The 57,671-nt window shown below is 62.2% G+C and carries 50 protein-coding genes and 1 pseudogene (1 of these 51 running past the window's edge); 36 read left to right on the top strand and 15 right to left on the bottom strand.

The window, feature by feature from the left end; all coding sequences use genetic code 11:
• Positions 1 to 99: 99 nt before the first annotated feature.
• The gene (locus QMK32_RS19105; protein WP_283476765.1) at positions 100 to 504 is read right to left on the bottom strand and encodes a MarR family winged helix-turn-helix transcriptional regulator; all 405 of its coding nucleotides are present in this window, start codon (positions 502 to 504) and stop codon (positions 100 to 102) included.
• Positions 505 to 790: 286 nt separating this feature from the next.
• Positions 791 to 1,414, bottom strand: a pseudogene (locus QMK32_RS19110) (carbonic anhydrase); the annotation flags it as partial.
• Positions 1,415 to 1,591: 177 nt separating this feature from the next.
• Between QMK32_RS19110 and QMK32_RS19115 the strand changes: the two are divergent.
• The 4 genes from QMK32_RS19115 to QMK32_RS19130 all read left to right on the top strand — a co-directional run bounded on the left by QMK32_RS19115 (position 1,592) and on the right by QMK32_RS19130 (position 5,716).
• The gene (locus QMK32_RS19115) at positions 1,592 to 2,701 is read left to right on the top strand and encodes a hypothetical protein (RefSeq protein ID WP_283476766.1); all 1,110 of its coding nucleotides are present in this window, start codon (positions 1,592 to 1,594) and stop codon (positions 2,699 to 2,701) included.
• Between the two features lie 155 nt (positions 2,702 to 2,856).
• Positions 2,857 to 3,564 carry an excalibur calcium-binding domain-containing protein gene (locus QMK32_RS19120; protein ID WP_283476767.1) on the top strand — a complete coding sequence of 236 codons (708 nt, stop codon included), beginning with the start codon at positions 2,857 to 2,859 and terminating at the stop codon, positions 3,562 to 3,564.
• 151 nt (positions 3,565 to 3,715) lie between these two features.
• On the top strand, positions 3,716 to 5,002 hold the full coding sequence (locus tag QMK32_RS19125; protein ID WP_283476768.1) for a T3SS (YopN, CesT) and YbjN peptide-binding chaperone 1: 1,287 nt from the start codon (positions 3,716 to 3,718) through the stop codon (positions 5,000 to 5,002).
• Positions 5,003 to 5,041: 39 nt separating this feature from the next.
• Positions 5,042 to 5,716, top strand: coding sequence for an NUDIX hydrolase (locus tag QMK32_RS19130; RefSeq protein WP_283476769.1), 675 nt, complete (start codon positions 5,042 to 5,044; stop codon positions 5,714 to 5,716).
• Between the two features lie 14 nt (positions 5,717 to 5,730).
• Here the strand turns inward: QMK32_RS19130 and QMK32_RS19135 are convergent, their stop codons facing one another.
• Together QMK32_RS19135 and QMK32_RS19140 are read right to left on the bottom strand one after the other, a co-directional pair.
• Positions 5,731 to 6,240 carry an O-acetyl-ADP-ribose deacetylase gene (locus QMK32_RS19135; protein ID WP_283476770.1) on the bottom strand — a complete coding sequence of 170 codons (510 nt, stop codon included), beginning with the start codon at positions 6,238 to 6,240 and terminating at the stop codon, positions 5,731 to 5,733.
• The gene (locus tag QMK32_RS19140) at positions 6,237 to 7,181 is read right to left on the bottom strand and encodes an ADP-ribosylglycohydrolase family protein (protein WP_283476771.1); all 945 of its coding nucleotides are present in this window, start codon (positions 7,179 to 7,181) and stop codon (positions 6,237 to 6,239) included. Before QMK32_RS19140 ends, QMK32_RS19135 begins: the two co-directional genes overlap by 4 nt.
• A gap of 171 nt (positions 7,182 to 7,352) precedes the next feature.
• On the opposite strand from QMK32_RS19140, the gene QMK32_RS19145 reads away from it, so the two are divergent.
• Both QMK32_RS19145 and QMK32_RS19150 read left to right on the top strand, forming a co-directional pair.
• Positions 7,353 to 8,369: an AurF N-oxygenase family protein gene (locus QMK32_RS19145; protein WP_283476772.1), complete on the top strand. Its 1,017-nt coding sequence runs from the start codon at positions 7,353 to 7,355 to the stop codon at positions 8,367 to 8,369.
• Between the two features lie 48 nt (positions 8,370 to 8,417).
• Positions 8,418 to 9,968: an FAD-dependent oxidoreductase gene (locus QMK32_RS19150; protein ID WP_283476774.1), complete on the top strand. Its 1,551-nt coding sequence runs from the start codon at positions 8,418 to 8,420 to the stop codon at positions 9,966 to 9,968.
• Between the two features lie 12 nt (positions 9,969 to 9,980).
• Here the strand turns inward: QMK32_RS19150 and QMK32_RS19155 are convergent, their stop codons facing one another.
• The 3 genes from QMK32_RS19155 to QMK32_RS19165 form a co-directional block, all read right to left on the bottom strand.
• Positions 9,981 to 10,829, bottom strand: a complete 849-nt coding sequence (locus QMK32_RS19155) for an aldo/keto reductase (protein ID WP_283476775.1) — start codon at positions 10,827 to 10,829, stop codon at positions 9,981 to 9,983.
• Between the two features lie 88 nt (positions 10,830 to 10,917).
• Positions 10,918 to 11,886 carry an isopenicillin N synthase family dioxygenase gene (locus QMK32_RS19160; protein WP_283476776.1) on the bottom strand — a complete coding sequence of 323 codons (969 nt, stop codon included), beginning with the start codon at positions 11,884 to 11,886 and terminating at the stop codon, positions 10,918 to 10,920.
• Between the two features lie 32 nt (positions 11,887 to 11,918).
• A complete protein-coding gene (locus tag QMK32_RS19165) occupies positions 11,919 to 13,826 on the bottom strand; it encodes a flavin-containing monooxygenase (protein WP_283476777.1) in 1,908 nt (635 codons plus the stop codon).
• A 178-nt stretch (positions 13,827 to 14,004) separates the two neighbouring features.
• On the opposite strand from QMK32_RS19165, the gene QMK32_RS19170 reads away from it, so the two are divergent.
• The 5 genes from QMK32_RS19170 to QMK32_RS19190 are packed head-to-tail and all read left to right on the top strand — an operon-like array spanning position 14,005 to position 18,551.
• On the top strand, positions 14,005 to 14,664 hold the full coding sequence (locus QMK32_RS19170; RefSeq protein ID WP_283476778.1) for a nitroreductase family protein: 660 nt from the start codon (positions 14,005 to 14,007) through the stop codon (positions 14,662 to 14,664).
• Positions 14,665 to 14,722: 58 nt separating this feature from the next.
• Entirely contained in the window at positions 14,723 to 16,258 is a 1,536-nt protein-coding gene (locus QMK32_RS19175; protein WP_283476884.1) for a class I adenylate-forming enzyme family protein, read from the top strand.
• The gene (locus tag QMK32_RS19180) at positions 16,255 to 16,881 is read left to right on the top strand and encodes a TetR/AcrR family transcriptional regulator (protein WP_283476779.1); all 627 of its coding nucleotides are present in this window, start codon (positions 16,255 to 16,257) and stop codon (positions 16,879 to 16,881) included. The genes QMK32_RS19175 and QMK32_RS19180 overlap by 4 nt, the downstream gene beginning before the upstream one ends.
• The gene (locus tag QMK32_RS19185; protein ID WP_283476781.1) at positions 16,874 to 18,013 is read left to right on the top strand and encodes a serine hydrolase domain-containing protein; all 1,140 of its coding nucleotides are present in this window, start codon (positions 16,874 to 16,876) and stop codon (positions 18,011 to 18,013) included. The genes QMK32_RS19180 and QMK32_RS19185 overlap by 8 nt, the downstream gene beginning before the upstream one ends.
• Positions 18,014 to 18,053: 40 nt before the next feature.
• Entirely contained in the window at positions 18,054 to 18,551 is a 498-nt protein-coding gene (locus QMK32_RS19190; RefSeq protein WP_283476782.1) for an SRPBCC family protein, read from the top strand.
• Between the two features lie 48 nt (positions 18,552 to 18,599).
• Here QMK32_RS19190 and QMK32_RS19195 read toward each other — a convergent pair whose 3' ends face one another.
• Entirely contained in the window at positions 18,600 to 19,271 is a 672-nt protein-coding gene (locus QMK32_RS19195; RefSeq protein WP_283476783.1) for a nucleoside/nucleotide kinase family protein, read from the bottom strand.
• A complete protein-coding gene (locus QMK32_RS19200) occupies positions 19,268 to 20,299 on the bottom strand; it encodes an EamA family transporter (protein ID WP_283476784.1) in 1,032 nt (343 codons plus the stop codon). Before QMK32_RS19200 ends, QMK32_RS19195 begins: the two co-directional genes overlap by 4 nt.
• 38 nt (positions 20,300 to 20,337) lie before the next feature.
• Between QMK32_RS19200 and QMK32_RS19205 the strand changes: the two genes are divergently transcribed.
• From QMK32_RS19205 to QMK32_RS19220, 4 genes are all read left to right on the top strand, one after another.
• On the top strand, positions 20,338 to 20,871 hold the full coding sequence (locus QMK32_RS19205; RefSeq protein WP_283476785.1) for a CGNR zinc finger domain-containing protein: 534 nt from the start codon (positions 20,338 to 20,340) through the stop codon (positions 20,869 to 20,871).
• A 127-nt stretch (positions 20,872 to 20,998) separates the two neighbouring features.
• Positions 20,999 to 21,430 (top strand): YciI family protein, encoded by a 432-nt coding sequence (locus QMK32_RS19210; RefSeq protein ID WP_283476786.1) that lies wholly within the window; start codon positions 20,999 to 21,001, stop codon positions 21,428 to 21,430.
• 3 nt (positions 21,431 to 21,433) lie between these two features.
• A complete protein-coding gene (locus QMK32_RS19215) occupies positions 21,434 to 22,696 on the top strand; it encodes an RNA polymerase sigma factor (protein ID WP_283476787.1) in 1,263 nt (420 codons plus the stop codon).
• A gap of 99 nt (positions 22,697 to 22,795) precedes the next feature.
• A complete protein-coding gene (locus QMK32_RS19220; protein WP_283476789.1) occupies positions 22,796 to 23,596 on the top strand; it encodes an acyl-CoA thioesterase in 801 nt (266 codons plus the stop codon).
• A gap of 74 nt (positions 23,597 to 23,670) precedes the next feature.
• On the opposite strand, the gene QMK32_RS19225 is transcribed toward QMK32_RS19220, so the two are convergent.
• The 3 genes from QMK32_RS19225 to QMK32_RS19235 all read right to left on the bottom strand — a co-directional run bounded on the left by QMK32_RS19225 (position 23,671) and on the right by QMK32_RS19235 (position 27,124).
• Complete coding sequence (locus QMK32_RS19225) at positions 23,671 to 25,266, bottom strand: ABC-F family ATP-binding cassette domain-containing protein (RefSeq protein ID WP_283476790.1); 1,596 nt, start codon at positions 25,264 to 25,266, stop codon at positions 23,671 to 23,673.
• 112 nt (positions 25,267 to 25,378) lie between these two features.
• Positions 25,379 to 26,386, bottom strand: a complete 1,008-nt coding sequence (locus QMK32_RS19230; RefSeq protein WP_283476791.1) for a class I SAM-dependent methyltransferase — start codon at positions 26,384 to 26,386, stop codon at positions 25,379 to 25,381.
• 102 nt (positions 26,387 to 26,488) lie between these two features.
• A complete protein-coding gene (locus tag QMK32_RS19235) occupies positions 26,489 to 27,124 on the bottom strand; it encodes a SanA/YdcF family protein (RefSeq protein WP_283476885.1) in 636 nt (211 codons plus the stop codon).
• 180 nt (positions 27,125 to 27,304) lie between these two features.
• On the opposite strand from QMK32_RS19235, the gene QMK32_RS19240 reads away from it, so the two are divergent.
• Positions 27,305 to 27,580, top strand: coding sequence for a hypothetical protein (locus QMK32_RS19240; protein ID WP_283476792.1), 276 nt, complete (start codon positions 27,305 to 27,307; stop codon positions 27,578 to 27,580).
• 142 nt (positions 27,581 to 27,722) lie between these two features.
• On the top strand, positions 27,723 to 29,348 hold the full coding sequence (locus tag QMK32_RS19245; protein ID WP_283476793.1) for a long-chain fatty acid--CoA ligase: 1,626 nt from the start codon (positions 27,723 to 27,725) through the stop codon (positions 29,346 to 29,348).
• 76 nt (positions 29,349 to 29,424) lie between these two features.
• Here the strand turns inward: QMK32_RS19245 and gdhA are convergent, their stop codons facing one another.
• Positions 29,425 to 30,768: an NADP-specific glutamate dehydrogenase gene (gene gdhA, locus QMK32_RS19250; protein ID WP_283476794.1), complete on the bottom strand. Its 1,344-nt coding sequence runs from the start codon at positions 30,766 to 30,768 to the stop codon at positions 29,425 to 29,427.
• A gap of 156 nt (positions 30,769 to 30,924) precedes the next feature.
• Here gdhA and QMK32_RS19255 point away from each other — a divergent pair, with 156 nt between their 5' ends.
• Positions 30,925 to 31,398, top strand: a complete 474-nt coding sequence (locus QMK32_RS19255; RefSeq protein WP_283476795.1) for an RrF2 family transcriptional regulator — start codon at positions 30,925 to 30,927, stop codon at positions 31,396 to 31,398.
• 2 nt (positions 31,399 to 31,400) lie between these two features.
• Positions 31,401 to 32,627 carry a globin domain-containing protein gene (locus QMK32_RS19260; protein WP_283476796.1) on the top strand — a complete coding sequence of 409 codons (1,227 nt, stop codon included), beginning with the start codon at positions 31,401 to 31,403 and terminating at the stop codon, positions 32,625 to 32,627.
• Positions 32,628 to 32,707: 80 nt separating this feature from the next.
• Here QMK32_RS19260 and upp read toward each other — a convergent pair whose 3' ends face one another.
• Positions 32,708 to 33,331 (bottom strand): uracil phosphoribosyltransferase, encoded by a 624-nt coding sequence (upp, locus tag QMK32_RS19265; RefSeq protein ID WP_283476797.1) that lies wholly within the window; start codon positions 33,329 to 33,331, stop codon positions 32,708 to 32,710.
• Between the two features lie 120 nt (positions 33,332 to 33,451).
• Between upp and QMK32_RS19270 the strand changes: the two genes are divergently transcribed.
• The 16 genes from QMK32_RS19270 (at position 33,452) to QMK32_RS19345 (ending at position 56,784) form a co-directional block, all read left to right on the top strand.
• A complete protein-coding gene (locus tag QMK32_RS19270; protein WP_283476798.1) occupies positions 33,452 to 34,660 on the top strand; it encodes a CaiB/BaiF CoA transferase family protein in 1,209 nt (402 codons plus the stop codon).
• A complete protein-coding gene (locus tag QMK32_RS19275; protein WP_283476799.1) occupies positions 34,639 to 36,177 on the top strand; it encodes a carboxyl transferase domain-containing protein in 1,539 nt (512 codons plus the stop codon). The genes QMK32_RS19270 and QMK32_RS19275 overlap by 22 nt, the downstream gene beginning before the upstream one ends.
• 142 nt (positions 36,178 to 36,319) lie before the next feature.
• On the top strand, positions 36,320 to 37,429 hold the full coding sequence (bar, locus tag QMK32_RS19280) for a barbiturase (protein WP_283476800.1): 1,110 nt from the start codon (positions 36,320 to 36,322) through the stop codon (positions 37,427 to 37,429).
• Between the two features lie 96 nt (positions 37,430 to 37,525).
• Positions 37,526 to 39,022 carry an amidase gene (locus QMK32_RS19285; RefSeq protein WP_283476801.1) on the top strand — a complete coding sequence of 499 codons (1,497 nt, stop codon included), beginning with the start codon at positions 37,526 to 37,528 and terminating at the stop codon, positions 39,020 to 39,022.
• A 41-nt stretch (positions 39,023 to 39,063) separates the two neighbouring features.
• On the top strand, positions 39,064 to 40,782 hold the full coding sequence (locus tag QMK32_RS19290) for a PucR family transcriptional regulator (RefSeq protein WP_283476802.1): 1,719 nt from the start codon (positions 39,064 to 39,066) through the stop codon (positions 40,780 to 40,782).
• Between the two features lie 113 nt (positions 40,783 to 40,895).
• Entirely contained in the window at positions 40,896 to 42,224 is a 1,329-nt protein-coding gene (locus QMK32_RS19295; RefSeq protein ID WP_283476803.1) for an amidase, read from the top strand.
• A gap of 149 nt (positions 42,225 to 42,373) precedes the next feature.
• Positions 42,374 to 43,546 carry an XdhC family protein gene (locus QMK32_RS19300; RefSeq protein WP_283476805.1) on the top strand — a complete coding sequence of 391 codons (1,173 nt, stop codon included), beginning with the start codon at positions 42,374 to 42,376 and terminating at the stop codon, positions 43,544 to 43,546.
• A 26-nt stretch (positions 43,547 to 43,572) separates the two neighbouring features.
• The gene (locus QMK32_RS19305) at positions 43,573 to 45,222 is read left to right on the top strand and encodes a helix-turn-helix domain-containing protein (RefSeq protein WP_283476806.1); all 1,650 of its coding nucleotides are present in this window, start codon (positions 43,573 to 43,575) and stop codon (positions 45,220 to 45,222) included.
• Between the two features lie 142 nt (positions 45,223 to 45,364).
• The gene (locus tag QMK32_RS19310; RefSeq protein WP_283476807.1) at positions 45,365 to 46,843 is read left to right on the top strand and encodes a uracil-xanthine permease family protein; all 1,479 of its coding nucleotides are present in this window, start codon (positions 45,365 to 45,367) and stop codon (positions 46,841 to 46,843) included.
• 77 nt (positions 46,844 to 46,920) lie between these two features.
• Positions 46,921 to 47,838 carry an FAD binding domain-containing protein gene (locus tag QMK32_RS19315; RefSeq protein WP_283476808.1) on the top strand — a complete coding sequence of 306 codons (918 nt, stop codon included), beginning with the start codon at positions 46,921 to 46,923 and terminating at the stop codon, positions 47,836 to 47,838.
• 2 nt (positions 47,839 to 47,840) lie between these two features.
• Complete coding sequence (locus QMK32_RS19320) at positions 47,841 to 48,479, top strand: (2Fe-2S)-binding protein (protein WP_283476809.1); 639 nt, start codon at positions 47,841 to 47,843, stop codon at positions 48,477 to 48,479.
• On the top strand, positions 48,476 to 50,968 hold the full coding sequence (gene cutA, locus QMK32_RS19325; protein WP_283476810.1) for an aerobic carbon-monoxide dehydrogenase large subunit: 2,493 nt from the start codon (positions 48,476 to 48,478) through the stop codon (positions 50,966 to 50,968). The genes QMK32_RS19320 and cutA overlap by 4 nt, the downstream gene beginning before the upstream one ends.
• Positions 50,965 to 51,639: an SRPBCC family protein gene (locus QMK32_RS19330; RefSeq protein ID WP_283476812.1), complete on the top strand. Its 675-nt coding sequence runs from the start codon at positions 50,965 to 50,967 to the stop codon at positions 51,637 to 51,639. Before cutA ends, QMK32_RS19330 begins: the two co-directional genes overlap by 4 nt.
• A gap of 271 nt (positions 51,640 to 51,910) precedes the next feature.
• Positions 51,911 to 54,010 (top strand): hydantoinase/oxoprolinase family protein, encoded by a 2,100-nt coding sequence (locus QMK32_RS19335; RefSeq protein WP_269306173.1) that lies wholly within the window; start codon positions 51,911 to 51,913, stop codon positions 54,008 to 54,010.
• On the top strand, positions 54,010 to 55,941 hold the full coding sequence (locus QMK32_RS19340) for a hydantoinase B/oxoprolinase family protein (protein ID WP_502943702.1): 1,932 nt from the start codon (positions 54,010 to 54,012) through the stop codon (positions 55,939 to 55,941). The genes QMK32_RS19335 and QMK32_RS19340 overlap by 1 nt, the downstream gene beginning before the upstream one ends.
• A gap of 9 nt (positions 55,942 to 55,950) precedes the next feature.
• On the top strand, positions 55,951 to 56,784 hold the full coding sequence (locus QMK32_RS19345) for an SDR family oxidoreductase (protein WP_283476814.1): 834 nt from the start codon (positions 55,951 to 55,953) through the stop codon (positions 56,782 to 56,784).
• A gap of 21 nt (positions 56,785 to 56,805) precedes the next feature.
• On the opposite strand, the gene QMK32_RS19350 is transcribed toward QMK32_RS19345, so the two are convergent.
• A complete protein-coding gene (locus QMK32_RS19350; protein ID WP_283476815.1) occupies positions 56,806 to 57,435 on the bottom strand; it encodes a MerR family transcriptional regulator in 630 nt (209 codons plus the stop codon).
• Positions 57,436 to 57,543: 108 nt separating this feature from the next.
• Between QMK32_RS19350 and QMK32_RS19355 the strand changes: the two genes are divergently transcribed.
• Positions 57,544 to 57,671 carry the beginning of a DUF4188 domain-containing protein gene (locus QMK32_RS19355; protein ID WP_283476817.1) on the top strand. It continues 355 nt past the right edge of the window, so only the first 128 of its 483 coding nucleotides appear in the window; it begins with the start codon at positions 57,544 to 57,546; its stop codon lies beyond the right edge, outside the window.

Below are 57,671 nucleotides of genomic sequence, written 5' to 3' on the forward strand. Positions count from 1 at the left end.
ACCGGAATGGTGCCTCTCGAACTCGCTGGATTGTTACCTTCGCAAGTTCAATCTTCCCAGTTCAGGGCACCATTCCTCTGAACTGACACTCGGTCGAGCTCAATTCGCGTGAAAGCCCGAGGTTAGTTCATCCCGGTGCATGGCGCCCAGTCGGACGAGGGTCAGTTCACCGTCGCTGGTGAGTTCGACTCTGACCGTTCGGGCGTCGGAGGGATCAGCTGCCCGCTGAACCAAGCCTTGCTTCTGCGCGCGATCGACCAGTTCGACCACACTGTGGTGTCGCAGCTGCAGTCGCTCTGCCAACTCCCGCATCGCAGCCCACTCACGGCCAGGAAAACCCTTCAGTGCCAGCAGTAGCTGGTATTGCTGCGGGGTCAGCCCATGGGACCGCACGGTCTCCTCACTGAAGCGAAGATAACGTCGGATTCCAAATCTGAAGCGCGCCAACGATTCGAATTCCCGCTTTGTCAACGGCACCGGTTCCTGTGGTTCGCCGGAAGACACAGTGGCAACCTCCCTGTTCGATGAGTTCCATTCGGACAGTGCTAGAACTGCGAGTGCGCGACTCACCGTTCTCCGCCTGCGTCACGAGCGAGCGCTAGGCAAGACCCTCGCCATTGTTCTCGATCCAAGCGATCGTCTCCGGATCTTCGCTCTCGAGGCGTTGCATTTCTTCTTGTCCGTCGCAGCTGCACAATGCCACCGTTGCCTTCGTGGCGGTGCGCGATACCAGCCGCCATGTGCCGCCGCAGTCGGTCCAACGAGTCAACGTCGCAATGACGTCACCCTCGACGTCACCGAGCGAGCTATGTAGTACGACCCGCCCCATCTCGAGACGGTAGGTCAACCCGACGACCGCCAGTTCACCGCGCTCTATTCGGTCGGCAATGAGCCTGCTTCGATCGGTGATCAGCTGCACGGTCTCCTCGACATGGCGCGCCTCGAATTCGTCGATTCGACCGAGTCCTGTTCGGCGTCCGGCGAGAATACTCGGCGTGACACGCTCGACGATGTCGCGGATGTAGCCGCCCGGCATCGCGACACCGTCCACAGCGTCGACGCTCGCTCTGACGCCGCCACAACTGTCGTGGCCGAGGACGGCAATGAGTGGCACATCGAGAATGTCGACCGCGTACTCGATCGAACCCAACACCGATGCGTCGACAACGTGCCCGGCGGTTCTGACGACGAACAGGTCTCCAAGGCCCTGGTCGAATATGATCTCTGCCGCCACACGTGAATCAGAGCACCCGAACACCACCGCCTTCGGGCGTTGGACGTCGACCAACCGAGTTCGGTCGTCGATTCCTTGGCGGGGATGCAGGCATTCGCCTGAGACGAAGCGCTCGTTTCCGGCGCGAAGTTCACTCCACGCCTGTGCTGGAGTCGGAGACAGTGCACTGATCGGGTCCATCGGAGCCCCTTCCTGGTGTCGGCCATATTTGCCGAGACGGTCCGAGTGGAGGTCCCTGGACATACGAGCCGCGTGAACCTCCGCACCAACTATATCGTGAGACGATACAAATGAAACCTGCGGCTCGTGGGCAACTGGTCCGACCCGAGCACACTGAGGCCCGTTAGGCTGTGGACCATGGGATCCAAAGGGCCTGCAGGCCGAGGCCAGAAGCGAGCAGCAAAAACCAAGGCTCGGCAGAGACGGCAGAACCCCGCTGGCACTCAGCCCGCATCGATCCCCACTGATCTGCTCGATGATTTCGCCACCTGGCTCGAGCAAGGAGAGATGGCCGAGCACGCCGAACGAGTAGCAGGACTCACCGGCACTACTCTCACTCAGATGGCCAAGGCCAACCCTTCGTTCTCCGTCACCGCCTGGACGCCGAGCGACGCGCACTACCTCGTCGATACCGCCGAACGGGTCGAGGATTCCGACCCCGACAATGGGCATGCGGCCGCGCTCAACATCGTCCTCTGCGTGCTCGAGTTTCTCGCGTTCCTCGACGAAACCGAAGCGTGGACGGGCTCGGAGGATGATTTCGCGCACTGCATGGAAGACCTCAACGACTTCGTGTACAACGATCCCGACGTGCTCGAGCCAGATGACATCGAACTGCCCGAGGTCACCGCAGAGGAGGAGTCTGCAGCACTGGTGCCGCTGCCCTTGATCTCAGGTGTCGATGCTCTGGTGGCACGCGTCGGCTCCTCGATCGCCATCGCCGACGTTCCCGACCTGTCGACTGCCTTGGCGAATGCGGACGATGGGACGGACCATCCAACCGCAGACCTCACCGAATTGAACTACTGGGCTGCATCCATCGCCTCGGAGGTACTCGAGGTCGAGGGCAGCAACGTGGTGCCGGGCAGGAATGTGGACGCCTTCGGATCGCGCTCGGTCGATGCGCTTCGAGATGTGCTGACACACCACATCCGCCATCAGCTCACCTCGGTCGAGGACGATGTATCGATGGCACTGTCCAACACATTCGCAATTCAGACGCTCCTCGCGGCGATGACAGACGACCTCCCCATAGACAATGCCGAAGAAGACTACGAGGGACTCGAGGGTGAAGATCTGCGTACCGCACAGTTGATCGACTATCGCGTGCGTTCCCTCCAAGATCAAGGAATTCTCGTAACCGCCGAAGATGCACTCGAGGTACCGACTGCGCTGCGACCTGCAGTTCTACAAGGCATTCGCCTCGCGGAGCCCTTCGGTGAGCACGATCCGATGGAATCGTCCTGATCGGCCGGTAACAAAGCAGGGCGTGCATCCGACAAGGTCTTCGTACAAGCAGCCACCGCCGACGCAGTATCTGCGGCTGCCGTTTCCGGCGAGTGACCCCGTTCGCGGAAAAGTTCTCGTGGCCTGCACCTCTAGTCCGATGCGAGGACCGCACAATGACCGAGCCCTATGTATTTCCCGGTGCCGCACGTCCAGAACGGCCGCGCCCCTTGCTGGGCAAGATAATTGCCTGGATATCGGTTGCCATCGGCGCTCTGTTTCTGCTCGCCTCCCTCTCCGACTTCTCGTTCGCTGGACTCGTCGCAGGCGCGTGCATCATTGCCGCCGGTACGCTCTACGTGTTCGGAAAACCTTCACGTGGCCGGGTTCTCTGGGCAACCCCGGCTATTGCGGCACTACCCGCATTGGTCGCTTTCTCTATCATGACCCCGCCGCCCGCGTCGGATGAGATGGGCAGCTCACGGGCCTTTTCCGCTCCCTCGGTCTCTCAGGTGACGACCTCGACGTCGAGCCCGAAGACCACGAGCACTCCCCGCTCGACCACGACCAGTCCGCCCACGACGACTGCACCGAGCACGGTCGTCCCGCCACCAGAGCCTGAAATTGTCTACGCTCAGCCTCCGATGCCGACGACAACGCAGTACGTCCCGGCTCCCGCACCCGTGTACGTTCCCGAACCAGAACCAGAACCCGTGTATGTTCCGCCCGCGCCCTTGGTCGCGGTGCCCGACGTCCCTTCCGCTGTCTCTTACGCGAATTGCACCGCCGTCCGGGCAGCCGGAGCGGCACCGATCTATGCCGGCGAGCCGGGATACAGCTCGAAGCTCGATCGCGACGGAGACGGCGTGGCTTGCGAAAACTGAAGCGCGGCTCCGCCTTCCGTCACTAATATGTCGGTCTGCACGCGTTCGTCGACACGGGGGAGGTTCGAGACCGCCGCTCTTGTCGTACCTCATCGATACTGTCCTTCTCGTCAGGTGGATTCGGCCGCTTGACGAGAGGGAAGGCGTCATCGTGACGGACAATCGCAAGATCGACCTTCAGGACTCCATCGACGAAGCGTGGTCGTCGTACGCCCAAGATCTGATGTCGTTCGTATCGGACATGGCACGCCGTGAAACCCTCACGCTCACTGCGGAATCCGGACTCGATCGCGGGGACGGGGACAGCCCCTGGATCACGCTCCAGGCCGAACACGACGGCACCATCGCTTGCGCCGCCGTTCTCGCCAGCTATCTCTACGAGGGTGTCGAACCGCCGGCCGGTGACGACGCGGCACTGTTCACTCTGGGGTGGGTCACGCCGGCGACACAGACCGACGTCGGCCAGCTCGTCAGCCGCTCGATGCTCGGTCACCGCGACAACGCCGATGAGCTGTCGCGTTCGATAGTCCGTGCATTCCGTGAGGTCTGGAATGTCGCGCATCCGGCGTTTCTGTCGGCTGCAACAGAAGGCGGAAGTGGTCGACAGTTCCGAACTGCCGTCGACTGCCGCTCAGTAGACGGCACAGCAGTGATTCCCCTCGACCTCGATCATCTGCGTGCGCTCATCGTCCAGACTGTCGATGTCCGCTTCGATCTCGCTCGAGAGTCGAATGGAGACATTCGGATAGACGGGTTCACATTCCCCGTGCACGTGTGCTTCGATCACGACGCGACGTCGGTCCGCATACATGCACCGCTGGTAACCGGAGTGTCACAATCTGGGACGCTGTCGCGGATGATGTCCTCGCTCACCAGTAGATGGAAGAACATCACCTTCGTCGTGGCCGGCGATCAACTGTTCGCGGGCATTTCGATCGATACGCGGACCTTCATCCCCCGTCAATTGACCGCGCAGCTCTATCGATTCGGGCATTTCCTCGAAGGTATCGACGCGCCGTTCGCTCATCGTGTCGGTGGGACGATCTTCGATCCGACTCATCGTCACGAAGATCCTCCTCCGCCCGTGTCGTGGTCCGATGACGGAGGAACGCTCGGCACACTCCGTGCAGCATGCGAATTGACGTGCGGCCCAGTGGATTCCATTACAGTCGACGCCCTGTGCCGACGCCAGGATGTCGAGGAGCTGACCCAACGCGCACAGTGGACGGCCCACCGCTTCCGTGATCACGCACATCGACTCGGAGACGACCGACGCGTCCGTGCCGCCGTCCTATGCGACTCATTCGCGCTGAGCTGGACCCATGTTGCCGAGAGCCTGCGCCGGACGAATCGGACTGCGCGACTGCCCACTCCCCGGCCCGAACAGGTTCCGCTCTTCGATTCGCTCGAAGTACCTACACTGTTCGATATGCAGTAGCTCAGCCGAGATAACTCAATAGTGCGCTAATCTACACGGGTGACTACCGAAGATCACCCCGACACCCCGTTGACAGACTATCCGCGGCCGTCGGTTGCCGTGGATGTCGCAGTACTGACGGTACGAGAGAACACGCTGTGCGTCGTCGTCGTACCGTCACCACGGGGTCGCGCACTACCCGGAACCTTCCTGCATCCGGGTGAGAGATTGGCAGACGCAGCCGAACGCGCCCTTCACACCAAAGCGAGCCTGGGCGGCCTGTCGTTCCATCAAATCGGGATGTTCGACGAGCCGGATCGGGACGATCGTGGCTGGGTGTTGTCGATGGCGCACGGGGCAGCAGTAGCCTACGAAAACCTCGACACCACAGTCGATCTCGTCCAGATCCGTAACGGATCTCCGACCTCTGAACTCGCGTTCGATCATAAAGCGATGGCGGCGCTGTCGGTGGTGGATCTACGCGAGCGATACGGTTCGCAGGTGGACCCGGCCCACCTGCTCGGGTCCACCTTCACCTTGCTCGAACTCAGGAGACTCTATGAGGTCGTCTACGGCAAGGAGCTTCCCAAAGACACCTTCAGGCGACATGTCGCGGGTGCACTGATCGGCACCGGCGAGTCCTCGACCACGGGCGCCGGCAGGCCGGCCGAGCTGTACCGCAGAAACCCTGACGCTCGGCTGCCGGAGTCCGCTGCGGCCCTCTTCAAAAGCTGAGGCCCGGCGTGGGGTTAGCTCAGCAACCGGGTTGTCAGCTTTGCTCCCCGTGCGGAAAAGGCCACCACCGACACCACCTCGACTCGGCTGTATGCACTGACGATTGCTGCAAGCTGTTGCGCTATAGCATCTTCCAGCGGCCAACCGTACGATCCGCCCGAGATCAACGGAAAGGCCACAGTTCGCGCACCGAGCGAATCAGCGACCGCCAGACTGCGTATGTACGCAGCCCGTAAAGTACCGGAGCGATCCTCGTGCGCCGAATAGCGCGGACCCACCGCGTGAATTACCCACTTGGCGGGTAATAAGCCTGCCGTCGTGGCCACTGCCCCACCGGGTGCAAGACCGTTGGGTAGGGACGTATTCCGCAGAATCTTGCATTGGGCAAGCACGTCCGGCCCACCCGATCGGTGGATGGCCCCGTCCACTCCTCCCCCACCGAGCAGCGTCGACTTCGCCGCGTTGACGATGGCGTCTACGCGCACTTTGGTGATATCGCCTTCGATGACATCGATGATGGTCATGGTGTGTCTCCTGAATTGGCCACGATATCGCCGGCAATCGCGACGAGATCGTCCGCGGTGAGTTTGGGATATCCATGGAGCATCGCCCGCCAACTCGTCGGCACGGCCGACGCGCCCCATCTGGCCCCCAATAGTCCGCCCGCGATTGTTGCCGTCGTGTCGGTGTCACCACCGGCAAGAACACACAATTCGAGTGCTTCGACGAGGTGCTGAGGTCCACTCTGGTCGGCTCTGACTATCGCCCACCACGCAGTCTGCAGTGCGTGGACGACCCAGCCGTTGTTCGGAAAGTCCGACGGTTCGCCGCGCTCGGCCGCGTCGAGCATCGGTCCCCAATATGGCGCAGATGCCGACGACTCGACCCACAACCGAACGCCGTCGAAGTTACCCCCGAGCACGGCATGGCGGATCGCGAACGACCACATCCGACACGCTTGGGCGGCACGAGGGTCGGAGTGTGTCAGGGCGCTGATTGCGGCGGCCGCCTCGACACACCTCGTTGCACTGTCGAGATAGCGGACTGCGACGGGGGCTGTCCGCATCAACGAACCGTTTCCACCGGTTCGGCCGGTGAGTGCACTTGCACACCTGGTCATCTCGGAGGCACTTGCGCTACGACGCCGCAGCACAGCCCGCGTCTGGTTGCCGATATCTGCTGGTTTGGTGTCGTACCAGGCGAGGAAGTTACCGGCGACGGCGTCGAGGCCGTCGCCGGTGCAGACGTCTGCGCCCTCTCGCGACGCCTGGGCAATGGCCGCGGCCATCGATGTGTCGTCGGTCCATTCCCCCGGGGCCCAATCGAATGATCCGCCACCGATCATGTCGACGACAGTGCCCGGCGCTGGGTGCGTGAACTCGTACCCAGCGCCGAGCGCGTCTCCTGCGGCGGTGCCCAGTAGCACGCCTGCGGCGCGATCGGCTTGTAGCGGCGTAACTTTCACTTACTGCTCCCTTAGCTCGTTTCTGCGCTTAGATTAGCGCAGAATCGCGCTAATAGCCAAAACGAGGGAGGCCAGAAGGGTAGCGGCAGGAGCCGGCCGGCAAAGGTACTTCCATTTACTGATACGGCGAGTTACATTAACTCCCACCTTCGAACCAACCAAGGAGCAGCGATGACACTTTCGTCAGCACCGCGCACGCTATCGGCGGATACCGACGCGGACGCCGAGCAGTACAACGAGACGCTTCGACTCCTGTCCGAAGGATCCGTGGACAAGCATTTCGATCCGTACGTCGATATCGACTGGGATTCTCGCGAGTTCGAAGTTACCAAGGACGAGCGCCGATGGATACTCCCGGCGACAACAGACCCGCTCGGCGGCCATGCCTGGTATCAGGCGCTACCGGAAGACCGTCAGATCGCTATCGGTATGTGGCGCCAAGCCAATATCGCCAAAGTCGGATTGCAGTTCGAGAACATCCTCATTCGCGGGATGATGCAATACGTATTCTCGCTGCCGAACGACTCAGCCGAGGCTCGCTATTGCACCCACGAGTCGATCGAGGAGTGCAATCACACCCTCATGTTCCAAGAGATGGTCAACCGCATCGATGCAGACGTGCCAGGTATGAACCGTCCGATGAAGTTGATCTCCCCGATCATCCCTTTGTTCTCGACGCTGTTGCCCGAACTGTTCTTCGTCGGGGTCCTCGCCGGCGAGGAACCGATCGATCACATCCAGAAAGCGTTTCTACGATCGGGTGCAGAGATTCATCCGATCATGCAGAGCGTCATGGTCATTCATGTCGCCGAGGAAGCCCGTCACATCTCGTTCGCGCACCAGCTGTTGCGTCGCCGAGTGCCGAAGATGTCCAGGGTCGGACGCTTCTTGCTGTCGTTGGCATTCCCCATCACCATGCGAATTCTGTGCGACGTCATCGCCATTCCACCGAAGAAATTCTGGCAGAAGTTCGACATCCCGAAGTATGTCAAAGACGACTTGTTCTGGGGCACCGAACGATCCCAGCACACATTGCAGGACTATTTCGGCGACGTTCGCATGCTGGCCGCAGACACCGGAATGATGAATCGTTCGGCAAAATTACTTTGGAAGGCGTGCGGAATCGATGGCCGAGCTTCGCGCTACCGCAGCGAACCCGACCGCAGCTCCGGCCACTTCGCAGCGTGAGCCTCGGGTTCACCTCTCTCCACCGCCGGGTCGCAAGTCAGGAAGTTCATGCCCCACATCGTTACTCAGTCATGCTGTAGTGATGCGTCATGCGTCTACGCGTGCCCTGTCAACTGCATTCACCCGACGCCGGACGAGCCTGACTTCCTGACGGCCGAGATGCTGCATATCGACCCGTCCTCGTGCGTCGACTGTGGCGCCTGCGTCTCGGCGTGTCCGGTGGATGCAATCGTGCCCAAAGCCAAGCTCACCGAAGCGCAGTTGCCGTTTCTGGAGATCAATGCAGATTTCTACAAGCAGGAACGGCCTGCGCGTCCGTTGCTTGCACCGGTGTCACCGGCTCCGGCAGTCACCAGGGAGCGCCAGCCGCTTCGCGTGGCAATCGTCGGATCGGGACCTTCGGCGATGTATGCGGCCGATGAACTTCTCACCCAGCCTGGTGTGAAGGTCGACGTCTACGACCGACTGACCCGGCCGCACGGCCTGGCACGATTGGGCGTAGCGCCGGACCACGAAAAGACCCGTCAGGTATCTCGACTGTTCGACACCATCGCTGCGCAGCCTGGATTCCGGTTCCATCTCGGTGTCGAGGTGGGAGAGGACATTACGCACCAGCAGCTGTTGGATCAGCATCATGCCGTGATCTACGCAGTCGGTGCATCTTCGGATCGGGAGTTGACGATTCCCGGTGCCAAGCTTGCCGGTCGTGGGTCGGCCACCGACTTCGTCGCCTGGTACAACGGTCACCCCGACCATGCCGATCGCCACTACGACCTGTCCCACAAACGTGCGATCGTCATCGGCAATGGCAACGTCGCCCTCGACGTGGCCCGAATCCTGACGATCGATCCCGAACGCCTCGTCGGCACGAACGTGCCCCAACACGCGCTGAAAGCATTGCGAGAGTCCAACATCGAAGAGGTACTGGTGGTCGGCCGGCGCGGCATCGCACAGTCGGCTTTCACGGTTCCGGAGTTCGCCGGCCTACTCGGCACCCCGGGGGTGGACGTTTCGTTTCATCGCGACGAGATTGTGCTCGACGCAGCCACGGTCGCACTGACCGAAACCGACGAGCTCCCGCATGCAGTCGTTCAGAAATTGCGCCTGCTACAGAGACTCGAAGACTCGGAGGGAAGAGACGGTAAGCGAATCATGCTGCGCTATCTCCTCTCCCCCAAGCGAATTCTCGGTGATGCGGTAGTGACCGGTGTCGAGTTCGATCGCATGGAACTCGACGCGGGCATCGACGGCACGGTTCTCAGCGTCGCGACGGGTGAAGTCGAGACCGTCGACACCGGACTGGTTTTGACGTCGATCGGCTACCGCGGTGTGGCGATCGCAGGTGTGCCGTTCGACGAACAAGCAGGAATCATTCCGAACGATGATGGCCGTGTCCTCGAATCACCGGGCGGTGCAACGTTTCCCGGAACCTATGTCACCGGCTGGATCAAACGCGGGCCGTCAGGATTCATCGGTACCAACAAATCGTGCGCACAGGGAACCGTGTCAAATCTGGTTGCAGACTTCAACTGCGGCATGCTCGCCGACATCGGCTCTCCTGCGCCCCTGAAGCGGCACAGTTGGCTGCGCCGCCTTTGACCGGACGGTGTGTCAGTCGGGAATCATGTCGAACGTGTCCGGGTTCGGCCCGGTACGCCCATCTTCACCACGATCGAGAGCGGTGATCGCATCCATATCGGCGTCACCGAGTTCGAAGTCGAAGATGTCGAAGTTCGCCCTGACACGGTCCGGCGTCACCGACTTGGGAAAGATGATGTCGCCGCGCTGCACATGCCAGCGCAGCACAACCTGCGCGGTCGATTTGCCGGTCGACGACGCGATCGACTCGAGCACCGGATCATCGAGAACCTTGCCCTGGGCGATCGGCGACCAGGCCTCGGTCGCGATGCCGTGTTCACGGCCGTAGCGTCGGACTTCCTCGTTCACCAGGTATGGATGCACCTCGACCTGGTTGACTGCCGGAACGGTATCCGTTTCCTTCGCCAGCCGCTCGAGGTGGGCCGACTGGAAATTGGAAACACCGATGCTGCGCGCGCGGCCGTCCTTCGCGAATTCTTCGAGAGTCTTCCACGTCGAGACGAAATCTCCGTCGTACCGCGTCGGTAGCGGCCAGTGGACGAGGAACAAGTCGACGTAGTCGGTATCGAGGTCGGACAGCGTCTTGTCGAATGCCTTGCGCGCATCGTCCGGGCGGTGATATCCGTTGTTGAGCTTGCTGGTCACGAAGACGTCACTGCGGCTCAGGCCGGACTCCTGCATCCCCTGCCCGACCTGCTTTTCGTTACCGTACATCTGGGCTGTGTCGATGTGGCGATAACCGATATCGAGGGCAGTCTTCACTGCCTCGGCGGTCTTGTCCGGTTCGATCTGAAACACACCGAAACCCAGTTGAGGAATGGTGTGTCCGTCGTTCAACGTGATGGTGGGGATAACGCTCACGAGTGTTTCATCTCCGTTCGCAATCGAGTACTGCACTCGGGTACCCGCAGAAGCAAGATCTACACGGATCGGGTCGTAGGTGAGACACCTAAGCGATCCCGTGATGCAGTTCGGCGACGTCGGGGTGCGCTCGCGTACGCGACTTCCAGGCATTGGCACCATAGGTGTCGAAGATCGGATTGTTCGGATCTGCCTCGACCCCTGTGGACTTCGCCGCCAACTCTTCGGGCAGCGACACGATCGGAATGACGGCGTCCAGCGCGGGGCTGAGAAAGAAGGGGATCGAAATTCGGTCGGCGCCGGCTCGAGGTGCCTGCACTCGATGTCGCGTCGCACGCAGATAGCCTTGCGTCGCAACTTCGAGCAGTTCGCCGATGTTGACGATGAATGCGCCGTCGACGGGAGGTACGTCGATCCATTCACCCGCCTCGATTTCGACCTGCAATCCCACCGAGTCCGGTTCTACGAGGAGGAGAGTGAGGACGCCGGAGTCCTTGTGTGCACCGACGCCCTGCGGATTGTCGGAGCTTCCGGGGTACCGGACGATCTTGATCAAGGACGCTGGACTGTCTGCGAATGCGTCGTCGAACACGTCTTCGGAAGCGCCGAGTGCCGACGCCCAATGCCGCAGGACCCGCAACCCGAGTTGGGACATGATCGCTTCCCAGGATTCGAACGCGGGCTCGAGAGCTGGGAGTGCAGACGGCCAGAGGTTCGGTCCTTGGAGATTCCAATAACCCTCGGCGCCGTCGATAACAGGCCGTTCGGGGCCGATATCTATCTGTTCACGCCAATCGACTTCACCGTTGGTCAGCTCGCCCCCCAGGCGTGAGTAGCCGCGGAAGTGTGGGCTGTTCAGCTGCGAGATCTCGTCCTTCTCCTCCGACGCGAGGGCGAAGAACGAGCGAGCGAGTCGAAGGACTTCCTCGCTGCGAGCCGTCGGCACACCGTGGCCCACCAGGTAGAAGAAGCCGAATCGATGTGCAGCGTCCAACAGTGCGGCCCGGAAGCCTTCCGGATCGGTGTCGACGAGTGACATATCGAGAACGGGAAGCATGCATTCCATTATCGACGCTTCCGTCTGCTCTGTCAGACGCTCGATGCCTGCCGTGCCTCTTCGACGAGATAGTCGCCCATGTCGGCGCTGTGGGTCATCTCCCAGTAGTCGACGATGCGCCAGGGCAATGTCGATACGACCCGTCCAGCGTCGTTTCGGTACCAGTTGTCCATCCCCGGGTGCGTCCAGATCATGCGCGAGTGCGCCTCGTCATGTCGTCGTACGTAGTCTTCTTCGACTTCGGGCTTGCACTCGACTACACCGATTCGATTGTCCGACATGTATTTCAGGACATCCATGATGTAGCGGACCTGACATTCCGCGATGGTGATGTAACTACCGCCGTGCCCGAGGACGGTTCCGGGCCCGCAGGTCAGGAAGAGGTTGGGGAAGTCCGGCACGGTGATGCCGAGGTGCGCATGAGCGTCCTCGGGGCCCCACCCGTCGCGGATCGATCTACCAGAGCGCCCTCGAACGTCGATGGGTGTCAACAACTTGTGCGTCTCGAAGCCGGTTGCCAGGATGACGACATCGACCTCGACCTCGGTCCCCTGCTGTCCCCGCACGGTGTCGGCACCGATCGAGGCGACACCTTCGGCCACCAGGGTGACGTTGTCACGGCGAAGGGCAGCGAACCACCCGTTGTCGAGCAACATCCGCTTACCGAACGGGGGGTAGTCCGGTAGCGACTTCTCGATGAGATCCGGCCTGCCTTCCAGCGCGTTCTCCAGGTATCGGGTGAACACTCGGCGGTGCGCGTCGTTGATCGCGTTGACCGACTGTGCAGGGTTCTTCCACTCCGGATCGACCTGCAGCGACGGATGAACGCGGTCGTTGAAATTCCATGCAAGTCGCGCTCGATACCAAAGCCTATACAGCGGAACCGTCTCCATCAGGTAGCTGACGTCGTCGTCGATAGGGGCGAAATAAACGTCACTCGACGCCACCCACTGTGGCGAGCGCTGGAACACCGTCGCGTGACCCACCGTCGACGCGATAGCAGGAAGCACCTGCATTGCGCTGGCACCGGTGCCGACTATGGCGACGCGTTTGCCCGTCAGGTCGAGACCCTCGGGCCACTCTGCGGTGTGGAAGATCGGTCCACGGAACGAGTCGAGGCCGGGTATGGGGGGAACCTTCGGGCGATTGAGTTGGCCGGTGGCTGTGATGACCACGTCTGCCGTCAATATCTCGCCGCTGGTCGTGGTGACCGTCCACCGCTGGCGCTCGGAGTCGTACACGGACGTGGAGACCTCGGTGTCGAATCGGATCCGGTCCCGAAGGTCGTGATCGGTAGCCACATCGCTGAGGTACTGCCAGACCTCGTCGCGCTTGCCGAAGTGTGTGCTCCACGCTCGTGGGGCGAAGGAGTACGAGTAGAGGTGGCTTGGAGTGTCGACGCCGGCTCCGGGGTACGTGTTCTCGAACCATCCGCCGCCTACGTCGGAATTCTTCTCCAGGACAACGTGTTCGATCCCGGCTTCACGCAGCTTGATGGCCGCGAGCATGCCCGACACTCCGGCCCCGATTACGATGACCGACAGCTCGCTGCCCGTGACCTCCTGATCCTCGATCGGCGTAAAGCCCATGTCCTCGGCGATCATCGACGCGAATTCCGGTGGCACGGACTCCCCTACCGCGGCACTGATCATCTCCACGAGTTGTTCGCTGGACGGCGACGGAATCGCGGAGGGCGTGCCGTTCGTCCGGTCGGAGATGGCGTCGAGTGCGGCCGATCGAATGGCCTGCGCAACGTCGGGTGCAAACCCGCCTGCGTCGTTGTCGTCCATCCCACGACTGCGGGTCGGGCGATATGGGGCCTCGAGCCAGGCGTGATCGCCGGTGAGTTGATACAGCACTGCGACCAGGCTCGGCATGTTTGCCGAGTCGAGCGCCCGAGCCAGCCGGTCGCGATCGACATCGTTCACACGTGCAGACATGAAAGACCTCCTTCAGCGCCCGAGGAGAACGGACCATTGAAACTAACCACAGTTAGGCAAATTTGCGCAAGCACTTTAGGTATCTGACTGGAGCTACAGAATTGCCACTTGACAATGTGGCATACACCACACAATGCTTCAGGCACTACCTAACAGTGGACAGGCGAAGGGATTCAACATGGAGCTCACCGAGGCAATGCGCACGACCGGAACCTGCCGGCGATACCTCAGCGATCCGGTCCCCGACGAGGTGTTCAAAAAGGCCTTCGACGTCGCCCGCTTCGGACCCCAGGGCGGTAACCGACAGCCGGTGCGATGGATCGTCGTTCGCGACGCAGCTCGCAAACAGACACTCGCCGAACTGTATCTGCCGATGTGGGATGCCTACTTCTCCGGTATCACCGGCGGAACAGTGGCCGTCGGCGCCCTCCCGAAGACAGTGCAGGACGCCGACTTCTTCGCCCGTCACCTGGCCGAGGTACCCGCAATCGTGGTCGTGTGCGCTGCAGAAGATGGACTTCACCCCACCGATCACGAACTCGGCAGACTCTCCGTCGTCGGTGGCGCGTCGATCTATCCGACAGTGCAGAACCTGTGCCTGAGCCTGCGAGACCAGGGAGTTGCCACCGCAGTGACCACTCTGCTGTGCGCCGAGGAACCCAAGGTGCGCGAGCTGTTGGAGATTCCAGAGGGTTACATAACCGCCGCACACATCGCCGTCGGGTACCCCGAGCGTTCGTTCCCCAAGAAGCTGAGCCGCGATCCCGTCGAGCAGATAGTCGCCCTGGATACGTTCTCCCAGCCGATGTTCGAGCAAGCCCTGTCCCCCTCGCTCTGAGCCAACCGAATTTTCCAGGAGAAGACACGTGACCGGCACTGCCCAGCATCACCGTTCCATGATCGGCCGAGCCACCATCGGAGATCAACTTCGTCGACACGCGCGTACGCAGCCGAACAAGACCGCGTTCATCAGCTACCGAGCCGACGGTGAACGCCTGGTCACCACGTACTGGGAGCTCGACGCCCGGGCAAATCAGTTCGCGAACCTTCTCCTCGAACTCGGTGTGCGGCACGGTGACCGAGTCGCGTCGATGGCGCGCAACAGTGTCGACGTGGTCATCGCCTACTACGGCACACTCAAGATCGGCGCCGCGTTCACCGGCATCAACGTCATGTATCGATCAGCAGAAGTGCGGCACCAACTCGAACACGCAGAGCCGACCGTGGTGGTAGCCGATGTCGAATTCGCCGACACGGTCGCCGACGTCAAACCGGAGTCGACGACGCTCGTCACGTTCGGTGCACACTACGAGGAGCTGACGGCCCAGACGCCGTCTTCCGACCCCGAAGTCGACATGGACGAGAACGACGTCGCCATGGTCATCTATACCTCCGGCACCGAGGCCGCACCGAAAGGTGTGATGATTCCGCATCGCAACTTCCTGATCTCCACCGCGCCTGCATGGAGTTGGGGTCTACGGACCGGTCCCGAGGACACCTGGCTGTTCGTCATGCCGTTCCACACCATCGCCGGCCTCGGATCGATGACCACGCTGACCCTCATGGGCGCAACGCTCGTGCTACCTGCAACCGCCGACCCGACACAGTCGCTCCAGATCATCGCCGACGAGAAGGTCTCGGTGATCGCCCAGACACCGACGTTCTATATGGCGCTAGCGCGAAACCCGTCGTTCGGCACCGCAGCCGTCGGACAGGTTCGACGCTGTCTCACCTACGGTGGCCAGGTCTCCCCGCACACAATCGATGCGTGGGCGAGCGCTGCACCTGAGGCGATCTGGGGTACCTACTGGGGGCAGTCCGAACTTTCCCAACTGGGTTCGGTCGGCTGGTTCTCCACCCTCGACGACATTCCCGGTGGCGACGCGTCGTGGATCGGTAAGCCGGTCACGCACCTCGAGGTCAAGGTCGTCGACGCTGAAGGCAACGACACCGAGATCGGCGAATTGGTCTGTCGCACTCCGTCGGTGATGCTCGGATACTTCAAAGACGAGGAACGAACCGCCGAAGTTTTCCGTGGCGGCTGGGTCCACACAGGCGATATGGTGCGTGTCGACGCAGACGGAAATCTGTTCTTCTACGATCGCATGAAGGACATGATCAAGACCGGGGGAATGAATGTATCTTCGCAAGAAGTCGAACGCGCCATTCACGCACACCCGGAGGTGCTGCGTGCCGCCGTCGTCGGAGTGCCTGATCCCTATTGGTCCGAAGCAGTGACAGCATTCGTCATCGCGCGTGAGGGGTGCACCCCCGATCCGCAGGCCATCATCGAGCACTGCCGGATCGAACTGGCGACCTACAAGGCTCCGAAATCCGTGCACATCGTCGAAGAACTACCCGTCGACGCGCAGGGCAAGATCCTCAAGAGGAATCTTCGAACCATGGCCACCACGGCGGAGGAGCCCGTATGACCGCACCCGACCGAGAAGCCGTCGTCCCACGCCAGATCCGAACGCAACGCCGCCGCGAGGACATAGCGTCGAAAGCGGCAGAGATCTTTGCTCGCGACGGGTACGCCAACGTCGGCATGCGTGACATCGCCGACGCAGTCGGGATCCGCGGGGCAAGCCTGTACCACCACTTCCAGTCCAAGGAAGACATCCTCTTCGCAGTCTGCCTCACCGTCACCGAGGAGCCCTCAGAAGAGAATCTGCCGCTGCTCGACGCACCGGGCACGCCCACAGAACGATTGGCCTCGCTGGTGCGGGCACATCTCGTACATCTCAACCTCCGACGCGTCGAGTACATCGTCGGGCTCCACGAGCTGGCCTCGCTGACGCCGGAACATCGAGCCACGATCGAGGACTACCGGCGTCGATACCAACGACGCGTGCGCGAGGTCATCGCCGCCGGTATGCACTCCGGGGAGTTCACGGTGTCCGATGCCCGCGTGTCCGCCTTCGCGGTGACGGACATGCTGAACGGAATCAGCAACTGGTTCCATGACGGAGGTGATCTGAGCATCGAAGCCGTCGCAGACACCTACGTCGATCTCGCCGTGCACCGACTGCTCGGCGCGTCGAGCAATGGTTGACGGAGACTGGGAACCGGGCTTTCGTCAGGTACGCGATGCGTTGGCTGCCGACATCGACTCGGGTGCGGAACTCGGCGCCTCGGTCGTCGTCGACATCGACGGCCGCCGTGTAGTCGATATCTGGGGCGGGCACAGCGATTCTGCTTGCACTCGTCCGTGGGTTCGAGACACGATCACCAATGTCTGGTCGACAACCAAGACGGTCACCAACCTCGCCGCATTGATGCTGATGGATCGCGGACTCCTGGACCCCTATGCACCGGTTGCGAAGTACTGGCCCGAGTTCGAGGCCAACGGCAAACAGGACATCGAGGTGCGGCACCTGCTGTCGCACACATCCGGCGTCTCGGGTTGGGACGCACCGTTCACCACCGAGAACATGTACGACTGGGAGCTGGCCACTACTCGATTGGCTGCGCAAGCGCCGTGGTGGGATTCGCGCACCACGTCCGGGTACCACGCCGCGACGCAAGGGCATCTCGTCGGCGAACTCGTGCGCCGCACAGCGGGTAAGACGTTGGCGCAGTTCGTCGCCGAAGATATCGCTCGCCCTCTCGGCGCCGACTTCCAGATCGGTGCTCACGAGCAGGACTGGGCACGCATCGCCGCCGTCGTGCCGCCACCCGTGAGCACTTCGTCGAAGATTCCCGACCCGTCGAAAGTGCGACGCCGGACCTTCCTGGGCCCGCTGATCGACGCCGAGTCCGCGAACACCGCGCCCTGGCGCCGCGCCGAGCTGGGTGCGCTCAACGGTCACGGCAATGCTCGCTCCGTCGCGACGATCTTGTCCGCGCTCTCACTGGGCGGAACGGTCGACGGTGTACGTCTGCTCGGACGCGACGCGGTAGAGCTTGCGTTCGACGAGCAGAGTAGCGGCGTCGATTTGGCCTTGGGTGTGCCGCTTCGTTTCGGGATCGGATTCGCGCTGCCCCAGGTGGAGACGGTTCCTTACATTCCTGACGAGAAGATATGTTTCTGGGGCGGATGGGGTGGTTCACTGGCCGTCATGCACCCCGAGAGCGGAATGACGTTCTCTTACATGATGAATCGCATGGGTGAGGGGATCATCGGATCCGATCGAGCTGAGCATTATCTACAGGCCACGTACGCCGCGCTGGGCGCGAGCTCATGAGAAGAAACTCGACGAGTCGAGAAGAGCAGGAAGAGATGCGATGACTGTCATCAGTACCGACAAAGACGAGAAGAACCTCGTCTTCACGATCGTTGCCGAGTTCGACGCGCAAGTCGAACGCGTCTGGCAGATCTGGGCAGACCCACGCATGCTCGAACTGTGGTGGGCTACAAATACTTCGCCGACGACGTTCGAGACCCATGAATTCGAACCAGGCGGGGTGGCCCACTACTACATGCTCGGTTCCCACGGGCAGAAAGTTCGGGGACGGTGGTCGATCACCGCAATCGATGCTCCGCGAACCTTGTCCTTCGACGACGGGTTTGCCGACGACAATTGGGAACCCATAGAAGACATGGGCACTGCGCACGCCTTCGTAGTACTGATGGACATCGACGGTCGGACCCGGATGACTACGACGATGACTTTCGATACCGCGGAACAGATGCAACCCATGGCTGAGATGAAGATGGATGAGGACTTGGTGAGAGCAATGTGCCAAATCGACGGAATCCTTGTAGGACCGGCTGCCTCGTAGATCGCCGGGCGGGCATGGTGTTCCTTTCGCGACCAGGTTGCATCATGCCTACAGCCCATTGACCTCTGGAACCGCAAAGACCAGATCGGCTTGCTCACGCGCCCCTGCAATGATATTCGAGTTGGGAAGATCCACTCGTTCGGTCCACATACGTGCATCGGCGAGCGCTTTCCCGTGACGACGCTGTCTGCTGATCAATCGTTCGGTGAGAATGCTCTGTGAGACGTCGAGGTACCACACCTCATCGAGTGCCGGTCGAACACGCTGCCATCCCCCGTCCGCAGACAGCAGGTAGTTGCCTTCGGTGATGATCAAGGCAGTGCTGCGCAGAATCGGCACTGCTGATCCGACCGATTCCTCCAATCCGCGATCGAATCGGGGTGCGTAGACCACCTCGGAGTCCTGCTTGCGTAGGCGCCCGAGCAAGGCGACGTACCCGTCCACATCGAACGTGTCGGGCGCCCCTTTGCGGTCGCGCATGGAGAGTCTGTTCAGCTCGCTGTTCGAGAGGTGGAATCCGTCCATCTCGACGATCGCGGCCTTCGCTCCGAGCACCTCGCCGAGAGCCTTACACACCGTCGACTTTCCTGAGCCGGGGGGACCGGTGATACCCAAGATCTTTCGTTCGCCGGAGCTGATCGAGTCGCGAGCTCGCTCGGCCATGTACTCGAGCATCCGATCGAACGATTCCGCGCGATACACCGGTTGATGCTTGCTCACTCCAGAACTTTCCTCTCGGCAGGCTCGGGCGCGCACGCCACCGGCGAAATACCACCTACACATCCATCATGCCCTGCACCGGCAGGATCACCTTTCGGCTCCCCGAGCTTGACGATCACAACCCCGAGCAGAATGAGGCCACCACCGCACACCTGTACGAGCCGCGGTGTCTCACCGAGCAAGAGCCATGCGAATACGAGAGCGGACAGGACCTCGGTAAGCCCGACGAACGAGGCGAGGCGCGAGCCGAGCCTGCGGATCGCAGCGATTCCGCAGACGTACGCGAGTGCGGCAGTAACTACGCCCAACAATGCGATCGACACCCACCAGGGCACGCTTGCACCGGCAAGGATCACATTCGAGGTGGTGGCGGCGAACGGCACGATCCCGATCAGCCCAGACAGCATCAGGATCATTCCGCCGAACAACAGCCCGCCCGCCGCGAGCGCCAACGGCGGTAGACCGTGCCCCTCTTCGGCCGACATGATCCAGTAGACGGCTGCTCCGGCCATAGCGCCGAGAGCCCACAGAACTCCGATCGGGTCGATCGCTGCTCCTGAGATCAAGTCGAGCACGAACACCAGACCGACCGCCGCCACTGCCGCACCGAAGACGGTCTTGACCGTCGGACGTTGCTTGTGGCGCAACCACATCCAGCCGATGACTGCGACAGGCGAAGTGAATTCGATCAGTAGTGCAACACCGACCGGCATGTAACCGACAGCGTTGAAGAACGCGAGCTGACATCCCGCGACGGCGATCGCCCCGTACGCCACGATGGTGCCCAGACTGCGGGGTACGAGATTCCAGCGGCCCCGCATCGCCAAGGCACCGGGAAGAGCAAGGACCGCGGCCGCGATCAGAACTCGCGCGGTCACCGCAGCCCCAGCAGTCCAACCGGCGTCGAGAAGCCCCTTTGCCAGTGGTCCGGAGAGGCCGAACGCCGCGGAGGACACTGCGGCCAGGCCGAGTCCCGAGGCCAACCGGGAGGCTGGCTGCACGCGAATGTCATCAGTCAAACTCGTCATGGCACCTTACGTTAAGGATTGCGATGTAAGGTGTCAACATGATTTTTGCTCATGACACCGAAGGGGCGATGCTGTCTGCCGTCGTCTTGGTGAACTCGGCGGAGGATCCGGACACGATGACGACGCTCGAGCAACTGTCAGCGTTCTTCGTCGAGCAGGGCTACACCGGCAGATTCGACGGCGATCTTGCCGAGCTCGACGCAGTACGCGCGCTGCGGCCACTGTTGCGAGAAATGCTCATCAGCGACCGCGACGGTGCAGTGGAGATCGTCAACCAGATCCTCGCCGACGCCGAGGCACTGCCGCGGCTGGTCCGACATGGAGACGTCGACTGGCATCTACATGCGGTGAGCGATGACAGACCTTTGGCCGACAGGATCGCCGTCGAGACTGCCATGGCGATGATCGATGTAGTTCGTGCCGACGAACTCTCCAGGCTCGACGTCTGCGCGGCCGACTGCGGCGGCATCGTGTTCGACCTATCCCGCAACCGTTCCCGCAAGTTCTGCTCTTCTTCCTGCGGAAACAGGACTGCGGTCGCGGCGTATCGCGCCAGGCAAGGCGGTTCGTGACGGTCGGCGAGCCCGAATCATCCAAGGAAGTAGATTTCTTTCTCAGCTGGTGTCGATCGATTATCGACCCGTTCGACGTATAGGTAGAGGACCGAAGAGGACGTCCCGCAAGCAGAGGAGAACCGAAATGAAGTACATGCTGATCATGCGCACCACCGACGAGGCCATCGAAGCGTCCAAGGACATGGACTTCGCCGAGATCATCAACGCCATGGGTGCGTACAACGAGTCGCTACTCAAGGCCGGGGTACTCCTTGCGGGTGAAGGATTGGCGGGGCCGGAAGAGGGCTTCATCGTCGACTTCGATGCCGAGACACCGGTCATCTCCGACGGCCCGTACGGAGAGACCAAGGAGTTGTTCTCGGGATTCTGGATCATCCAGACCGCGTCGAAGGACGAGGCCGTCGAATGGGCCAAGCGTTGCCCGCTCGGCCCCGGAGTGAAGCTCGAGGTCCGTCGCGTCACCGAGATGGAAGAGTTCGATCAGAACAACGAGTACGTCCAGAAAGAAGCGAGTTGGCGTGAAGAACTCGGCACCGATCGACCTGTTTCCTCCTGACACATGAGCGCAGATGTTCGACGCGAGATCGAGGCCGTGTGGCGGATCGAGTCAGCGAAAATTCTCGCCACGCTCACCCGAACTGTCGGCGATCTCGATCTCGCCGAGGATCTTGCCGGACAGGCCCTGCTCGAAGCCGTGGAGCAGTGGCCCACTTCGGGCGTTCCCCGCAACCCGGCTGCATGGCTGACGTCGGTCGCAAGAAGGCGGGCGATCGACGGATGGCGCCGCAAAGATCGACTCGACGAGCAGTATGCGCACCTTGCCCGGGCGTTGGACAACGACGCCTCGACAGTCGAAAACGAGACGTGGGATCCCGACCGTATCGACGACGACATCCTGCGGCTGATCTTCATTGCGTGCCATCCGGTTCTCAATCGAAAAGCTCAGGTGGCGTTGACGCTTCGAGTAGTCGGTGGGCTGACGACCGAAGAGATCGCGAAGGCGTTTCTGATACCGACAACGACGGTTCAGCAGCGCATCGTGCGGGCCAAGAAGACGCTCACCGCGGCAAAAGTCGCATTCGAGGTTCCGGAGCGTGCGGAGTTTGCCGGCAGGCTCGGAGGGGTCCTCAGCGTTGTGTATCTGGTATTCAACGAGGGTTACGCAGCCAGTTCGGGTGAGGAGTGGATGCGCACCGACCTCAGCAGCGAAGCGCTGCGGTTGGCACGCATCCTGGCCGAACTGGTTCCGCACGAGCCCGAAGTACATGGCTTGGTAGCGCTGATGGAACTGACTGCGTCACGGTTCGGCGCTCGCACCGACCCCGACGGTGTGCCGATTCTATTGTCCGAGCAGAGCCGCACCAGGTGGGATCGCGGACAGATCACCCGAGGCCTGGCGTCGCTGGCACGTGCCGACGCTATCGGGCGTGGTCGCGGCCCGTACAGCCTGCAGGCAGGGATCGCCGAATGCCACGCCGTCGCAGCGACTTTCGCTGATACCGACTGGAAGCGAATTGTATTGCTGTACGGGGCATTACAGCAGCTGGCGCCCTCGCCGGTCGTCGATCTCAATCTTGCGGCAGCCATCTCGATGGCCTCCGGACCGGCCATCGGCCTGGAGTACGTCGACAAGCTCGTCGCTGCGGGAACGCTGTCCGGTTACCACCTGTTGCCGAGTGTGCGAGGAGACCTTCTTGCCCAACTCGGTCGAATCGACGAAGCACGCATCGAATTACTCGAGGCCGCAAGGTTGGCGGGCAACGAGCGTGAGCGGGCAGTGCTGATCGCCAAAGCCGCCGGACTTGGAAGTGCTCAGCGGTGATCGACGAGACCTCGATTGGGTGCAGGCAGCACGGCCTTGATACTTCTACTCGGATACTATGACGCACAGCATAGTACTGAACACACTTCTGGGAGCCCCATGACCGACCCGCACCCCTTCGACGACGCGTTGACACTGGAAGCCGTCCGCGACGGCGTCGTTCGAGGTCGCACGTCCACTGCATACAAAAACATGGTCGGACCGTTCGGCGGTCTCACCGCAGCAACGTTGATTCGCGCTGTCGAAGAACATCCCGATCGGATCGGCGAACCGATTTCGATCACGATCAACTTCGCCGGCCCCATTGCCGACGGTGCGTTCGAAGTTTCCACTCGTGCCGTTCGCACCAACCGCAGCAATCAGCATTGGTATCTCGAACTCTCGCAGGACGGCGTAGTCGCCACCACCGCAACAGCCGTGTTCGGGTCGCGCCGGGAAACGTGGAACGACGTCGAGGCATCTTCCCCTGCCGCACCGGCGCCGTCGGATCTCGAAGCCGGTGGTTTCCCGGACTTCATCGCCTGGGCAAAGAACTACGAAATGCACTTTGCTGCAGGCAAACTCAGCGAAACCGAAACGGCGGACTCGACCGCGACATTATGGGTGCGCGACGCTCCCCCTCGTTCACTCGATTTCGCGTCGCTGACCTCGATGTGCGACGTCTTCTATCCGCGCGTATTTCAGCGTCGCGGCAAATTCGTTCCGGCAGGGACGATTTCACTCACCATCCACTACTTCGCGACGGCCGCAGATCTCGCGACACAGGCCGAAGGTCATCTGCTCGGCACGGCGCATTCGCGACGGTTCAACCAAGGGTATTTCGATCAGTCGGCCGAACTCTGGGGTACCGACGGCAACTTGCTCGCGACCAGCCATCAGGTCGTCTACTACAAGGACTGACGGTTCTGCACACTATCGCGCGGTATCGACGGATCCCGTCGATACCGCGCGATAGTGTGCAGACCGGACGCTTACTACGCCATGTGAACGCCGGCGATTTCTTCTACTCCACCCTTGCCGTCGAAGGACAGTTGCCGGAACGCGACCTTCTCGACGAAGAATCTATCGTGACTCACGAGAATCACGGCTCCCGGGAACGCCATCAATGCCCGTTCGAGCACCTGGGTGCTCTGCAGGTCGAGGTGGTTGGTCGGCTCGTCGAGCACGATCACACCGGCGCCGAACAGCAGGCACTGCGCCAACGCCACACGCGCTTTCTGCCCACCGGACAGCACGCCGATACGCGTTTTGAGGTCCATCTCGGAGAACTGCAGCAATGTCAGGAAGCGATTGACTTCCTTCTTCGTCGCCGTCAGGGCCAGGCTGTCGGGCATCGCGTTGACCGAATGGGTGACCGTGTCATCGAGGTCGAGGTCGGCGAGCACCTGGTTGTAATAGATGAACGACGGCGCCTTGGTCTTCCATTTGATCTTTCCGCTGTCCGGCGTTTCCGAACCGGTGAGGATGTCGACCAAAGTGGTCTTGCCGCAGCCGTTCGGCCCGGTGATGGCGATGCGGTCTCCGCGGTGAACGGTGAACGACACATTGTCGAAGAGTTGTTGGTCACCATAGCTTTTCGAGATTCCCGAGATCTCGGCCAAGTTGTCGTGCACATGAAGTCCGCCGTAAATCGCGGAGACGACGGTGTCCACCGGACGCGGCGCTTTGCTCTTCTTGATGTTCGCCAGACGACGTTTGAGCACACCACTCGGGTTTTTGACAGCTTCTTTTCGGTCGCTGATCGCCTCTTGTTCGTAGGCCAGCAATTGCTGTTCGTTGCTGAACTCGCGTTCGAGGTTCTTGAGCCGAAACTGTTTCTGCTGAACGTAGTCCGAGTAGCTGCCTTCGTATGTCTGCAGGTGGTGGTTCTCGATCTCGACGATGCCGGTGACGACCTGCTCGAGGAATGCACGGTCGTGTGAGACGACGAGCAGTGCGCCACGGAAGTCGCGCAACCAACGCTCGAGCCAGGCGATGCCTGCGACGTCGAGGAAGTTGGTCGGCTCGTCGAGCAACAACACATCCGGGGCTTCGATCAGAATCTTGGCCAGTGCTGCTCTGTTGCGCCAACCACCGGACAACCGGTCGACCGCCAATTCGCGGCGCTCGGCGTTGAACCCGAGCATCGAGAGCACGGTGTCGATTTCCTGGTGGTACGTCCAACCGCCCTTGTGCTCCATCAGGTCCAGCAGTTCGGCCTGACGGTCGACGAGGCGGTACATCTCCTTCTCGTCGAGGTCTCCCCCGAGCTTGCCCTCGACCTCGGCGAGTTCGAGTTCGATCGCGTGAACCTCGGTGAACAGCGATTCCAATTCGACTTGGATGCTGCGCTCGCCGTCGAGTTCGGAGAACTGCGAGAAGTAACCGATCCGTGCACCCTCGGTGACGTCGACCGTGCCCGAATCCGGGGTCTCACGACCGAGCAACAGCTGCAGGAGGGTGGTCTTGCCGGTACCGTTCCGACCGATCAGGCCGACGCGATCACCGTCTGAGAGACGGAAGAAGACCTCGCGCAGCATCACTTTCTGGTCGTATCCCTTGGCAACGTCGTTCAAGCGGATCCAGCTCAACGAAAAACAACTCCTGGGGATACGGGTTCCGGTTCAGTGTTGAACCAACCCGCCCACTGTACCGGGCGGAGCGCAGTGAGCTGCTGTGACATCGGCGCTGGTCTCCGTCCTGTCAGACCTTTTCTGCCACGATCCGCCAGTTGAGGTCCGCGATCTTCGCACGCTCGGCCTGATTCCAGGCCTCGGCTCCGGTCTGAAGGAGTTGGAGCGACTCTTCGACCCACGGCGGCACGACCTTCACTTTTTCCAGCCCGCGAACTGCCTTGCGTCCGCGGCGAATCAGGTTGGCCTTCTCATCGCACAGAGGCCATGCTTCGCTCTTCGACGGAGCCGACAGCACGATCCGGAAGCCTGCTCGCTCGAGGGCCGCGCACACATCTGCCGGGTACATCGACTGAGTCGCTGCAAGCGTTGGCAGGAACAACTTGTGCAGGGTGACGTGCTCTTCGTTTTCCCAGTCGAAGTACGGCGTCAGCAGGTACTCCGAGCAGGCATAGCGTCCGCCTGGTTTGAGGACCCGGTACATCTCCTCGGCGTGGGCATCGAGCTCGTCCTTCTTGAAGAACGGCCAAACTGCCTGGACGGAAAAGCAGCCATCGAAGGACTCGGACTCGTAGTCGAGAGGCTTGTGGTGATCACCGAACTTGAAGTGCAGTCGATCACTCATGCCACATCTGGCCGCCCATTCGTCGGCATTCTCGAGCTGATTGGGGTCGATGTTGTAGCCCGAAACCTGCCCTCCGGTCAGCGTGGCCAAGTGGTGCGCGATTCGGCCACGTCCACATCCCATGTCGAGTAGGTGGGACTGGGCGGAGTCCTTCAACGCCAACTCTTTCAGGAGCGCCTTCTCGAGCAGGATCTGGTTGCCGTAGAGCCCTTGCTTTCCATCGAGCAACGGCGGAATGTAGAGCTTCTCCAAATCGAACACCGACAGCATGTTGTTGAGGACCTTGTAGTAGTCCGCGACGGCCTTGGTCTCGTCAGCTGTGTCGGTCGATTCACCGGCTTGCATGCGTTGGAAGAACTGAAATGCGTCGATGGCCGACTGCTTGTCCTCGTCCGAAAGCGTCGCGAGCCTCTTGATTCCCGTTACAGCGGTCTTGATCCGATACCAGTCCACGTCTACACCCTTTCGACGACGGTCATCCTCGACCTCAAACTAGTACACGTTCTAGTTTTCCAGGTCCGAATTGCGACATCGTCGAACTGGCACTCGCGTCCGTCAGCCCCTGGACGCCGCGGTGAGCGTTCCGTCCGGGGGCGTGACGACGGCGGGCGGGCGGCCGGAGAGTAGGTCGAGTACCGCTTTGGGGCGTGCCAACCACTCGCGCGCATAGTTCCTCACGACCGCCAGCAAGTTGCATTCGCACTCTGCATCGATCCCGTGCGCGTCGATGCCTGCGTCGCGGCACAGTGCGACGGCACGTGACACGTGCAGACCCTGGCTGACAATCAGTGCCTTGCTGACGCCGAACGTGTCCGACGCACGGGCACAGGTGTCGAAGGTATCGAGACCGTAGTCGTCGCCGACGATCTTGTCGCGATCGATTCCGGCGTCGACGAGATACTCTGTCATCGCGGCGATCTCGTTGCCCGAGCGGCCATGTGCGTCGCCGGACACCAGAATGGCCCGTGCTCTCCCCGACTCGTACACCTCGATGGCGGCGTCGAGCCGTCCGGCGAGAAACTTCATCGGCTTGCCATCTCGAACTTGCGAGCCGAGCACGATGATCACCGGCGCGTCGGGTGCGTCCGCAACGTCGTGAACACGACCGGACGACATCACGGCGACCCAGGCCGCCGATGCCAGAACGATGGCGAGGATCACTCCGATCACTGCGCCGACCGCACGAATCATCTTGCGGCGAAACGTTTTCGATCGACGTTCGTTCTTCGCCCTGCTCACCCGACTCCGATCGTCACCGTGCACGTGATGTCTCACGCGATCCGAAGCAAACCTACCCTGCCAGGATCGGCACGCTTCTGTCCGAAAGCTGGTAGATCCGGCGGGCGGCGAATGTAGCTACCATCGGCTTACATGGAACCGAAGAGCTACACCTCCGGCGAGCGAGTGTTCGGACCTCCCCGTGGAACGTTCGATGCAGATTGGGCAGCAACGGCGCTGCGCTCGAACCACCCAGAACTCGACTTTGCGACCTCGGTACGTGCTGTCGAACAGGCGTGGGATCTTTTGCGAACCCGCGATCTCCGAGGCGCCGAACTGGCGAACGCACTCGATATGGAACCTGATCGCGCTTCGGCGGTGGCAGCCGTCGCCACTGAGATCGCGGAGTTCTACCTCGATCGGACGTAGTGCCGGCGGAAACCCGAGCTCGAACTTCCGCCGGAAACTCGCCACGAGGGTGGTTGGTCCGGTGAAGTAGGTACTGTGCATACTGTGATGCACGGCACATGCTGCGGTGTCGTCGTTCGAGACCCGAGGAGTGAAAAATTTCGTGAAGAGCACCATGCAGGACACCCCGCTGTCGATCGGTCAACTCGTTCGGTTCGGCACCACGATTCACTCCGCCGCCGAGGTCACCACCTGGAGTGACAACGGCCCGACGACGGTCACTTTCGGCGATTTGGGTACGCGCGCAGCGCAACTCGCACACGCGCTTCGTGCCATCGGTATAGACGGCGACCAGCGCGTGGCAACGTTCATGTGGAACAGCGCCGCGCACATGGAGGCGTACATGGCTGTGCCCGCCATGGGCGCGGTGCTGCACACGCTCAACATCAGACTGTTCCCGGAGCAGCTCACCTTTATCGCCGAACACGCCGAAGATCAGGCCATCATCGCCGACGCGAGCCTGTTACCACTGCTCACGCCGCTGCTTCCCACGATGTCGACCGTGCGCCACCTGATCGTCGTCGGCGCCGACGCGTCGGCCGTGCAGGCACCGGCGAGCATGACAGTGCTCGGTTACGAAGACTTCCTGTCCGGACACCCCGAAGAGTTTGATTGGCCCGAACTCGACGAACGATCAGCCGCAGCAATGTGTTACACCTCTGGAACCACCGGAGACCCCAAGGGGGTCGTGTATTCGCATCGCTCGATTTGGCTGCATTCGATGCAGGCATGCATGACCGACGCCATGGCGATCGCGCAGTCCGACAAGGTACTTGCGATCGTCCCGATGTTCCACGCCATGTCCTGGGGACTCCCCTACGCGGCGCTGATGGTCGGTGCCTCGCTGATCATGCCGGACAAGTATCTACAGCCTGCGCCGCTGGCCGAGATGATTTCCACCCTGCGTCCCACCGCCGCAGCCGCCGTTCCCACGATCTGGCAGGCCCTCCACTCCTACCTGACCGAGCACCCCACCGATCTGTCGAGCCTGCGCGACGTAGTGGTCGGCGGTAGCGCATGTCCACCGAGCCTGATGCGTGCATTCCACGACGAGTACGGCGTTCACATCACCCAGGCCTGGGGCATGACCGAAACGTCTCCGCTCGGCACCTCCGGCCGGCCCGACGCCGGACTCTCCCCCGAGGACGAGTTCGATCTTCGTTGCACACAAGGTCGATTCGTGGCCGCTGTCCGCGCCCGACTCGTCGACGACGCCGGCAAAGAGCTGCCGTGGGACGGCAAGCAGGTCGGCGAACTCGAGGTGCGCGGTCCATGGATCACGGGCAGTTACTACCGCGGCGATGCTTCCGACAAGTTCGATGACGGCTGGCTCAGGACGGGCGACGTCGGCACCATCTCTTCGGGTGGATTCCTGCGGCTGACGGACCGATCGAAGGACATCATCAAGTCCGGTGGCGAATGGATCTCCTCGGTCGAGTTGGAGAATCAGGTGATGGAACATCCCGCTGTGCGCGAGGCGGCGGTCATCGGTGTTCCCGATCAGAAGTGGGACGAGCGTCCGCTGGTTGCCGTCGTCGTGCGCGACGGCGACAAAGTGACCGCCGAGGAACTACGTGAGTTCCTCTCCAGCCGGATCGCCCACTGGCAGCTGCCGGAACGCTGGACATTCATCGAGGAAGTACCCAAGACGAGCGTCGGGAAGTACGACAAGAAGCGGCTGCGCAGCACTCACGCCGACGGCAAGCTCGACGTCGTGGAGCTGTCGTAGAGGCGTCGTCGTAGAGGCGTCGTAGAGCGATCGTTCGTCATCGACGGCAGATCGCTCTACGACCCTTGAAAAAGGATCAGACGATTCCGAGCGCGATCATCGCGTCGGCGACTTTGATGAAGCCTGCAATATTTGCACCGTGCACGTAGTCGCCGGGCTTGCCGTACTCCTCCGCGGTGGCGATCGTCCGATGATGGATGCCGCGCATGATCGCCGCGAGTCGCTCGTCGGTGTATTCGAAACTCCACGAGTCACGGGATGCGTTCTGTTGCATTTCGAGAGCCGAGGTAGCGACGCCGCCCGCATTGGCAGCTTTGCCCGGCGCGAAGGCGACAGATGCGTCGCGAAAAATCTGAGCCGCTGCGGGTGTGGTGGGCATGTTGGCGCCTTCGGCCACCACCTTGACCCCGTTCGCGACCAGGATCCTCGCCGCGTCGGCGTCGAGTTCGTTCTGAGTTGCCGACGGCATGGCGACATCGCAGGGCACGTCCCAGATCGACCCTGCCTCGGTGAACGTCGCTCCCGCGACGGTGTCGCAGTAGGTGCCGATACGTTCGCGTCGCACCTCTTTGATTTCCTTGAGAAGCTCGAGGTCGATGCCGTTGGGATCGACGATGTAGCCGGAGGAGTCCGAACACGCGACGACTTTGCCGCCGAGTTGGTGAACCTTCTCGATCGCATAGACCGCGACGTTCCCGGAACCGGACACGACGGCAGTCTTGCCGTCGAGGGAAGTCCCGAGCGCTTTGAGCATGTCGGCGACGAAGTATGCGACGCCGTACCCGGTTGCTTCACGCCGAACCTGGGAACCGCCCCAGGAGGTTCCCTTGCCGGTGAGCACCGCTGATTCGTACGAGTTGGTCAGCCGCTTGTACTGGCCGAACAGATAACCGATCTCGCGGCCTCCGACGCCGATGTCCCCGGCGGGAACGTCGGTGTATTCGCCGATGTGGCGATGCAACTCGGTCATGAACGACTGGCAGAACCGCATCACCTCGGCTTCGGACCGCCCCTTGGGGTCGAAGTCCGAACCGCCCTTGCCGCCACCGATGGGAAGGCCGGTGAGGGCGTTCTTGAAGATCTGTTCGAATCCCAGAAACTTGACGATCCCCAGGTTGACGGTGGAATGGAAGCGCAAGCCGCCCTTGTAGGGTCCGAGCGCGCTGTTGTACTGCACCCGGAATCCACGGTTGACATGTACTGATCCGGAGTCGTCTACCCAAGGAACCCTGAAGATGATCTGCCGTTCCGGCTCACACAGGCGCTCGATGAGTCCGGCTTCGGCGTATTCCGGGCGGCGATCGATGACGACCTTGAGCGAGTCGAACACCTCGGCGGCCGCCTGATGAAACTCGGGCTCGCCGGCGTTGCGCTTCAGGACTTGCTCATAAATCGTTTCGATCTGGTCACGCGTGGACACGCACTTGCCTCCTGGGTGAGAAATACGAAACATGACGGTAACAACCAGACCTATCTCGTGGCGATCCCGGCTACCTTCCAGCATCCCGACGGCCCGATAGTGTCTCGTGGCTCACATAATTGGTATCTCAAATGCATATTGAAATATTGTCGTGACATGCAGTTGACCCGGTTCACCGATCTCGGCCTGAGAATCGTCATGCGCCTGGCCGTCGAACAGCCTGGAGATCGCCCAGGCAGCAAGGACATTGCCGATCAATTGGCAATCTCGTACACCCATGCTGCCAAGGTGATCGCTCGTCTGTCGGAGCTCGGAATTGTCGATGCTCGCCGCGGTCGCGGTGGTGGTTTGGCTATCACCGAGCTCGGTAGAACTGCATCGATCGGCTGGCTCGCACGCCGTCTGGAAGGCGAGTCGGAGGTCATCGAGTGTGATGGATCGAACCCGTGCCCGCTACGAGCCAGCTGCCTTTTGCGGCCGGCACTGCGGCGCGCACGAGAAGCGTTCTTTGCCTCTTTGGACGAGCTCCTCATCGAAGACGTCATCAGCCAACCGACGCGCGGGGTCCTGCTCACACTTCCTGCGATGCCTAGCAGGTTGCCAACAGTGAAAACAATGATCGGGGAATAGACATGCTTTCCACAGAATCCAAAGAGGTCATCCGGGCCACGCTCCCAGTCGTCGGTGCTGCGATCGGTGACATCACGACGACCTTCTACCGCACCATGTTCATCGATCACCCCGATTTGGAGCGCAATCTCTTCAACCGCGGCAACCAGAAGCAGGGCGAGCAGCAGAAGGCGTTGGCCGGGGCAATTGCCGCATTCGCTTCGCTACAACTCGAAGAGGACCAGGACCGGGTCGACATGATCCTTTCCCGCATCGCCCACAAGCACGCCTCTCTGGGCATCGAACCTGCGCAGTACCAGGTTGTCTACGACTACTTGTTCGGCGCGATTGCCACGGAATTGGGAAGTGCTGTCACACCAGAAGTTGCTGCCGCATGGACCGAGGTCTACTGGCTGATGGCCGACATGCTGATCTCGATGGAGGCCGGCCTGTACAAGAGCGCGGGCGTCGAGATCGGTGATGTGTGGCGCCAGGTCCGCGTGCTCGATCGACGTTTCGAATCGGCAGATACCGTCTCGTTCGTACTCGCCTCCCTCGATGGTGAGCCGCTACCGAGTTTCATTCCGGGCCAGTACCTTTCCGTCGCAGTTCACCTCGAGGACGGGGCGCGCCAGATTCGTCAGTACAGCCTGTCCTCGGCTCCGACAGATGCCGACTGGCGGATCACCGTCAAGCGCATCCCTGCGAGGGTGTCCGCAGACGGCTCGGCGGTAGCTGCCGGTGAAGTCTCGAACTACCTGTTCAACAACGTCTTCGAGGGTGACATTCTCGATGTGACCACACCGTTCGGTGACCTGATGCTCACTGAAGACGATGCACCGTTGCTGCTCGTGTCGGCGGGAATCGGCTGCACTCCTATGATCGGCATGTTGAACTACCTGGCCGAAAACAATGACACGCGCTCCATCTCGGTGCTGCATGCCGACCGGACCCAGAGCGATCATGCCCACCGCGCCGAATTGGGTCACCTCGTAGATCGCATCCCCTCGGCGACCCTGCACCGTTGGTACGAGAACCTCGGTGCGCGTCCTTCTGACGATTCGATCAGCATGGGCCGCGCGCAGCTGAACAACATCGACGTCGCGCCCGACGCGCACGCGTACGTCTGCGGACCGTTGCCCTTCATGCTCGAAATTCGGAACGCATTGATGGACAAGAACGTGGCGACCGAGAACATTCACTTCGAGGTCTTCGGTCCGGACAGCATGGGGATTCAGCGCACCGCGTAAGTAGTAGAAGTTTTCTCGCCGGTGAGGTCGGGGCGAACGACAGCCGACCTCACCGGCTCACCCATGCACCCGCCCGAATCTCAGCGCGGGCCGAACTGACGGTCCCCTGCGTCGCCGAGTCCGGGTACGACGACGGCATCCTCGTCGAGCCCTTTGTCGATGCTCGCCGTCACCAGTCGTATCGGAAACGTCGAACTCTTCAATGCTGCAACGCCTTCCGGAGTAATCACCACACATACGACGGCTACGTCGATGGCTCCGCGCGCGACCAACAGTTCGATCGTGCGCAGCATCGAACCACCGGTAGCCACCATTGGATCCAGAACGAACACCGGGGTATCGGACAGATCGACGGGCAACGACTCGAGGTACGGCACCGGTTCGAGGGTCTGCTCGTCTCGCGCCATTCCGACGAACCCGACCCCTGACTGCGGGATCAGAGCGCTCGCCTGCTCGACCATCCCGAGTCCGGCACGCAGGACCGGTACCAGCAGTGGCGGATGCGCGAGCCGCACTCCCACAGTATGCGCAACAGGAGTCTTCACCTCGAACTGCTTCACCTTCACATCGCGCATCGCCTCGTATACCAACATGTGGGTCAGTTTCCGCAAGGCGGACCGAAAGGTCGCGTTGTCACTGTGCACGTCACGCATCGTCGTCAGAAGTGTTGCCGCGAGCGGATGGTCGACCACATGCATGTCCATGGTCGAAGACTAAGGGGTACCTGCTGCGGGTTCGCAAGCGAAAATGTGCCGAGCAGCCCGCCCAGTGTCGGCAACATTTGCCAGGGACTTCCCGACGGCATGCACGTTGACTCGTGACCTATGACGCCTCCTGATTCCGTTGGGCCCGTGAACTCCGTCGGTCCATTGAGTGATTGTCTCGTCGTCGATCTTTCCCGCGCATTGGCCGGGCCGCATGCAGCGATGATGCTGGGCGATCTCGGTGCGCGCGTGATCAAGGTCGAGTCCCCCACCGGCGGTGACGACACCCGAAGCTGGGGTCCGCCGTTCGTACCCGACAGCGACGGCGAACAGCATTCGACGTACTTCTTGTCCTGCAACCGCAACAAGGAGTCCATTGCTCTCGACCTCAAGGCCGACGATGGCCGCGAGACGCTGACCGAGTTGATCGGTCGTGCGGACGTACTCGTCGAAAACTTTCGGCCAGGGGTACTCGATCGTCTCGGATTCAGCATGGAGAAGCTGCTCGAACTCAACCCACGTCTGGTGGTGCTCTCGATCACCGGATTCGGTCACGACGGACCCGAAGGTGCTCGACCCGGGTACGACCAGATCGCTCAGGGTGAAGCCGGGCTGATGTCGTTGACCGGGCCGTCACGAGAAGAGCCGACACGGGTGGGCGTCCCGATCGGGGACCTGCTGGCAGGAATGAACGGCGCCTACGGCGTGGTCGCTGCACTGCACGAGCGCAACACCACGGGCCGCGGCCGGGTGGTACGCACCAGTCTGTTGGCCTCCATCGTCGGGGTACACGCGTTTCAGGGCACTCGCTACACCGTTGCCGGTGAGGTGCCTCGCCCGACCGGTGGGCATCATCCGTCGATCTGCCCGTACGGGCTGTTCCACTCGGCCGAGGGTCCGGTCCAGATCGCGGTGGGCAGTGAAGGTTTGTGGCGCCGCTTCGCACCCGAGTTCGGACTCGACCGGCCGGAGTGGGCTACCAATCCGCAACGGGTCGCCGACCGGGATGCGGTCATCGCCGCGGTCGAGGAGAAGTTCGGTGAATGGCCCAGCGACAAGCTGCTCGGAGTGTTGAATGATCTCGGCGTTCCGGCCGGCAGGGTCCGCGATCTAGCGGAGGTCTACACCTGGGAACAGACGCGCTCGCAGGGGCTACTGATCGACGTCGACCATTCTGCCTTGGGCACGATCAGCCTGCCTGGACCGCCTCTACGCTTCGACGACGACTGTGACGGTGCCGGTGCCGGTATGCGCGAAACCCACGCTGCGCCGCCTACCCTCGATCAACACGGTGACTCCATTCGCGCATGGCTCGAGACAGCCCGATGACTCGCGCGGGTGCGCCGCCCCGGCTCGGGGCACTCGAACTCGTCGAAATGGTCGTCGACAACGAGAGCTTCTTCAGATGGGACAGTGAGCCACTGGCCCCGATAGGCGTGCACGGACCACCGGAGCAGAGCTATCTCGACGAACTGGATGCGGCCCGGACGAGTACCGGGCTGGACGAGGCCGTACTCACCGGCGAGGCGTTGCTCGATGGCCGTCGAGTCGCAATCGTCATGTGCGAGTTCAAGTTTCTGGCGGGCTCGATCGGGGTCGCGGCCGCGGAACGGTTGGTTTTGGCGATCGAGCGTGCCACCGCGGAGAAATTGCCGTTGCTGGCGGTACCTACCTCCGGTGGTACGCGGATGCAGGAGGGCGCAGTCGCTTTCATGCAGATGGTCAAGATTTCGGCTGCAGTCGCAGCGCACAAGTCCGCGGGCCTCGCCTACGCCGTCTATCTTCGCCATCCGACGACGGGTGGAGCGTTTGCCTCATGGGGTTCGTTGGGGCACGTGACTGCCGCCGAGCCGGGTGCACTTGTCGGGTTCCTCGGCCCGCGCGTCTACAAGGCGTTGTACGGCGAGGACTTCCCGGCAGGCGTGCAAACAGCGGAAAACCTTGCCGCCCATGGCCTCGTCGACGCAGTGGTGCCACCGAAGGAATTACGCGACGTCGCCATCGCCGCCCTCGCTGTTCTGTGTGCTCCCCACGAGCCCCCACCGCCGGTACCGAACGTGCCTCTCGAAAGCTTGGACGATGTTCCAGCGTGGGAGTCCATCGGCCGGTCGCGACGTTCGGACAGACCTGGAGTCCGTCGATTGGTGAAGGCGGCAGCGAACACCGTCACGCCGTTGCAAGGCACCGGTGCAGGCGAATGGGAACCAGGATTGTTCCTGGCGTTGGCAAAGTTCGGTGCCTCGGCCTGTGTACTACTCGGCCAGGACCGCACGTTCGCTGATCTGCCGCTCGGGCCCGCAGGGTTGCGGGAAGCGCGTCGCGGGATGCGACTGGCGGAGGAACTTCGGTTACCGCTGGTCACTGTCATCGACACCGCAGGCGCCGCTTTGAGCAAGGAGGCGGAGGAGGGCGGCCTTGCCGGTGAAATTGCCCGCTGTCTGGTCGAACTGACCACGCTGACGGCACCGACGATTTGCCTACTTCTCGGTCAAGGCGGAGGCGGCGGCGCGCTCGCTCTGCTCCCTGCCGATCGAGTGCTCTGTGCACAACACGCCTGGCTGTCCCCTTTGCCACCGGAGGGAGCATCCGCGATCAGGTTCCACACCACCGATCGCGCCGCCGAGATGGCGGATGCGCAGGGCGTGCGCAGCCTCGACCTTCTCAGAAACGGGGTCGTCGACCGCATCGTGGCCGAGCGACCGGACGCCGCCGATGAGCCCGCGGAGTTCCTCTCGCGGCTCGGCGAAGTGCTCGAACACGAGCTTGCGCAATTGCTGGCCGCCGATCCGAAAGACTTGGTGGCCTCCCGCTTGGACCGCTACCGCCGCCTGGGCGTATCGCAATAACGAAAAAACCCGCCGGTTTGGGCAATCCTTGCCAGTGCAGCTACCACGCCCTGTAAGTAGCGTCACAGGAGTGAGGGTGCCGCACCGTGTGGTCACCGGCCGACTCTGCAGTACCCACAGTTCCCCAATAGAGGAGATTTCAGTGCCCGAAGCAATCGAGGTTCGCAAGGTCCCGCTGCACAACGTGTCCGATGCAAGCGAGCTGGCCAAGCTCATCGACGACGGAGTGCTCGACGCCGACCGTGTCATCGCGGTCATCGGTAAGACCGAGGGCAACGGCGGTGTCAACGACTACACCCGCATCATCGCTGATCGCGCTTTCCGAGAGGTACTGTCCGCGAAAGGAACCCGCAGTGCACATGACGTCGGCGAGGTACCGATCGTCTGGTCCGGTGGAACCGACGGTGTCATCAGCCCGCACGCGACCATCTTCGCGACCGTGCCGGCAGACAAGGCCGTCAAGACCGACGAGCCACGCCTGACGGTCGGCGTCGCCATGAGTGAGCAGCTGATGCCCGAGGACATCGGCCGCACCGCGATGATCACCAAGGTCGCTGCGGCAGTGAAGGATGCCATGGTCAACGCCGGCATCACCGATCCCGCCGACGTGCACTACGTACAGACGAAGACACCACTGCTGACCATTCACACCATCCGTGACGCCAAGAGCCGCGGCAAGACCGTCTGGACCGAACAGACCCACGAGTCGATGGACCTGTCCAACGGCGGCACGGCACTGGGGATCGCCGTCGCCCTCGGCGAGATCGACATGCCCACCGACGAGGACGTCATGCACAGCCGGGAGCTGTACTCCGCAGTCGCTTCTTGCTCCTCGGGCGTCGAGCTCGACCGCGCTCAGATCGTCGTCGTCGGCAACGCACGCGGCGTCGGTGGCCGTTACCGCATCGGTCACAGCGTCATGAAAGATGCACTCGATCAGGACGGCATCTGGAATGCGATCCGCGACGCCGGTCTCGAACTCCCCGAGCGCCCGCGAACCAGCGACCTGGACGGCAAGCTCGTCAACGTCTTCCTCAAATGCGAAGCAAGCCAGGACGGAATGGTCCGTGGACGACGCAACGCAATGCTCGATGACTCGGACGTGCATTGGCACCGTCAGATCAAGGCGTGCGTGGGCGGCGTCGCCGCGTCCGTGACCGGCGACCCGGCCGTGTTCGTATCGGTCTCGGCTGCACACCAGGGCCCAGAGGGTGGCGGCCCCGTTGCCGCCATCGTCGATCTCGGCCAGTAGCAACACCCCGTTCCATCGGCGCCGCGCCGAAGCCGCACATCCAGGCTTCGGCGCGGCATCGTCCCCACAGTCTTCGTCCAGTTGAAAGGAACGCGCATGGCACACGCCATCGAACCCGTCGACGAGGGCGATGCCACCGTCGCGTACGTCGACCCGAGTGGTGCCCCGAACGAACTCGTGATGCGCGATGCGCTCGAGCTCAGCGGCATGATCAAGCGCCGCGAGGTGTCGTGTGTCGAAACCATGACCACCTACCTCGACCACATCGAACTGCACAACGGAACTGTCAACGCGATCATCGCGTTGCGGGACCGCGAGGAATTGCTCGACGAGGCGAAGGTGCGGGATCGTCAGCTGGCGGACGGGCATTACCTCGGGTGGATGCACGGGTTTCCGCATGCGGTCAAGGATCTTTCGGCGGTCGAGGGTTTGCCGTTCACCTCCGGGTCACCCATCTTCGCGGACCGGATCGCCGACACCGACGACCTGTTCGTCAATCGAATCAAGTCGGCGGGCGCCATCATCGTCGGCAAGACCAATACACCCGAGTTCGGATTCGGCTCGCAAACGTACAACCCGGTGTGGGGTACGACCGTATCGCCGTACGACACCTCACGCACTGCCGGCGGCAGTAGTGGTGGAGCGGCCGTGTCGTTGGCGCTTCGCATGCTGCCCGTGGCCGATGGCACCGACTACATGGGTTCCTTGCGCAATCCGGCCGCCTTCAACAATGTCGTCGGCTTCCGGCCGTCCTGGGGACGAATTCCAGAAGCCGGCTTCATAGCTCAAGGTGCCGTTTCCGGACCGATGGGGCGATCCGTCGCCGACGTCGCACACCTTCTTTCCACTATGGCGGGACCGGATGCCAACGCTCCGTTGGGAATCGACGAGGATCCCGAGATCTTCACTCGTAGCCTCGAACGCAACTTCCGTGGGGCGCGCATCGCCTGGGTCGGCGACTGGGACGGCTATCTGGCGACCGAACCCGGCGTCCTCGACCTGTGCGAATCCTCGTTCGAAACGTTCCGACAGATCGGCTGCACTGTGGAGAGCGCCCTGCCGGACTACAAGCCGGAGGACATCTGGCAGTTGTTTCTGAAGTGGCGGTGGTGGGCGCAGCTTGGAATGGTCGATCTGTACGACGACCCACGGACCCGCGACCTGATGAAGCCCGAGATGCTGTGGGAAATGGAAAACGCCGTAACGCTCACTGCGCTCGACGTCACGAAGGCGGCAGCGGCTCGCGACAGCTGGCAGACGGCGCTGACGAAAATGTTCGAGACATACGACTTCATTCTTGCGCCGAGTGCACAGGTATTTCCGTTCGACAAGGACACGCATTGGCCGGAGAGCATCGCCGGACGCCGGATGGATACCTACCACCGGTGGATGGAGACCGTCGTTCCGTGGACGATGACCGGCGTTCCCGTCGCCGCGATGCCGGTCGGGTTCGATCAGCGCGGCCTTCCGATGGGAGTCCAGATCATCGGACGCCATGGCGCTGACCGGGCGGTCTTGCAGCTCGCTTACGCCTACGAACAGGCAACTCAGTGGGTCCGGAGCGTCCTTCCTCCCGCGCTTCGGACGAACTGACCCCCACTGCTGGCCTAACGGCGGACAGGTAAAGTCGAACAATGAATGAAACTGTCGGCGATCTCACTCCGCGGACACGTGCTTTGTCGGCTCCGGCAAGCTACGCGTTGACGGTGGAGGAACTTCTTGCGCTTCCCAGCCTGACCGGCTCGAAGTTGATCGCGGGCAGGGGCGGTCTCGAGAAGATCGTTCGACGGGTCAACGTCATCGAGGTGCCGGACATCCTGCCGTGGGTCAAGCCGAACGAACTGTTGGTCACCACCGGCTTCCCCCTGCGACACGCGGACTCCGGTCGCCCGTTCGACGCTCACTCTCTGGTCGAACTCGTCGAAGGCCTCTCCGAACGCGGCGCAGCGGCGCTCGGTGTCAAGGAGGGCAGGTACTTCGGCGACGTCCCCGCAGCGATGATCGACGCGGCCGACCGACTCGACTTCCCACTGTTCCTCATCCCCCGAGACATCGGCTTCGACGAGGTGATGTCCGAGGTGTACACGCACCTTGTCGACAGCCAGGCGTGGGCACTCGACGTCGCCGACCGCATGCACCGCGCCTTGACCACGATCGTCCTCGAAGGCGGTGATCTACCCCAGATCGCCGACGAAGTGGCGACGCTGTTCGAGGCTGCTGTCGTCATCTGCTCCCCCGACGGCAGAGTGCAGGCCACAGCGGGAGCGAGCGCAGATCTCGAAGCCCTAGACGCGTTGCCGTTGTTCGATCCCTCCGGCCGATTGCATACCGAACGTCTCCACCAGGGTCTTCAACCGGCACCCGGGATGGCGTCCGGTCAGATCGCGGTGGCACCGATCAATGCCGGCGGCACCGACCACGGCCTCATCGTTGCGGTTGCCCGGGCAGGTGGTCTCGGACCGGTGACGATACAGGCGCTCGAGCGCGCTGCGACCGTCGTCGCGTTGGCAGTGACGAAGAAGCTCGCGGTGTCTGCCGTGGAATCGAAGTTCCGCGGTGACTTTTTGCGCGATGTCCTCAACGGTGCAGCAGAGCCCACCGATCAGATCATCGAGTACTGCTCCCAGCTCGATTGGGATGTGAATCGAAGCATGGTCGTCATCGTGGCGCAGCTCGACCAGGTAGCGGAAGCGAGTGCAGGACAATCGGTTCAACCACCGGTCGTCGGGCGGATGCCGCACGAGCGGCTCACCGCTGCTTGGCAACAGGTTGTGCGCCGCCGCGACCGGTTCGCTCCGGTCGTCGGGTTCAGCCACGAAGTGGTGACGCTGATGCCCGCAGGGCAAGGGGATGCGCGCGCGGTCGTCGAGGATCTGATCGCTTCCGTCGCGGGCGACAGTGGTGGCGGCAGAAATTCGTTCGGAACCGGAGTCAGTCGCGTCATCGACTCCGTGGCCGACATTCCGCGGGCCTACGATCAAGCGCGCAAGGCTGTCATGGTCGGTCGCCGCATGAACGGTGCAGGTTCGGTGGCACATTTCGACAGCCTCGGGGTGCACCGGCTGCTTTCCCTCGTCGACGACGGCGACGAGCTGCAGGCCTTCGCGACCGAGGTGCTCGGTTCGCTGTCGGGAGAGGATGCCGACGCAATCGATCTGCGTCAAACCCTGCAGGCGTTGCTGGATACGAACTGCAACGTCGCCGAAACAGCGCGCGTCCTGCATTTCCACTACAACACGCTGCGCTATCGAATCGGAAAACTGGAAAGCATCCTCGGTCATTTCACGACGGACCCGATCCTGCGTTTGGATGTCGCCCTGGCGCTGCGGGTAGTGGAGATGAAGGGCTTGTAACGCGGTGATCCATGTCGAGTCGACCGAGCAGCTGAGGAGTTTGTCCTGTGTTACAAGGTAATTCGATCGGTGCCAATGCTCGCTCGGTCGCCGAGGCCGTGTCTTCTCGCTCGATGTCTGCCCGCGAGGTGATCGAGCAGCACCTCTCTCACATCGATCGGGCGAACCCGCGACTCAACGCGATCGTCACGGTCGCCACCGAGTCAGCCAGGCAGGCTGCAGACGAGATCGATGCGCGCCTGGCACGCGGTGAATCCGTCGGGGCCCTCGCCGGCGTCCCGTTCACAGTCAAGGACTTGATCGCCACAGCCGGCGTCAGAACAACCGCAGGCTCGACGGCGTTGGCGGACAACGTACCTCGCGTCGACGCACCGGCAGTCGCCCGGATGCGAGCCGAAGGCGCCATACTGATCGGGAAGACCAACACCCCGGAGTTCGGTGCCAGCGGACTCACCTACAACGATCTCTTCGGATACACCTTGAATCCATTGTCGCCGGACGGAATCGATCGCTCTCCCGGTGGTTCCAGCGGGGGTGAAGCGTCGGCGATCGCCTCGGGAATGAGTGTTGTCGGTCTCGGCACCGATTTCGGCGGCTCGGTCCGTTGGCCCGCCCACTGCACGGGCCTGTGCTCGGTACGGCCCACGGCTGGACGCATCTCCCCCGACGGCCAATATCCCGGTGTCATGTTCGATGAGCGAGTGCTGACGAACGCAGCCACCATGCACGGCAGCGTGCAGACGATCGGTCCGATGGCGAGAAATCTCGACGATCTGACTTTGATGCTGCGCGTCCTGTCCTCGCCCGAATATCGATGGGTGGATCCGGTCGGCGTGCATCTCGATGAGCTCGACGTCCGCTGGGCCGCAGGCGAAGGTACCGTCCCTGTATCTGCGGAGATTGTCGCAGCCGTCGCAGAATCGGCCGAGCGGTTGGCATCTTCGGTGAAGTCGATGCAGCCTTACTCGGGCGCGGCGTTGCGGCAGGCGAACGATCTTTTCACGCGGATGCGATCCGCCGAAACTCAGACGGACATCCTGCAGTACGGGCCTGCCACTGGATTCGGCTCGAACATTCAAGGAATTCTCGCAGCGGTCCGGGCCACCCCCCGCACCGACGCCGAGGCACTGTGGGCGGAGCGCAGCGTCCTGCGCCACGAACTTCTGTCCACGATGGGCGATGTACTGATTCTTCCCGTCGCGTCGATCGTGGCACCGCCCATCGGTGAAACGCGATTCGACGTCGAGGGCACGGTGCTGTCGTGGTCCGAAGCGCTGGCCAGCAGCCGAGCGATCAGCATCCTGGGCATGCCGTCCGTGGTCGTACCGGTTGCGACCTCTGAATCCGGGCTTCCCATCGGAGTGCAGATCGTGGCCCGCCCGTGGCAGGAGCACAACGCTCTCGCTGCGGCAGCGCTGTGTATGCGGCAGACTCAGCGATAGCAGCTACCTCGGCACCGGACAGTTTCTGCCGCGATGGCGAGTTCCGACAATCACTTCCACACTATTTGGGCGAACTCTGTCGCTGGTAACCGGACGTCTGGACGCTAACGTGATGACCATCACTTCACTCCTGAAAGGAGAGCGACGCCATGCGAGATCTCCTCGACGATCTAGCCCCTTGGCTCGAACGCCACGAGCCGTTCGCTCTCGCGACGGTTGTGCGCACCTGGCAGTCCTCCCCCAGACCTGCGGGCGCTGCGATGGCCGTCTCGAAGTCCGGCGACGTCGTCGGCAGTGTGTCCGGCGGCTGCATCGAGGGCGCGTTGTACGAACTCGCCCAGGAAGTGCTGGCCGATGGACTTGCCAGAACCGAGACCTACTTCGTCGCCGACGACGATGCGATCGGCGTGGGACTGACCTGCGGCGGCACCATCGAAGTATTCCTTCGGCTGATCAGCGGACACTCATGTGCAGAGTTCGCCGAAGTAGCGCGGCTGATCGCCGAGGGTACGTCCGTGGCGGTGCTCACCGACCTTGATGTCGGTATGCCGACTCGGCATGCCGTGGTCAGTGAGGACCGCACCTGGGACGAATCTGCAGGACCAGGCCTTGCAGAGGTTCTCGACGGTGACGAGTCGTTCAGGAACAAGGTCCGTGACCTCGTGCAGGCAGGCGAGTCCGGGCTCGCAGTCCTCGCACACGGCGGCAGCGAACAGGATCGTGCGCTCGAGGTAATGGTCGAGCTGTTCGGACCGCCCCCGCGGATGTACATCTTCGGAGCGATCGACTTCGCCGCGGCGATGTGTCGACTCGGGAAGTTCGCCGGCTTCCACGTCACGGTCATCGACGCCCGCGCAGTGTTCGCGACGCGCGCGAGGTTCCCGGACGCCGACGAAGTCGTGGTCTCGTGGCCGCACAAATTCCTCGAAACTGCTGCCGTGGACGAGCGCACCGTGATCACCGTGTTGACCCACGACGAAAAGTTCGACATCCCGCTGCTCGAACATGCGCTGCGAACCACTGCGGTGTACATCGGCGCGCTCGGAAGCCGTGCCACCCACGACCGCCGCGTCGACCTTCTCCGCGGCCGGGGAGTGACCGAGGCCGAGCTGAACCGGCTGCACTCGCCCGTCGGCCTCGATCTCGGCGCCCGCAACCCTGCCGAAACCGCAGTGTCGATCATGGCGGAGGTTCTCAAGACCTCTCGCAACGCCACCGGCCTCGAACTGCGCACGCTTCACGGACCGATTCATCGCGAACGCAACTCGTTGTCGGCATCGGTAGACGAGCGGATAGACCTCGGATCGGGCGCACGTTGCTGACCCGCTCCTCCACTATCGCCGACCGGGTGACCGAGAGCGGAGCCGAGAGTACGACGGTGGAGAGTGTTCTTCACACGGACTTCCTGTCCGAAGGTGTGGTGCTCGCCGGGCGCGAGGGTCTCGGCCGGGTCGTCGATCGCCTCACCCTCATCGAGAACCCCGAAAGCATCCGGTTCTGGATCGGTACGCAAGACCTGGTTCTCACAACAGGATTCGCGCTCGCTCAGTCCACCGAGCCTCTTTCTTCGTTCGTATCGACCGCGCATTCTGCCGGGGTCGCCGGCATCGTCATCCAGTTCGACGAAGACATCACCACCATCGACGACGACACCCGCGCCGCTGCAGATGAACTGGAATTGCCGTTGATCGCAGTGTCGGAATCGTTCGCACTCGATCATGTCCTGGCGCGAGGCGTGCGCGATCGGGCCAAGCAGCAGGTGCGGGCGATGTACCGGTCGGAGCGGCTGCGAAAGCTGCTGGTGGCGAAGATGGTTGCCGGAGGCGGCGTGGCCGAGCTGGCGTCGGCGGCGGCCGCGGAGCTCGATGCCGCAGTCTTGATGACCACCTCGGACGGAAGAAGGTTGGCGACGGCCGGCGCTGACGAGGAAGTTCGGGCGCTTTGCCGCAGCTCGGCGCTCGATGCCACCGGAAGGTTGAAGACCGATTCGACAGACGGAGGCCTGGGGTTGCGCGCGACGGACGAGGGTGCGATCGCGGTGAGCGCGATCTCGGCGAACGGTATCGACCACGGACGCGTCGCCGCCTTCAGCCGACATCGGACGCTCTCCACGCAAGATCTGCACGTGGTCGACGCGGCGGCCGCAGTGTTCGCGCTCGCCGTGACCCGCGACCTCGCGCTGTCCACCATAGAAGAAAAGCACCGCGCCAATTTCTTACGTGACCTCCTGCTGGGCAGGGGTGGGGAACATCGACACGCGGTGGCGCACGCGCAACGCTTCGGCTGGGACATCGGCAGACCGGTCGTCGTGGTCGTTATCGAACCCGCCCCCGGAGTCGATGCCACACGGCAGGCACCCGACCGCATGCCGCTCGTCGACCGGCAGATGATGGCGTTCTCGGGTGCGCTCACGCAGCGGGATCCGCACGCTGCGATCGCAGCACTCGGTACCGAAACCGTCATCATGATGGGCGCCGGGCCGAACACGGTGAACGCGATCCGCGACATCATCGAGAGTGTGCGCGGCGACGGCGGAGGCGGCCGACAGCCTTTCGCCGTGGGCATCTCACGCCCCTGCACTTCGGTGGAGGACATTCCGGGAATTTACGGTCAGGCCCGAACCGCACTGAAAGTAGGCCGTCAGATCTACGGAACCTGGGCCGTCACCGCATTCGACGATCTGGGGGTATTTCGTTTACTCAGCTTGGTCGAGAATGATGATGAACTCACTTCGTTCACCAAAGAAACTCTGCACGAACTGACCGAGCAGACAGTGGAAGCGCAGGATATGCGAAAGACACTCGAAATGTTGCTCGCCACCAATATCAATATCGCCGAAACTGCCCGAAATCTGCACTTCCACTACAACACTCTGAGATATCGCGTCGTCAAGCTCGAGAAAATATTGGGTCCTTTCACCGAACGCCCTGATTTACGTTTGGACCTGTCTTTGGCTCTCAAGATAATGGCAATGCGCGGTATCGATCAGCACATGTGACGGTCATCCAATCGAAATATTGGCAGATTACGCTCATGGTGGTTCCGCAAGACAGCAATACCGTTCTTTTTCTATAGCGATATAGGAATGAACCGCAATTCGTGAAACTGCTGCGACTACAACGAAATAGAAAGGCTTCACAATGCCGATCTGGAAGATTCACGGGGACGGAAAGAATATCCTTCCGGGCGAAGTCGTCGCACCGAACGAGCGGTTGAACTGGGGGCGAACTGTCAGCCTCGGAGGACAACACGTCGTCTCCATGTTCGGGGCAACTTTCGTCTTCCCGATCATCATGGGCCTCAATCCCCAACTCGCCATTCTCATGTCGGGGTTCTGCACGATTTTCTTCCTGCTGGTCGTCAAGGGAAGAATCCCCAGCTATCTGGGAACCTCGGCGGTCTTCGTCGGTGGTGTCGCCGCGATTCGGGCACAGGGCGGAACATCAGCGGAGGTCACCGGCGCAATCCTGGTGTCCGGGTTGGTGTTGGCGGTCATCGGTGTCGCTATTCACTTCATGGGCGGCGGGGTGGTGGTCAAGATACTGCCCCCGGTCGTCACAGGCGCGGTGGTGATGTTGATCGGATTCAACCTCGCACCGGTGGTAGCGAGTCTCTACTGGCCACAGGACCAGTGGGTCGCACTGATCGTGATGTTCGTACTGATCGTCATGAGCGTTGCACTCCGGGGGTTCCTCGGACGCATCGCCATTCTGCTGTCGCTGATATTCGGATACGCACTGTCCTGGATTCTCGACCTCGCACTGGGACCGATCACCTCGTACGACGCCACCGCAGGCGAGGTGACCGAACACTTCCGCGTCAGCTGGGCAGGCGTCGAGTCCTCCCAGTGGTTCGGCCTACCGCCGTTCTCCGATGAGGCCAACGGCATTGTCGGTATCCACGCCCCCTCGTTCAGTCTGGCGTTCATCATCCTCGTGCTCCCGGGTGTCATCGCACTCATCGCGGAAAACGCCGGGCACGTCAAAGCTGTAGCAGAGATGACCGGCGACGATCTCGACCCACTGATGGGCCGCGCACTGGCAGCCGATGGCATTGCCACCGTCATGGCCAGCGCCGTCGGAGGCTCGCCCACGACCACCTACGCCGAGAACATCGGTGTCATGGCAGCAACCAAGGTGTACTCCACCGCCGCCTACACCGCGGCCGGCATCATCGCGATGATCCTGGGATTCTCGCCGAAGTTCGGTGCCATAATTTCAGCGACACCAGGCGGAGTGCTGGGCGGAATCACCGTAGTGCTCTACGGAATGATCGGCCTCCTCGGCGCGAAGATCTGGAAAGAAAACGGTGTCGACTTCGGCAACCCATTGAACATGATGCCCGTCGCAGCCGGCCTCATTCTTGCCATCGGTGACACGGCCCTCGTCTTCACCGACACGTTCTCCCTGACCGGGATCTCGCTGGGCACGATCGTCGTGATCGCTCTGTACCACCTGTGCGCGCGCATCGCTCCCCAGCACATGAGGCCCGGATATACCTCGGGCCCTGACGGCACCGGCCCTGACCAGCGCAAACTCGGGGACGCCATGGGACCACGACACAATAGAGATGCTGGCGACAACGGAGAGGTCGACACCCTCGATCCGGTGCGCCAGTAAGCGATTGCCACATCAGCCAGTGGCCTTTGTCACTTTTCGACGAAACACTTATCAGCACGGGCAGGCAGGATCGGACTATGAAACCTTCGCCACTGAAATATCATCGACCCCGGTCGATCGAGGAAGCGTGCGAGGTCCTTGCGGGGGTCGATGGCAAGGTCCTGGCAGGCGGGCAATCGCTCATTCCGATGCTGTCGATGCGCTTGGCAGCGCCAGGAAATCTCGTCGACATCACCGGGATCGATCAACTCGACTCCATCACCGCGTCGGCAGAATCGGGCGTCACCTTCCAGGCGCTTGCAACGCATGCGTCGTTGGCTTCGGATCTCGGAGCCAACGACGTGCAGCCGCTGCTCAACCGCACGCTGCAGTTGGTGGCTCACGCGACGATCAGGAACCGCGGAACCACCGTCGGCTCGATCGTCCACGCAGACCCGTCGGCGGAAGTTCCTGCGGTACTGCTGCTGCTCGATGGCTCGGTGACCGTGCAGTCGGTGCGAGGCCGTCGCGATATCGCCGCGCGTGATCTGTTTCTGGGCCCGTTGGAGTCTTCGCTCGAACCGGACGAGATCGCGATCAGTGCAACCGTGCCGGCGGCCCGAAGGGGCGTTGGCACAGCGATCGACGAAATCGCCCGTCGGCATGGCGATTACGCGCTCGTCGGCGTCGCAGCACGCGTCGAGGTCGAGGACGGCGTGGTGACGAACGCCCGCGTCACTTACGTCTCTGCCGGTGAATTCGGCGAAGTCATCGACTATTCCGACGTCATCGGGGGAGCTTCCGTCTCCGACGACCGAGATCCCTTGTGGAACGTCTTGTCCGAGGCAGCACGTAGGCGCGTCGAAACCGAGGCAGATATTCATGCAACTGCGCGGTATCGATCACAGCTCGTTGCGGCACTGACGGCAAGAGTAGTCATGGCGGCCGCACGCGATGCAGCACTTTCCTTGGCAACCAGGCAGTCGACCCGCCGTGTCGATGCCGGAGAGAAATAACGATGACAACCAAAGACGTCGAACAGCAGCTTTCCGATCTGATGGCCGAGACCGGTGAACAACACGTAGAGGTGACGTTCACCCTCAATGCCACGAAGCACACGATCCTCGTTCCTGCACGCACCATCGCCTCGGACGCCATCCGACACAACCTTCGGCAAACCGGGACACACGTGGGGTGCGAACACGGAGTGTGTGGTGCATGCACGATCTTGTTGGACGGCAAGCCCGTTCGTGCCTGCCTGATGCTCGCTGCCAGCCTCGAGGGCCACACCGTGACAACGGTCGAGGGCCTCGTGGAACCGGATGGCACCTTGCACCCTGTGCAGCAAGCATTCATGGATTGTCATGGACTCCAGTGCGGTTTCTGTACCCCCGGATTCGTCACCACCATCGCTGCATTCCTCGAAGAGAACGACTCTCCGACACAGGAGGAAGCCACCGAGGCGATTGCCGGCAACATCTGCCGGTGCACCGGTTACCAGAACATCAAGGCATCGGTATTGCGTGCTGCCGAGATCAAGCGCGAGCGAGCGGGTGAGTTCCCCCTCGGAAAAGACGACGAGTCGAGCCGGGCCGCGCTCGAAGGCAAAGTACGGGGCAAGACCAATCCTGTCGGCGGACGGGCAGGAAGAGCATGAGCGTCGCACGCAAGACCGCAGCCAAGACGTCCAACAGCACCGCCCCCCTGTTCGGTCAGCCGCTGGCACGTTCGGAGGACACCCGACTGCTCAGCGGCGAGGGTAGGTATCTCGACGATCTGGGCCATGGGGCGTTGATCGCCGCGTTCGTTCGATCGCCGCATGCCCACGCACGCATCACCGATATCGACGTCGATGCGGCGCTCGATATGCCGGGCGTCCACGCGGTCTACACGTACGAGGATTTGGCCGAGGATTCCGAGGCGATGGCAGAGGGCCTACCGCTGCTTATCCCCCACCCCGCAATTATTGCTCCTCGCAACGGTTTTCCGTTGGCCAAAGACGAGGTCAATCATGTCGGCGAAGCGATCGTCATGGTGGTGGCGCGCAACCGGTATGTCGCCGAGGATGCGTGCGCCAGTATCGACGTGACCTACGAAATCCTCGACCCGGTGGTGGGGATCGATACAGCTCGCCGCGCCGACCGACAGGTCCACGCTGATGTGCCGGACAACGTCGCCGCGCACCTACACCACGGTTTCGGTGACATCGATGCAGAATTGGCGCGCGCACCGCACCGGATCACGCTGAACCTCGAGGTAGAGCGATCGGCGTCGATGCCGATGGAGGGCAAGGGAGTCTACGCACGGTGGGACAGTGACGAGGAAACCCTGACCTTCTGGTCGTCGACGCAAACCTCGACCTCGGTCCGCGCTGCTGTCGCTGCGCGACTCGGCATGGCCATGAACAAGGTGCACTGCATCGCCCCCGACGTCGGCGGCGGCTTCGGCGTCAAGATCATGCATCCCTGGCCCGAGGAAGTCATGGTGACCTGGGCCGCCCGCCAACTGGGCAAGGCCGGCATCTCGAACGAAGTCAAATGGGTGGAAGACCGCCGCGAACACTTCATTTCGAGCGCCCACGAACGCGGTCAGGTGCAGGAAGTCACGGTTGGATTCGACGACGACGGCCGCATGCTCGCATTCGACTTCACGCTCTGGCACGACAACGGCGCCTACCTGCCGTACGGGATCATCGTTCTCATCAATACTGCGACGCAGGTGCTCGGCCCGTACAAGCCGGTATCTTTCCGCGTCAACGGCTATTCGCTCTACACCAACACTGTGATCGTCATCCCGTATCGCGGTGCAGGTCGACCGCAAGGTGTCTTCGCGATGGAGCGGTCGATGGATGCGATCGCCAAGTATCTCGGTAAGGACCGGATCGAGGTTCGCGAGAAGAACATTATCAGGCCCGAGGAAATGCCGTACGACTTCGGTCTGATGTTCCAGGACGGCCGTCCGCTGATCTACGACACGGGCAACTACCAGGCCGGTATCGACAAGCTGAAAGCCCTCATCAACTGGGACGACTTCCCCGCCTACAAAAAACAGGCTGCGGCGGAGGGTCGGAGTGTCGGAATCGGTGTCGGCGCCTATGTGGAGGGCACCGGACCAGGACCTTACGAGGGTGCACACGTCCTCATCGAAACCTCGGGCAAGATCAAGGGCGCGACCGGGTTGACCACCCAGGGACAGGGCCACCAGACGACCTTCGCCCAGATCGTCGCCGACGACTTGGGCGTGGACATGTCCGACATCGAGATCGTGACCGGCGATACCCGTCGATTCGGTTATGCCGTTGGAACTTTCGCATCTCGTGGTGCAGTCATGGCCGGCTCGGCCTTCCACGTTGCAGCCCAGATGGTGGCGGAGAAAGCGAAGAAGGTCGCCGGCAATGCACTCGAGATCGATCCACTCGACCTCGAACTACGCGGTGGACACGTCTGCAAAATCGGTACCGAACCCGGCGCCGAGGGCACGTCCATTACTCTTGGAATTGTTGCCGTACTGTCGAATCCGCTTCGGTACGCTTTCGATGCGGAGTCCCGGCTTGCAACACAGTTTGCCAACGTGGACACCGACATGACGATTCCGCCGATCCCGGAGGGCGAGCAGCCGGGGTTGGAGGCCACCGGTTACTACTCTCCGCCGCGGTCGACGTTCGCGTCCGGTATTCACGCTGCCATCGTGGCAACCGACCCCGTGACGGCAGAGATCCACGTGGAGCGTTACGCCGTCGTTCACGACTGCGGCAACGTAATCAACCCGAGGATCGTCGAAGGCCAGATCCACGGCGGCGTCGCGCAGGGAATCGGCGGGGCGCTCTACGAGAAGATCGTCTACGACGAGCACGGGCAGTTGCTCAACGCGTCGTTCATGGACTTCCTGTTGCCGTTCGTGACCGAGGTCCCCGATTCGATCGAGATCGACCACACCGTCACCCCGTCCGGACTCAACCCGCTGGGCATGAAGGGCGCCGGTGAAGCCGGAGTCATCCCGACCACCGCCGTCATTGCAGCAGCTATCGAAGACGCCGAGGGCATACCGATCACCTCGATGCCCATTTCCCCATCCGACCTGTTCGAGCTCCGACTCTCACACGCAAGCGCCGAGTCGGAAGATGAATCACCCAAGGAGAACTCATGAGAATCGCAGGCACCGCGAAGCTGACAGCACCTCCGGAGGAGGTGTACGACAGCATGCAGGACGGCCGAGTGCTGGCGGCGACGATTCCCGGAGTGCAGTCACTCGATCAATTGAGCGACGACCACTACAAGCTCTCGTTGATTGCCGGTGTGGCAGCCATCAAGGGCACGTACGACGGTGAGGTCAGGCTCTCGCAGCAGAACCGGCCCGAGTCCTTCGTGATGACCGCTTCCGGGGCAGGAGCGCCGGGCACGGTGCGCGCCGACGTCACCATCAGGTTGGAGCCGACCGAAAGTGGCGGCACGCTCCTGAGCTACGACGCCGATGCCGTCGTCGGCGGCATGGTCGGTGGCGTCGGTCAGCGGATGATCACCGGTGTCGCCAAGAAGATGGCGGGCGTGTTCTTCAACGGACTCGATGGCGTCATCGCCAACGGGATTCCAGAGGCGACTCCCGAGGCCGCGGCAGTGGTCGCTGCAGACGGTACCGCGCCGGAGGCAGCCACCGGCGGTGTTGCTCTACCGATCGGTGCTGGTGCGCAGCGTGTCGGCGCAGGGCCGGTGCCGGCAGGTGCGTCGGCGCAGAGTGTCTTGATCGCCGCTGCGGCCGGGGCGGCTATCGCGTTGGCCGGTGTTCTCGTGGGCGGCATTCTGGTTCGAAAAGAACGGTAAGTCACCACTACTGGGGAGTGATTCCCAGCGCAACCTCGACTGCGAAAGGCCGCCCTTCCCTGTCAGGGAGGGCGGCCTTTCGCATTGCCGTCGCAATGTGTGCCAGTCCCCCGCCCGCTCCTCGCGTCGGGAAACACAAATGAAGCGAGCGAGTTTGGCACCTTGTGACAAAGATACTGACGCGCTGAAGGAGTCCACTATCACTAGACGTCAGGCACGCGCAGACCCGATCGGCGGTCGCGCTGCCTACGAACCCAATCAAGGAGGAAGCGTGGAGCCAAGAAAGATTCGGGTCGGGATCGACACCGGTGGAACATTCACCGATGTGGTGGCAGTGGACGAAGAGTCCGGTGAAATGGCCACCACGAAGACTCCCTCCACTCCGGCAGATCCAGCCGAAGGATTCCTCGCCGGGATCGACAAAGTCCTGCAGCAACTCGGGGTCACGGGTGACTCGCTGAGCGCAGTGAGTCACGGCACCACCGTTGCCACCAACAAGCTGCTCGAAGGCAAGGTCGAGAACCTCGGGTTCATCACCACCGAGGGTTACGAGCATGTGCTCGAGATTGCTCGCCAGTCGGTACCCGACGGTTACGGCAACTCGTACTTCTGGGTCAAGCCCGAACGTATCGTCCCGGCCCATCGCGTCCGCACCATCCGTGGCCGGTTGTACTTCGATGGCACCGAGATTCGTCCGCTCAACGAGGACGATGTTCGCGATGCTGCACGGTTCTTCAAGGCAGAGGGAGTCAAGACCCTCGGTGTGTGCCTCGTGCACTCCTATGCCAACCCTGATCACGAACAGCGCGTGCGGGACATCCTCCTCGAGGAATACCCCGAGGCGACGGTCAGCATCTCGACCGAAGTTCTGCGTGAGTACCGCGAGTTCGAGCGGTCCATCACGACATTGGTGGATGCGGCCGTGAAGCCGAACATCCGCAACTACGTCAACAACATCGCCACCCGGCTGCGTGAGTTCGCCACCGAGTCGGGCGAAGCCCGCGATGTTCCGTTCTACGTCATGAAGTCCAACGGTGGTGTTCTCTCCGCCAAAGAGGTTGTCAATCAGCCGATCACGACTGTTCTGTCCGGGCCCGCAGCCGGCGCCCTCGGTGCAGCGTTGGTGGCCAGTGCAGCGGGCGTCGATCAGGTGCTCACCTGCGATGGCGGCGGCACCTCCACCGACGTGACCGTAGTGGTCCACGGCGAGCCTGCTTTGACGACCGAAGGACGCGTCGGAAACTATCCGTCCAAGATTCCGATGATCGACGTGGTCACCGTCGGCGCCGGCGGCGGGTCGATTGCCTGGATGACTCCTGAGGGAACCCTGCGTGTCGGACCGCAGTCTGCCGGTGCCGATCCAGGCCCGATGTGTTACGGCAACGGCGGTTCCGCTCCGACCATCACCGATGCGCATGTACTCCTGGGCCGGATACCTCCCCACCTGCTCGGCGGTGAGATCCCGCTCGACACCGATCTGGCGAGAAAGGGTATCGAACAACTGGCACAAGAGTTGTCGCTGGAGATCGAGGCTTGCGGAACCGGAATCCTCGAAGTGTCCGCCTGGAATCAGGCCAACGCACTTCGTCAGATTTCCGTCAAGCGTGGACTCGATGTACGTGACTTCACCCTCGTGACGTTCGGTGGATCCGGTTCACTGCTCGCCTGCAGGTTGATGGACATCCTGGGACTGAAAGATGTTCTGGTACCGCTCAATCCAGGTAACGTATCCGCCTTCGGTCTGCTGACCGTCGATGTGCGCAACGATTACGTCCAGACTCACGTCAGTCGGCACGACCGTCTCCGTGCAGAGGACTTGCAGTCCGAACTCGAAGTTCTCGCCGAGCGTGCGGATGCCGCACTGGCAGGAGAGGGCTTCGCGCCCGAAGATCGCCAGTACGCACGCACCGCAGATCTGCGCTACTTCGGTCAGGCCTTCGAGGTTCGAGTGCCGATCGTAGACGGCGACATCACCCAGTCGACGATGGATCAAGCAGCGGAGGCCTTCCACGAGGCGCACCGCGAGCTCTACGGTTACGACTTCCGCAGCGACAAGAGCCAGTTCGTCGAGTGGGTCAACCTGCGGGTCAGCGGTATCGGCCCGATCAAGCGACCGGTGTTGTCCGAGATTGCCAAGGGAAGCGGCGCCGAAGTCGCGCGAACGGGAACGCGTCGGGCCTACTTCGACGGCTGGCACGAGACCGCGATCTACGATCGCCCGGCGCTCGGTGCCGGTGACTCCATCGAAGGACCGGCCGTCATCGAGGAGTTCAGCTCCACCGTGCCGGTGGATCCCGGATTCTCCGCTCACATCGACAACTTCGGAAACATCCGCATCACCAGGAATCTCGACTCGAACGGAGCGCACTGATGACTGTCATCGACATGGTTAACAACAAGCCCTACCGATTGACTCCCGTCGACGCACCCGCGCCCGACCCCGTCCTCGTCGAGATCGTGGCCGGGTATCTCGCGAGCGTCGAAATGGAGGTGGAGACTGCCATTGCGCGGACCTCCCGCTCGCCGATGATCCGCGACGCACACGATTTCCGCGCAGGAATCTACGACCGGAACATGCGCAAGCTCACCGGCCGCTCCTACTCCGCACTGGTGCAGCCCGTGGTCCGCGACTTCCCCATCGACACGATGAAGCCCGGGGACGTCTTCTTCCACAACGACGTCTACCTCTCCGAAGGCGGCATCGGCCACCTCCCCGACCTTTGCGTCACGGTCCCCGTGTTCGCAACGCTTCCCGGGGCGGACGAGCCCTCGGTCGTCGCGTTCGTGCAGGCCTTCGGCCACCACGACGATATCGGCGGCTGCTGCCCCGGGTCCATGCCGTCCGGCGCCACCTCGGTCTACGAGGAGGGGCTGATGGTCCCGCCGATCAAGCTGTGGGACCAGGGCGTGCCCAACGAGGCGGCGCTGCGAATCATGACCCGCAACTCCCGGATGCCCGACGCGTTGGCCGCCGACCTGGACGCCGAGTGCTCGGCCTGCCTGATGGGTGCGCGCAGGCTGACGGAGCTGTTCGAGCGCTACGGCGTCGAGACCATCGAGGGCTGCTTCGACGCTTCGATGGATGCCTGCACCGAGACCTATCGGCGCGAGATCCTGTCCAAGATCCCTGTTGGGGAGTACACCTGGGAGGACTACGCCGAGCACGACGGCGTCGACGAGCCGATGCTGCACGTGCAACGGATCACGATGACCAAGACCGCGCCCGAGGACGAGGGCGGCGAGCGGCTGATCCTCGACTTCACCGGCACCGGCCCGCAGGCGAAGGGGCCGATCAACCACTGCGGCGATTACGCCGACGGCAACTTCCTGGCGAAGTGGCTGGCGCCGGTGCTTCGCAGCCTCGCCGACACCCCGGAGCGGATGGCCGAGCTCGACGTCAACGAGGGCATCATCCCTCTGATCGAGATGAAGTTCCCGGAGCCGGGCACGCTGATCACTCCGATCTTCCCGGCACCCACCAACGCCCGCACGTTCGTGATCCTGCGACTGCTCGGCGTACTCACCGGTGCTATCGCGAAGGCCGTCGACGGCAACATGCCCGCCGACCAGGAGACCATCCGCTACACCGGCGTCTACGGTGAGGACTTCGAGGGCCAGTCCTACCTCATGCGTGAGGTGCTCGGCGGTGGCTCGGGCGGGCGTTATTACGCGGACGGTGAGGACACCATCCACGTGGTGCCCGACTCGCGAAATCTTCCGACCGAGTTCACCGAGAGCCGGTTCCCCTTCATCGTCGAAAAGCTCGGCCTGGCAAAAGATTCAGGCGGAGCAGGACGCTACCGCGGCGGCCTCGGGTACGAGAAGCACATTCGGATGCTCAAGGATGCGCACTTCATGTCCATCGCCGACCGCTCCATCCTCGCCTGCTGGGGTGTCAAGGGTGGCAAGGCCGGGTCGCCGTTCTCCGTGGTGATCAACCCGGGTGAGCCCAACGAGCGGCTCTTCGACGCGCTCACCGACGCGGAGCCGATCCGTGCCGGGGAGACGTTCCGGATTCGCACCACGGGAGGCGGAGGCTGGGGCGATCCGCTCGAGCGTCCCGTCGAGGAAGTGGAGCGCGATGTGTTGTGGAACAAAGTATCTCGCGAGGTCGCTGCCAAAGACTATGGTGTGGTCATCGCCGAGGGCGAGGCGAACGCAGATGCGTCGGCGTCGGAGAAGCTTCGCGCCGAGATGCGCGGCGCACGCGCGGACAACGAGCCTTTCTTCGATCGGGGGCCAGGTTACGAACGGCTCTCCGGCGGTGCGAAGTTCGCCAAGTACGACTTCCTCGACAGCTGACGTTCGCCCGTGAACAGTGAAACCGCCTGTGGCACCGACATTGCAATCGTCGGTGCCACAGGCAAGACCGGAAAGGCCGTGGTCACCGCTCTCGAAGGGCGGGCCACGGTCCGGCAGCTGAGCCGCACCGCACCAGATCATCCGATCGATCTGGACACCGGCGAAGGCTTGCAGGGAGCCTTCAGTGGATGCACTGGGATGTACTTCATCGCACCCAACCTGCATCCGGACGAGCCCGCCGCACTTAGACGAGCGTTGGAGGCCGCGAGTGAGGCAGGGGTGGATCATGTTGTCTACCACTCGGTCGCGTGGCCCTACAGTCCGCGGATGCCGCACCACATGGACAAAGCCCGATGCGAAGACGACCTGCGGGCATTCGCCTCACGTCATTCACTGCGTTGGACCATCCTGCAGCCCTGCGCCTATGCGCAGAATTTCGATTCGATACTCACCGGAGAATCCACCGACCTCGTGGTGCCGTACAGCACCGAATCGAAATTTTCCTTCGTAAGCCTCGGCGACGTCGCCGAGATTGCCGCCCGAGTTCTCCTGGCAACCGAGGAGCATCACGGGGCCACGTACGAACTCGGCGGCCCCGAGGCAATGAGCGTCGGAGACGTGGTTCGACTCATCGAGGAGATGACGTCACGGTCGGTGGCGGTGGAACAACTCGATGTCGAGCAATGGATGCACGCCTACGGGCAGAGCCTCGGCGTCGATGGCCGGGCCCGACTCGGGGCGATGTTCGAGTTCTACGACGATCGAGACTTCCTGGCCGGCGGAATGGCGACCAAGGCCCTGCTCGGACGGGACCCGGCACCGGTGCGCGCTCTGGTTCGCTGAACCGCCCAGTTACGCAAGCGCCTACTTGTCCCTATCGATTCGGAAGCTGGCGGCTTCGAGCGCGAGGCGTCGAATCTCGGCGAGGGCTCGTTCGAGTATCACGGTCCCGAGAAGCATCGTCTCGACGGCAGCCGTGCGGTCCGGCATGGCTCGGGCGTATTCCACTTGAGCCTTGGCGGTCCGCTCGACGGTATCGGCTGCTGCATCGAAGTCGGTGAGCATTATCGGGAAGTCGAATCTGCGTAGTGTGGCAACAAGTTCGGCCAGCCGGTGTGGCGCGGGAGCATTCGGCTCGATATTCCAATCCCTGTCGGCGAGCCATGTCTGCACCTCACCGTAGGCAGTCTTCACCTCGACCGGCTCGTCTTCGTCGGGGAGCTGGTCGAGGCCATGCATGACCGCCCCGAATGCATCGTGGATCGACGTCGAGTCATCTTCGACTGCGGCCAGTGTTGCGCGCACATGCGAGATCGAGAGTCCGCCGATGTCGATCAGGGAGCGAATCAATCGCAGTCGGCGGACGTGATGTTCGCTGTACACAGCTTGGTTGGTCGCCGTCTGCGCGCCACCGACCAGCAGACCTTCACGCAGGTAGTACTTGATGGATGCAATGGACACCCCGCTGCGCTGGCTGAGTTCGGAAACCCTCACCGCTGCACCCTTGACATCATTTATCGATAGTAGCACTATCCATTATGGATAGAGACGCTATCGGTGCCGTGCGATCGCCTGCGGAGCCGTCAACGAAGGGATGCGTGCATGATCCGAAGTCGAGTCCAGACCGGCCGGTACACCGCAGCGGTCGAAGGTGAGTTCGTCGTCTTCCTCATCGGCATACGCCTCAACAAGCTATGGAAGATCCACAAGTGGATCGGCCCATTCCTCGC

This window comes from Rhodococcus sp. H29-C3 (assembly GCF_030063405.1).
Classification (GTDB): domain Bacteria; phylum Actinomycetota; class Actinomycetes; order Mycobacteriales; family Mycobacteriaceae; genus Rhodococcoides.

Excerpts from the sequence above, each read along its gene's own strand:
- QMK32_RS19300 (WP_283476805.1), top strand. The coding sequence starts at position 42,374 with ATGCGAGATCTCCTCGACGATCTAGCCCCTTGGCTCGAACGCCACGAG.
- QMK32_RS19135 (WP_283476770.1), bottom strand. The coding sequence starts at position 6,240 with ATGACCATCATCGATGTCATCGAAGGCGATATCACCAAAGTGCGCGTA.
- QMK32_RS19340 (WP_502943702.1), top strand. The coding sequence starts at position 54,010 with ATGACTGTCATCGACATGGTTAACAACAAGCCCTACCGATTGACTCCC.
- QMK32_RS19315 (WP_283476808.1), top strand. The coding sequence starts at position 46,921 with ATGAAACCTTCGCCACTGAAATATCATCGACCCCGGTCGATCGAGGAA.
- cutA (WP_283476810.1), top strand. The coding sequence starts at position 48,476 with ATGAGCGTCGCACGCAAGACCGCAGCCAAGACGTCCAACAGCACCGCC.
- QMK32_RS19320 (WP_283476809.1), top strand. The coding sequence starts at position 47,841 with ATGACAACCAAAGACGTCGAACAGCAGCTTTCCGATCTGATGGCCGAG.
- QMK32_RS19270 (WP_283476798.1), top strand. The coding sequence starts at position 33,452 with ATGACGCCTCCTGATTCCGTTGGGCCCGTGAACTCCGTCGGTCCATTG.
- QMK32_RS19115 (WP_283476766.1), top strand. The coding sequence starts at position 1,592 with ATGGGATCCAAAGGGCCTGCAGGCCGAGGCCAGAAGCGAGCAGCAAAA.
- QMK32_RS19215 (WP_283476787.1), top strand. The coding sequence starts at position 21,434 with ATGAGCGCAGATGTTCGACGCGAGATCGAGGCCGTGTGGCGGATCGAG.
- QMK32_RS19220 (WP_283476789.1), top strand. The coding sequence starts at position 22,796 with ATGACCGACCCGCACCCCTTCGACGACGCGTTGACACTGGAAGCCGTC.
- QMK32_RS19175 (WP_283476884.1), top strand. The coding sequence starts at position 14,723 with ATGATCGGCCGAGCCACCATCGGAGATCAACTTCGTCGACACGCGCGT.
- QMK32_RS19255 (WP_283476795.1), top strand. The coding sequence starts at position 30,925 with ATGCAGTTGACCCGGTTCACCGATCTCGGCCTGAGAATCGTCATGCGC.
- QMK32_RS19205 (WP_283476785.1), top strand. The coding sequence starts at position 20,338 with ATGATTTTTGCTCATGACACCGAAGGGGCGATGCTGTCTGCCGTCGTC.
- QMK32_RS19260 (WP_283476796.1), top strand. The coding sequence starts at position 31,401 with ATGCTTTCCACAGAATCCAAAGAGGTCATCCGGGCCACGCTCCCAGTC.
- QMK32_RS19190 (WP_283476782.1), top strand. The coding sequence starts at position 18,054 with ATGACTGTCATCAGTACCGACAAAGACGAGAAGAACCTCGTCTTCACG.
- QMK32_RS19180 (WP_283476779.1), top strand. The coding sequence starts at position 16,255 with ATGACCGCACCCGACCGAGAAGCCGTCGTCCCACGCCAGATCCGAACG.
- QMK32_RS19165 (WP_283476777.1), bottom strand. The coding sequence starts at position 13,826 with ATGTCTGCACGTGTGAACGATGTCGATCGCGACCGGCTGGCTCGGGCG.
- QMK32_RS19120 (WP_283476767.1), top strand. The coding sequence starts at position 2,857 with ATGACCGAGCCCTATGTATTTCCCGGTGCCGCACGTCCAGAACGGCCG.
- QMK32_RS19210 (WP_283476786.1), top strand. The coding sequence starts at position 20,999 with ATGAAGTACATGCTGATCATGCGCACCACCGACGAGGCCATCGAAGCG.
- QMK32_RS19235 (WP_283476885.1), bottom strand. The coding sequence starts at position 27,124 with ATGATTCGTGCGGTCGGCGCAGTGATCGGAGTGATCCTCGCCATCGTT.
- QMK32_RS19240 (WP_283476792.1), top strand. The coding sequence starts at position 27,305 with ATGGAACCGAAGAGCTACACCTCCGGCGAGCGAGTGTTCGGACCTCCC.
- QMK32_RS19295 (WP_283476803.1), top strand. The coding sequence starts at position 40,896 with ATGTCTGCCCGCGAGGTGATCGAGCAGCACCTCTCTCACATCGATCGG.
- QMK32_RS19150 (WP_283476774.1), top strand. The coding sequence starts at position 8,418 with ATGCCCCACATCGTTACTCAGTCATGCTGTAGTGATGCGTCATGCGTC.
- upp (WP_283476797.1), bottom strand. The coding sequence starts at position 33,331 with ATGGACATGCATGTGGTCGACCATCCGCTCGCGGCAACACTTCTGACG.
- QMK32_RS19145 (WP_283476772.1), top strand. The coding sequence starts at position 7,353 with ATGACACTTTCGTCAGCACCGCGCACGCTATCGGCGGATACCGACGCG.
- QMK32_RS19185 (WP_283476781.1), top strand. The coding sequence starts at position 16,874 with ATGGTTGACGGAGACTGGGAACCGGGCTTTCGTCAGGTACGCGATGCG.
- QMK32_RS19170 (WP_283476778.1), top strand. The coding sequence starts at position 14,005 with ATGGAGCTCACCGAGGCAATGCGCACGACCGGAACCTGCCGGCGATAC.
- QMK32_RS19160 (WP_283476776.1), bottom strand. The coding sequence starts at position 11,886 with ATGCTTCCCGTTCTCGATATGTCACTCGTCGACACCGATCCGGAAGGC.
- QMK32_RS19275 (WP_283476799.1), top strand. The coding sequence starts at position 34,639 with ATGGCTCGAGACAGCCCGATGACTCGCGCGGGTGCGCCGCCCCGGCTC.
- QMK32_RS19330 (WP_283476812.1), top strand. The coding sequence starts at position 50,965 with ATGAGAATCGCAGGCACCGCGAAGCTGACAGCACCTCCGGAGGAGGTG.
- QMK32_RS19285 (WP_283476801.1), top strand. The coding sequence starts at position 37,526 with ATGGCACACGCCATCGAACCCGTCGACGAGGGCGATGCCACCGTCGCG.
- QMK32_RS19290 (WP_283476802.1), top strand. The coding sequence starts at position 39,064 with ATGAATGAAACTGTCGGCGATCTCACTCCGCGGACACGTGCTTTGTCG.
- QMK32_RS19310 (WP_283476807.1), top strand. The coding sequence starts at position 45,365 with ATGCCGATCTGGAAGATTCACGGGGACGGAAAGAATATCCTTCCGGGC.
- QMK32_RS19200 (WP_283476784.1), bottom strand. The coding sequence starts at position 20,299 with ATGACGAGTTTGACTGATGACATTCGCGTGCAGCCAGCCTCCCGGTTG.